Annotated in this window: 55 protein-coding genes and 2 pseudogenes (1 of these 57 cut by a window edge); 37 read left to right on the plus strand and 20 right to left on the minus strand. The window is 53.0% G+C overall.

Annotated elements, in window-relative coordinates; all coding sequences use genetic code 11:
• The first annotated feature begins 200 nt into the window (after positions 1-200).
• The 3 genes from AC6I8J_RS18665 to AC6I8J_RS18675 all read left to right on the plus strand — a co-directional run bounded on the left by AC6I8J_RS18665 (position 201) and on the right by AC6I8J_RS18675 (position 4,865).
• On the plus strand, positions 201-1,130 hold the full coding sequence (locus AC6I8J_RS18665; protein WP_003855845.1) for a RepB family plasmid replication initiator protein: 930 nt from the start codon (positions 201-203) through the stop codon (positions 1,128-1,130).
• Between the two features lie 1,556 nt (positions 1,131-2,686).
• The gene (locus AC6I8J_RS18670; RefSeq protein WP_033735792.1) at positions 2,687-3,886 is read left to right on the plus strand and encodes an AAA family ATPase; all 1,200 of its coding nucleotides are present in this window, start codon (positions 2,687-2,689) and stop codon (positions 3,884-3,886) included.
• Between the two features lie 7 nt (positions 3,887-3,893).
• Positions 3,894-4,865, plus strand: a complete 972-nt coding sequence (locus AC6I8J_RS18675; protein WP_497825650.1) for a ParB family protein — start codon at positions 3,894-3,896, stop codon at positions 4,863-4,865.
• 1,089 nt (positions 4,866-5,954) lie between these two features.
• On the opposite strand, the gene AC6I8J_RS18680 is transcribed toward AC6I8J_RS18675, so the two are convergent.
• From AC6I8J_RS18680 to AC6I8J_RS18695, 4 genes are read right to left on the minus strand one after another with little or no spacing between them, the layout of a single operon-like run.
• The gene (locus AC6I8J_RS18680) at positions 5,955-6,965 is read right to left on the minus strand and encodes a transketolase family protein (RefSeq protein ID WP_222925635.1); all 1,011 of its coding nucleotides are present in this window, start codon (positions 6,963-6,965) and stop codon (positions 5,955-5,957) included.
• A gap of 1 nt (position 6,966) precedes the next feature.
• Complete coding sequence (locus AC6I8J_RS18685) at positions 6,967-7,809, minus strand: transketolase (protein ID WP_150014346.1); 843 nt, start codon at positions 7,807-7,809, stop codon at positions 6,967-6,969.
• A gap of 12 nt (positions 7,810-7,821) precedes the next feature.
• Positions 7,822-9,120 (minus strand): MFS transporter, encoded by a 1,299-nt coding sequence (locus AC6I8J_RS18690; RefSeq protein WP_497825651.1) that lies wholly within the window; start codon positions 9,118-9,120, stop codon positions 7,822-7,824.
• Between the two features lie 54 nt (positions 9,121-9,174).
• On the minus strand, positions 9,175-9,924 hold the full coding sequence (locus tag AC6I8J_RS18695; RefSeq protein WP_161736871.1) for an SDR family NAD(P)-dependent oxidoreductase: 750 nt from the start codon (positions 9,922-9,924) through the stop codon (positions 9,175-9,177).
• A gap of 197 nt (positions 9,925-10,121) precedes the next feature.
• On the opposite strand from AC6I8J_RS18695, the gene AC6I8J_RS18700 reads away from it, so the two are divergent.
• The 4 genes from AC6I8J_RS18700 (at position 10,122) to AC6I8J_RS18715 (ending at position 15,057) form a co-directional block, all read left to right on the plus strand.
• The gene (locus AC6I8J_RS18700; protein ID WP_161736872.1) at positions 10,122-11,024 is read left to right on the plus strand and encodes a LysR substrate-binding domain-containing protein; all 903 of its coding nucleotides are present in this window, start codon (positions 10,122-10,124) and stop codon (positions 11,022-11,024) included.
• Positions 11,025-11,223: 199 nt separating this feature from the next.
• Positions 11,224-12,675, plus strand: coding sequence for a sugar porter family MFS transporter (locus tag AC6I8J_RS18705; RefSeq protein WP_161736873.1), 1,452 nt, complete (start codon positions 11,224-11,226; stop codon positions 12,673-12,675).
• 303 nt (positions 12,676-12,978) lie between these two features.
• Positions 12,979-13,539, plus strand: a complete 561-nt coding sequence (pagP, locus tag AC6I8J_RS18710; RefSeq protein WP_222925633.1) for a lipid IV(A) palmitoyltransferase PagP — start codon at positions 12,979-12,981, stop codon at positions 13,537-13,539.
• An 18-nt stretch (positions 13,540-13,557) separates the two neighbouring features.
• The gene (locus AC6I8J_RS18715) at positions 13,558-15,057 is read left to right on the plus strand and encodes an alpha/beta hydrolase (RefSeq protein ID WP_222925632.1); all 1,500 of its coding nucleotides are present in this window, start codon (positions 13,558-13,560) and stop codon (positions 15,055-15,057) included.
• A 39-nt stretch (positions 15,058-15,096) separates the two neighbouring features.
• Here AC6I8J_RS18715 and AC6I8J_RS18720 read toward each other — a convergent pair whose 3' ends face one another.
• Positions 15,097-15,951, minus strand: a complete 855-nt coding sequence (locus AC6I8J_RS18720) for an aldo/keto reductase family oxidoreductase (protein WP_497825652.1) — start codon at positions 15,949-15,951, stop codon at positions 15,097-15,099.
• 95 nt (positions 15,952-16,046) lie between these two features.
• Here AC6I8J_RS18720 and AC6I8J_RS18725 point away from each other — a divergent pair, with 95 nt between their 5' ends.
• On the plus strand, positions 16,047-16,976 hold the full coding sequence (locus tag AC6I8J_RS18725; RefSeq protein ID WP_253417904.1) for a LysR family transcriptional regulator: 930 nt from the start codon (positions 16,047-16,049) through the stop codon (positions 16,974-16,976).
• Here AC6I8J_RS18725 and AC6I8J_RS18730 read toward each other — a convergent pair.
• Entirely contained in the window at positions 16,960-21,474 is a 4,515-nt protein-coding gene (locus AC6I8J_RS18730; protein WP_497825653.1) for an ATP-dependent helicase, read from the minus strand. The two genes, AC6I8J_RS18725 and AC6I8J_RS18730, sit on opposite strands and share 17 nt — an antisense overlap.
• Before the next feature lie 106 nt (positions 21,475-21,580).
• Positions 21,581-22,774, minus strand: coding sequence for an MFS transporter (locus tag AC6I8J_RS18735; RefSeq protein ID WP_222925628.1), 1,194 nt, complete (start codon positions 22,772-22,774; stop codon positions 21,581-21,583).
• Between the two features lie 152 nt (positions 22,775-22,926).
• Here AC6I8J_RS18735 and AC6I8J_RS18740 point away from each other — a divergent pair, with 152 nt between their 5' ends.
• The 3 genes from AC6I8J_RS18740 (at position 22,927) to AC6I8J_RS18750 (ending at position 24,243) form a co-directional block, all read left to right on the plus strand.
• Positions 22,927-23,199: an AbrB/MazE/SpoVT family DNA-binding domain-containing protein gene (locus AC6I8J_RS18740; protein ID WP_033735365.1), complete on the plus strand. Its 273-nt coding sequence runs from the start codon at positions 22,927-22,929 to the stop codon at positions 23,197-23,199.
• The gene (locus AC6I8J_RS18745; protein ID WP_497825654.1) at positions 23,199-23,564 is read left to right on the plus strand and encodes a type II toxin-antitoxin system PemK/MazF family toxin; all 366 of its coding nucleotides are present in this window, start codon (positions 23,199-23,201) and stop codon (positions 23,562-23,564) included. The genes AC6I8J_RS18740 and AC6I8J_RS18745 overlap by 1 nt, the downstream gene beginning before the upstream one ends.
• A 286-nt stretch (positions 23,565-23,850) precedes the next feature.
• Positions 23,851-24,243, plus strand: coding sequence for a VOC family protein (locus AC6I8J_RS18750; RefSeq protein ID WP_497825840.1), 393 nt, complete (start codon positions 23,851-23,853; stop codon positions 24,241-24,243).
• Positions 24,244-24,283: 40 nt separating this feature from the next.
• On the opposite strand, the gene AC6I8J_RS18755 is transcribed toward AC6I8J_RS18750, so the two are convergent.
• Positions 24,284-24,901 (minus strand): pyridoxamine 5'-phosphate oxidase family protein, encoded by a 618-nt coding sequence (locus tag AC6I8J_RS18755; RefSeq protein ID WP_222925626.1) that lies wholly within the window; start codon positions 24,899-24,901, stop codon positions 24,284-24,286.
• Between the two features lie 272 nt (positions 24,902-25,173).
• Between AC6I8J_RS18755 and AC6I8J_RS18760 the strand changes: the two genes are divergently transcribed.
• Complete coding sequence (locus AC6I8J_RS18760) at positions 25,174-25,722, plus strand: GNAT family N-acetyltransferase (protein ID WP_222925625.1); 549 nt, start codon at positions 25,174-25,176, stop codon at positions 25,720-25,722.
• Positions 25,723-26,115: 393 nt separating this feature from the next.
• Positions 26,116-26,661: a TetR/AcrR family transcriptional regulator gene (locus AC6I8J_RS18765; RefSeq protein ID WP_497825655.1), complete on the plus strand. Its 546-nt coding sequence runs from the start codon at positions 26,116-26,118 to the stop codon at positions 26,659-26,661.
• A 1-nt stretch (position 26,662) separates the two neighbouring features.
• Here the strand turns inward: AC6I8J_RS18765 and AC6I8J_RS18770 are convergent, their stop codons facing one another.
• Positions 26,663-27,544 carry a LysR substrate-binding domain-containing protein gene (locus AC6I8J_RS18770; protein WP_497825841.1) on the minus strand — a complete coding sequence of 294 codons (882 nt, stop codon included), beginning with the start codon at positions 27,542-27,544 and terminating at the stop codon, positions 26,663-26,665.
• A gap of 96 nt (positions 27,545-27,640) precedes the next feature.
• On the opposite strand from AC6I8J_RS18770, the gene AC6I8J_RS18775 reads away from it, so the two are divergent.
• From AC6I8J_RS18775 to AC6I8J_RS18785, 3 genes are read left to right on the plus strand one after another with little or no spacing between them, the layout of a single operon-like run.
• A complete protein-coding gene (locus tag AC6I8J_RS18775; RefSeq protein ID WP_161736861.1) occupies positions 27,641-27,946 on the plus strand; it encodes a carboxymuconolactone decarboxylase family protein in 306 nt (101 codons plus the stop codon).
• Positions 27,946-28,335, plus strand: coding sequence for a tautomerase family protein (locus tag AC6I8J_RS18780; protein ID WP_260058662.1), 390 nt, complete (start codon positions 27,946-27,948; stop codon positions 28,333-28,335). Before AC6I8J_RS18775 ends, AC6I8J_RS18780 begins: the two co-directional genes overlap by 1 nt.
• Positions 28,332-28,859, plus strand: coding sequence for a DUF4865 family protein (locus tag AC6I8J_RS18785; RefSeq protein WP_497825656.1), 528 nt, complete (start codon positions 28,332-28,334; stop codon positions 28,857-28,859). Before AC6I8J_RS18780 ends, AC6I8J_RS18785 begins: the two co-directional genes overlap by 4 nt.
• Before the next feature lie 25 nt (positions 28,860-28,884).
• On the opposite strand, the gene AC6I8J_RS18790 is transcribed toward AC6I8J_RS18785, so the two are convergent.
• The 3 genes and pseudogenes from AC6I8J_RS18790 to AC6I8J_RS18800 all read right to left on the minus strand — a co-directional run bounded on the left by AC6I8J_RS18790 (position 28,885) and on the right by AC6I8J_RS18800 (position 30,353).
• Complete coding sequence (locus AC6I8J_RS18790; RefSeq protein ID WP_480343431.1) at positions 28,885-29,262, minus strand: RidA family protein; 378 nt, start codon at positions 29,260-29,262, stop codon at positions 28,885-28,887.
• A 49-nt stretch (positions 29,263-29,311) separates the two neighbouring features.
• Positions 29,312-29,610 (minus strand): annotated as a pseudogene (locus AC6I8J_RS18795) (hypothetical protein).
• A gap of 476 nt (positions 29,611-30,086) precedes the next feature.
• Positions 30,087-30,353 carry a hypothetical protein gene (locus tag AC6I8J_RS18800; RefSeq protein WP_497825657.1) on the minus strand — a complete coding sequence of 89 codons (267 nt, stop codon included), beginning with the start codon at positions 30,351-30,353 and terminating at the stop codon, positions 30,087-30,089.
• Between the two features lie 720 nt (positions 30,354-31,073).
• On the opposite strand from AC6I8J_RS18800, the gene AC6I8J_RS18805 reads away from it, so the two are divergent.
• The 11 genes from AC6I8J_RS18805 (at position 31,074) to AC6I8J_RS18855 (ending at position 42,207) form a co-directional block, all read left to right on the plus strand.
• A complete protein-coding gene (locus AC6I8J_RS18805) occupies positions 31,074-31,688 on the plus strand; it encodes a TetR/AcrR family transcriptional regulator (protein WP_497825658.1) in 615 nt (204 codons plus the stop codon).
• A 749-nt stretch (positions 31,689-32,437) separates the two neighbouring features.
• Positions 32,438-33,217 (plus strand): TauD/TfdA family dioxygenase, encoded by a 780-nt coding sequence (locus tag AC6I8J_RS18810; protein ID WP_480343408.1) that lies wholly within the window; start codon positions 32,438-32,440, stop codon positions 33,215-33,217.
• A 132-nt stretch (positions 33,218-33,349) separates the two neighbouring features.
• The gene (locus tag AC6I8J_RS18815) at positions 33,350-34,735 is read left to right on the plus strand and encodes an MFS transporter (RefSeq protein WP_222925619.1); all 1,386 of its coding nucleotides are present in this window, start codon (positions 33,350-33,352) and stop codon (positions 34,733-34,735) included.
• 27 nt (positions 34,736-34,762) lie between these two features.
• Positions 34,763-35,548, plus strand: a complete 786-nt coding sequence (locus AC6I8J_RS18820) for an ATP-grasp domain-containing protein (RefSeq protein ID WP_497825659.1) — start codon at positions 34,763-34,765, stop codon at positions 35,546-35,548.
• Between the two features lie 355 nt (positions 35,549-35,903).
• Entirely contained in the window at positions 35,904-37,169 is a 1,266-nt protein-coding gene (locus AC6I8J_RS18825; RefSeq protein ID WP_497825660.1) for an ATP-grasp domain-containing protein, read from the plus strand.
• A 112-nt stretch (positions 37,170-37,281) separates the two neighbouring features.
• Entirely contained in the window at positions 37,282-38,406 is a 1,125-nt protein-coding gene (locus AC6I8J_RS18830) for an ATP-grasp domain-containing protein (RefSeq protein ID WP_497825661.1), read from the plus strand.
• Between the two features lie 149 nt (positions 38,407-38,555).
• Complete coding sequence (locus tag AC6I8J_RS18835) at positions 38,556-38,942, plus strand: hypothetical protein (RefSeq protein WP_497825662.1); 387 nt, start codon at positions 38,556-38,558, stop codon at positions 38,940-38,942.
• 3 nt (positions 38,943-38,945) lie between these two features.
• Positions 38,946-39,791 carry an aminotransferase class I/II-fold pyridoxal phosphate-dependent enzyme gene (locus tag AC6I8J_RS18840; protein ID WP_497825842.1) on the plus strand — a complete coding sequence of 282 codons (846 nt, stop codon included), beginning with the start codon at positions 38,946-38,948 and terminating at the stop codon, positions 39,789-39,791.
• Entirely contained in the window at positions 39,769-41,067 is a 1,299-nt protein-coding gene (locus AC6I8J_RS18845; RefSeq protein ID WP_497825663.1) for an NtaA/DmoA family FMN-dependent monooxygenase, read from the plus strand. The genes AC6I8J_RS18840 and AC6I8J_RS18845 overlap by 23 nt, the downstream gene beginning before the upstream one ends.
• A 496-nt stretch (positions 41,068-41,563) precedes the next feature.
• A complete protein-coding gene (gene vapB / locus AC6I8J_RS18850) occupies positions 41,564-41,794 on the plus strand; it encodes a type II toxin-antitoxin system VapB family antitoxin (protein WP_110332107.1) in 231 nt (76 codons plus the stop codon).
• Positions 41,791-42,207, plus strand: coding sequence for a type II toxin-antitoxin system VapC family toxin (locus AC6I8J_RS18855; RefSeq protein ID WP_161736537.1), 417 nt, complete (start codon positions 41,791-41,793; stop codon positions 42,205-42,207). The genes vapB and AC6I8J_RS18855 overlap by 4 nt, the downstream gene beginning before the upstream one ends.
• Before the next feature lie 955 nt (positions 42,208-43,162).
• Here the strand turns inward: AC6I8J_RS18855 and AC6I8J_RS18860 are convergent.
• From AC6I8J_RS18860 to AC6I8J_RS18880, 5 genes and pseudogenes are all read right to left on the minus strand, one after another.
• Positions 43,163-43,456 carry a DUF1493 family protein gene (locus AC6I8J_RS18860; RefSeq protein WP_222925613.1) on the minus strand — a complete coding sequence of 98 codons (294 nt, stop codon included), beginning with the start codon at positions 43,454-43,456 and terminating at the stop codon, positions 43,163-43,165.
• Positions 43,450-43,907 (minus strand): annotated as a pseudogene (locus tag AC6I8J_RS18865) (STM2901 family protein). Before AC6I8J_RS18865 ends, AC6I8J_RS18860 begins: the two are co-directional and overlap by 7 nt.
• A 147-nt stretch (positions 43,908-44,054) precedes the next feature.
• Entirely contained in the window at positions 44,055-44,654 is a 600-nt protein-coding gene (locus AC6I8J_RS18870) for a DUF1173 family protein (protein ID WP_497825664.1), read from the minus strand.
• A gap of 374 nt (positions 44,655-45,028) precedes the next feature.
• Complete coding sequence (locus AC6I8J_RS18875; protein ID WP_161736540.1) at positions 45,029-45,349, minus strand: hypothetical protein; 321 nt, start codon at positions 45,347-45,349, stop codon at positions 45,029-45,031.
• 115 nt (positions 45,350-45,464) lie between these two features.
• On the minus strand, positions 45,465-46,160 hold the full coding sequence (locus AC6I8J_RS18880; RefSeq protein ID WP_497825665.1) for a B3/B4 domain-containing protein: 696 nt from the start codon (positions 46,158-46,160) through the stop codon (positions 45,465-45,467).
• A gap of 43 nt (positions 46,161-46,203) precedes the next feature.
• On the opposite strand from AC6I8J_RS18880, the gene AC6I8J_RS18885 reads away from it, so the two are divergent.
• Entirely contained in the window at positions 46,204-46,806 is a 603-nt protein-coding gene (locus AC6I8J_RS18885) for a helix-turn-helix domain-containing protein (RefSeq protein WP_497825666.1), read from the plus strand.
• Between the two features lie 8 nt (positions 46,807-46,814).
• On the opposite strand, the gene AC6I8J_RS18890 is transcribed toward AC6I8J_RS18885, so the two are convergent.
• On the minus strand, positions 46,815-47,318 hold the full coding sequence (locus AC6I8J_RS18890) for a MarR family winged helix-turn-helix transcriptional regulator (RefSeq protein ID WP_161736543.1): 504 nt from the start codon (positions 47,316-47,318) through the stop codon (positions 46,815-46,817).
• Between the two features lie 137 nt (positions 47,319-47,455).
• Between AC6I8J_RS18890 and AC6I8J_RS18895 the strand changes: the two genes are divergently transcribed.
• From AC6I8J_RS18895 to AC6I8J_RS18910, 4 genes are all read left to right on the plus strand, one after another.
• Positions 47,456-48,613, plus strand: coding sequence for an MFS transporter (locus AC6I8J_RS18895; RefSeq protein ID WP_497825843.1), 1,158 nt, complete (start codon positions 47,456-47,458; stop codon positions 48,611-48,613).
• Positions 48,614-48,680: 67 nt separating this feature from the next.
• A complete protein-coding gene (locus AC6I8J_RS18900; RefSeq protein WP_161736544.1) occupies positions 48,681-49,373 on the plus strand; it encodes an aspartate/glutamate racemase family protein in 693 nt (230 codons plus the stop codon).
• A 25-nt stretch (positions 49,374-49,398) separates the two neighbouring features.
• Positions 49,399-49,728, plus strand: coding sequence for a DHCW motif cupin fold protein (locus AC6I8J_RS18905; protein ID WP_135911024.1), 330 nt, complete (start codon positions 49,399-49,401; stop codon positions 49,726-49,728).
• A gap of 211 nt (positions 49,729-49,939) precedes the next feature.
• On the plus strand, positions 49,940-50,680 hold the full coding sequence (locus AC6I8J_RS18910) for a YoaK family protein (RefSeq protein ID WP_161736545.1): 741 nt from the start codon (positions 49,940-49,942) through the stop codon (positions 50,678-50,680).
• 39 nt (positions 50,681-50,719) lie between these two features.
• On the opposite strand, the gene AC6I8J_RS18915 is transcribed toward AC6I8J_RS18910, so the two are convergent.
• A complete protein-coding gene (locus AC6I8J_RS18915; RefSeq protein ID WP_497825667.1) occupies positions 50,720-51,445 on the minus strand; it encodes an SDR family oxidoreductase in 726 nt (241 codons plus the stop codon).
• A 99-nt stretch (positions 51,446-51,544) separates the two neighbouring features.
• Here AC6I8J_RS18915 and AC6I8J_RS18920 point away from each other — a divergent pair, with 99 nt between their 5' ends.
• The gene (locus AC6I8J_RS18920) at positions 51,545-52,429 is read left to right on the plus strand and encodes a LysR family transcriptional regulator (protein WP_497825668.1); all 885 of its coding nucleotides are present in this window, start codon (positions 51,545-51,547) and stop codon (positions 52,427-52,429) included.
• Positions 52,430-52,569: 140 nt separating this feature from the next.
• On the opposite strand, the gene AC6I8J_RS18925 is transcribed toward AC6I8J_RS18920, so the two are convergent.
• The gene (locus AC6I8J_RS18925; protein ID WP_253417955.1) at positions 52,570-53,586 is read right to left on the minus strand and encodes a substrate-binding domain-containing protein; all 1,017 of its coding nucleotides are present in this window, start codon (positions 53,584-53,586) and stop codon (positions 52,570-52,572) included.
• A 412-nt stretch (positions 53,587-53,998) separates the two neighbouring features.
• Here AC6I8J_RS18925 and AC6I8J_RS18930 point away from each other — a divergent pair, with 412 nt between their 5' ends.
• The 4 genes from AC6I8J_RS18930 to AC6I8J_RS18945 form a co-directional block, all read left to right on the plus strand.
• Positions 53,999-54,193 carry a hypothetical protein gene (locus AC6I8J_RS18930; protein ID WP_161736549.1) on the plus strand — a complete coding sequence of 65 codons (195 nt, stop codon included), beginning with the start codon at positions 53,999-54,001 and terminating at the stop codon, positions 54,191-54,193.
• A gap of 727 nt (positions 54,194-54,920) precedes the next feature.
• Positions 54,921-55,922 carry a catalase family peroxidase gene (locus tag AC6I8J_RS18935; protein WP_497825844.1) on the plus strand — a complete coding sequence of 334 codons (1,002 nt, stop codon included), beginning with the start codon at positions 54,921-54,923 and terminating at the stop codon, positions 55,920-55,922.
• Positions 55,922-56,497: a cytochrome b gene (locus tag AC6I8J_RS18940; protein ID WP_497825669.1), complete on the plus strand. Its 576-nt coding sequence runs from the start codon at positions 55,922-55,924 to the stop codon at positions 56,495-56,497. The genes AC6I8J_RS18935 and AC6I8J_RS18940 overlap by 1 nt, the downstream gene beginning before the upstream one ends.
• A gap of 55 nt (positions 56,498-56,552) precedes the next feature.
• Positions 56,553-56,635, plus strand: the beginning of a protein-coding gene (locus tag AC6I8J_RS18945; RefSeq protein WP_497825670.1) for a TetR/AcrR family transcriptional regulator. 508 nt of this gene lie beyond the right edge of the window; only the first 83 of its 591 coding nucleotides appear in the window; the start codon lies at positions 56,553-56,555; its stop codon lies off the right edge, out of view.

The raw sequence follows: 56,635 nt of genomic DNA on the forward strand, positions 1-56,635 counted from the left end.
ATCCTAAGAGATCCCCGATCGTCGCAGGCCGCACCCCGCAAGGGCTCAAAGGGTGATCGCGTTCACTATAATCAGTAAAGTGTTCACTGTAATCAGTACTTTATTCACTGTACCAGGTAGAATGTTCACTGTAAACAGTGCTAATGTTCACTGTAGTCAGAAAACGATCCCTTTCATCCACAGAATGAAGATCCTAAGCCATGGCAGATAAAGACAACGAAAACAAAGCGTTACTTGAACCTTTTCTGTCAGTGACCAAAAACAGTGGCGAAGTTATTCAGCTTCATCCCAACAAGAATAATACCGTTCAGCCGGTGGCATTGATGCGTCTTGGACTGTTCGTGCCGACGCTGAAATCAACCGCACGTGGTAAATCCGGCGCTATGGCATCAACGGATGCGACGAAAGAGCTGAAGAATCTGACGCTGGTGAAAGCGGAAGGCTACGAAAAGATTACCATTACCGGCGCACGGCTGGATATGGATAACGATTTCAAAACCTGGGCAGGCATTATTCAGTCCTTTTCGCGCTATCCGACCAAAGGCGATACCGTCACACTGCCGTTTATCGACTTTGTGAAGATGTGCGGCATTCCCTCTGCCAACTCGTCTGCCGCGCTGCGTAAGCGCCTGGATGCCTCTCTGCGCCGCATTGCGACCAATACGCTCTCATTTGAAGGCAACGGCAAGGCGTATCATACCCACCTTGTTCAGTCTGCTTATTATGACCGTGAAAAAGATATTGTGCGGATTCAGGCCGACCCTAAGTTGTTCGAACTCTACAACTTCGACCACAAGGTGCTGCTTCAGCTCCGGGCAATCTCCCGCCTCAAGCGTAAAGAGTCTGCACAGGCGCTCTACACCTTCCTTGAGAGCCTGCCGACCAATCCGGCACCGATATCGTTGGCACGCTTGCGTATGCGTCTTAATCTCGGCTCAAAGACCACCACGCAGAATCATGTGGTGCGGCGTGCGATGGAGCAACTGAAAGAGATTGGTTATCTGGATTATTCAGAAGTGAAGCGTGGCCGCTCAGTCTTTTTCATTATTCATAGCCGCACACCTAAACTTGATGGCATCGGTAATCTGGAGAGCATCGATTCACTGGATGAGATTGAGTTTGAGGATTAATTCCTGACGTTCACTGTAATCAGCATTTCTGCGTGGCAGTGTCACTTTTATCGTGGCCGGTGACATTGCATCCTTCCTCTCACATTCACTGTAATCAGTACTCCACTTCTGTTCACTGCAATCAGTAACGTTCACTGTAATCAGTAAAACGGGCACGTTTTAAATCATGTCCTCCTCCCCTCTTTTCCTGTCGTGCTTTGCCATAAGGTTTAAGAAGTAAGTGTGTGCTTACATACTAATCGATTAGTTCCTTCCAGAATCGGCTTTGCTGATTACAGTGAACGTTCTGATTCAGGCAGGACAGCGCCTCTTTTTGCTGATTCCCGTTGAGCAGCTTACTGATTACAGTGAATGTCAGTACTCATGTTCATCACGGCTGACGTGTGTCCTGTATGGAGGACTTTAACTTATCATTACTGCAAGCGTGACACTGTTACTGATTACAGTGAATGTTTGCCGACTGGCATCGTCGTAGCACCGACGTGCTGCGTATTCCCCTGTCGGTTACTCATTACAGTGAATGTTGTAGCGCGGAGCTGTCTTCTCCACGATTAAACTCAGGAATGCTGCTTTACTGATTACAGTGAATACTTTGCTGAATATAGTGAATGTAAGCTCAGATTTGACGCAACGCTTTGCTGTTTCTACTGTTTATAGTGAATATTTGTGGGAAAGCAGTGATGACATAATCATGTGCAGGTGTTGATGTCTGCTGGCCTGAGCGTTACCAGAAGCAATGTCCACGGAGGTATCCATTTCCGAATCGCAGCCTTACTATCCTCAATTCCGGTCGAACTGAACTGGCGCTTCTGCTGATTACAGTGAATGTACGGTGGCAAGGTTCCTTTTCTACTGATTATAGTGAATGTTCGCTATCCCCTGGGTTACTGATTACAGTGAACGTTATCGTACAGACTTTTACATCCCCGCTGATCCATTGGGGCTCCCGGACTGCAGTTGTCTGTTATCTCATCAGCTTCCGATGCTTTAATGAACCAGACAGAATTTACCCGCTCCCCACCCCTGACTACAGTGAACGTTTATTCGGTTCAGCTTCCTGTCCTGCTATTTCATGCGCAACTTTACTGATTACAGTGAACGTGATTTCTGCATGGGTATTTGAAATGACCCTACTGATTACAGTGAACGTTTGGCTCGTTCAGCGCCAGGCATCAGCCCGGCTTTACCGCATGGGCTTTTGAATGCGGTTTGTCTTGTGCACCACTCCATAAGTCCTCCGGTAAGCCACCTGATACAGAACTGACTTTACTGATTACAGTGAACATTCAGACGCATCAATGCGCTTTGTACAATCCATTTTCCCTGCTCTCTCTGCGGATCGATTTCTACTGATTACAGTGAATGTTCTGCTGATTATAGTGAACGCTGTTCGCATTTGAATTGCGTAAATTGGCAGGCCAGAAGTAATAGTGTGATGAACCGCAACAAAAACCGTGGTGTTACATAAAAACGAAGATTATGTGGAAAAGATAATTTATTGCCTCACGTGCAGGAATTCTGTATAAAGTCATAAATCCTACATGTTTGGAGCAACGATGGCTAACGATGACAAGCAGGTGATGAAAGTTGCACAGCGTTCTGAACGCATGCTGCTAAGCCTTACCGACCAGATTCAGGCGCAAAAGCAGGAATTGCATGAAAATACGTACTATCAGGTTTACGCCAAAGCGGCGTTAGCAAAGTTGCCCAAACTGACACGAGCCAGCGTTGATTATGCTGTAAATGAGATGGAAGAAAGCGGTTATCAGTTTGATAAACGTGCGGCCGGATCTTCTGTTAAATATGCGATGTCGATTCAGAACATTATCGATATCTATCATCATCGAGGCGTGCCGAAATATCGCGATCGCCACAGTGATGCTTACACCATTTTTGTTGGTAATCTGAAGGGCGGCGTGTCTAAAACGGTTTCTACCGTTTCGCTGGCTCATGCACTTCGTGCCCATCCTCATCTGCTGTTTGAAGATTTACGTATTTTAGTGATTGACCTTGATCCACAGTCCTCAGCAACCATGTTTTTAAACCATGAACGTTCAGTAGGGCTGGTGGAAGCGACAGCGGCACAGGCAATGCTGCAGAATGTCACCCGTGATGAGCTTGTGAACGAATTTATCGTTCCGTCGATTATTCCGGGTGTCGATGTGCTGCCTGCCTCAATTGATGACGCCTTTATCGCCTCAAGCTGGGACCAGCTTTGCGCTGAACATTTGCCGCAGCAAAATGTTCATGCCGTGCTGTATGACAACGTCATTGCCAAACTGAAGAAAGATTATGACTTTATCTTTATCGACAGCGGCCCGCATCTTGATGCTTTCCTGAAGAACGCCATTGCGGCCTCTGATCTGCTGATGACGCCGGTACCACCGGCTCAGGTCGACTTTCATTCCACGCTTAAATACCTGACGCGTCTGCCGGAACTGATTGCGATCATTGAGGATTCCGGCGCCACCTGTCGCCTGCAGGGCAACATTGGCTTCATGTCTAAGCTATCGAATAAAGCAGACCATAAGCTCTGTCATAGCCTGGCAAAAGAGATTTTTGGTGGTGACATGCTTGATGCAGCCCTTCCCCGCCTTGATGGCTTCGAACGTTGCGGCGAATCCTTTGATACGGTCATCTCCGCGAATCCTTCGACTTACGTCGGCAGCAGTGAAGCGTTGAAAAATGCAAGATCTGCTGCAGAGGACTTTGCAAAAGCCGTCTTTGACCGTATCGAATTTATTCGCCTGAACTGAGGTTTGTATGAGCGCAAAAAGAATCACGATTGGCAGAACCTTCAGCCAGACTCCGCTGGAAAAAGAGACGCCAGATAGTCAGCATAATCAGACATTCGTTCTGGCTACGGGCAAGCGCGCCCTGTTTCGTTTTGAACGCATTCCCGCCAGTGATGTTGAAAACAAGACATTCGTCACAATGGAAACCAATGGTCGCGATCAGGCCGGGCTGACACCCGATTCACTGCGGGATATTATCCGCACCATTAAGCTTCAGCAGTTCTTCCCGGCCATTGGCGTAATGCGCGATGACCGCATTGAGATTCTTGACGGTTCACGTCGGCGTGCGGCTGCGCTTTACTGCAAAACCGGGCTGGACGTACTGGTCACTGATGCCGCTATTACTGCCGATGAAGCCCGCAGACTGGCGCAGGATATTCAGACGGCACGCGAACACAATCTGCGGGAAGTAGGAATGCGCCTGCTGGCGTTAAAAGATGGTGGTCTGTCGCAAAAAGAGATCGCTGAAAATCAGGGATTATCGCAGGCGAAGGTCACACGTGCTCTTCAGGCAGCCAGCGTTCCGTCCGATTTGATTTCACTTTTCCCTAATCACGCTGAGCTGACTTATCCTGATTACAAAGCGCTGTTACAGGCGGCTGACAAATTGAGTGAATCTGGGCAAAGCGTTGAAGCTCTGATTAATTCTATCTCGCGGGAGATAGATGTGGTTTGCGCCCGCGAAGGGCTTGCCGAGGATGAGCTGAAAAATCACATTCTGCGTCTGATTCGACAGGGTAGCCAGACGTTGATGAAAGAGCCTGAGAAAGATAAAACACAGGCGACTGCGCTCTGGTCTTTTGCTGATAAAGATCGTTTTGCACGTAAGAAGGTACGCGGTCGGATGTTCAGCTATGAATTTAACCGGCAGTCGAAAGAGTTGCAGGAAGAGCTGGATAAAGTCATTGCTGAGACCCTGAAGAAATATCTCAATCGTTGATTTACATGCATCCAAAAAAGCCAGCGTCTGACGCTGGCTTTTTTATTGCCCGATTAACTCAATATGCTGGAAGATGCATAAAACCCGAATTTCAGGCTGAAATCGCCAGGTTTTCAATAGTAATTTTAAATGTAAATAACTGAATTTATTGAAATTATATAAGCTGATATTTAATCTGATTCCTGTGAAATCGCCATTACCCTGAAACATGTCGCCAGCGTTACTGGCAGCCTTTGAATCCATGAATTGCCTGTAATGGCAAAAGCGGATTCAAATTCTGTTGTCACCCCTAAAGGGTTCTGATGCTGCCTGTGCGTATTCAGCCATCACGAATTGCAAGCAAAGATTTTCAGGTGCTGGTTCATTAGTGACCAGTTAATTCTCACCAGACCTTAGTTCCTGCACAACTGCTTCATATCGGCTGATGCTTTCTCTGCAAGCCCTTTTACAACTATGCTATCCGCCAGCGAAATTTAACCATTAACTCACTGTTTATAATGGGAAATAACTATAAATTTCAGCCTGAAATCGCCACGCAACCTGCTAAAAATCATCCTGGTTACCGCTTATAACTGCTTTATTGAGATCTTAATTGCAGTGCAGCCTGCTAACAGCAAAGGCATCTTCTCAGAGTGAAAAAAGATACTCAGAAAATATCCCTCACTTATCCACAGAAAAAGTGGATAACTTTCTCATCCGGCTAAAATTATTTTTCTGTTGATGCGAACGACATGAGCAGGATTGGACGTGATCGCGCCAGCTATCTGAAATCGGCTACTTCAGACAGATTCACTGTATTGAGTAAACCCGATGAAAGCATGTGCTCAACGGTAGAAATAGATAACCGTGCCACTCAGGAAAGGGACATGACCTACGGAAAGCTGTTTACAGTGAATGGGGAGTCAAAGAGGATGATCGGCATAGATAAATGGCTGGCGAATCCATGAGAACCTGTTGATGCGCAGCCAGCGTTGATCACGGCAATCGTCACATTGCCTGCGGAATGCGTACGATGAGGGCGATAACAGGATAGGTATCTGGTGCGGCAAAAACGATACGAAACCGGGCCAGGCCCGGTTTTGCTATGAATCAGGCTTCAAGCCAGGCTGTTATTTGCCTGACCATCGCATCGGCAGAGATGCCATAACGGTCATGCAACGTCGGTAAAGCGCCTGCAGCCAGGAATGCGTCCGGCAGGGCAATCTGCTTAAAGCGTGGCGTCACATGATTCCGCATTAGCAGACCCGCAATTGCCTCGCCTAACCCGCCCGTGATTGAATGATTCTCTGCTGTAATAACCAGCTGGTTATGATGCAGCGCTTCCCCTGCTTCTCGCAGGATGGTCTCTTCATCCAGAGGCTTAATCACAGGAGAGTGAACTACACCAACCTCAATGCCCTGCTTTTCCAGCACCTCAGCGGCTTCAAGTGCCCGCATGGTCATTAATCCGCTGCTGATAATAACTGCATCTTTGCCCGCTCGCAGACGCTGAGCCTTACCGTGCTTATAGCGATAATCATATTTATCCAGTACCAGCGGAACCTTACCGCGCAACAGGCGCAGGTAAACCGGCCCCTGATGTTCGGCAATCGCCGGGATGACCTGGCTAATCTCCAGCGCATCGCAGGGATCGATGATTGTCAGGTTTGGCATACCCCGAAAAATAGCCAGATCGTCAGTCGCCTGATGGCTTGGCCCATAGCCGGTGGTCAGGCCCGGTAGCGCACAGGCGATTTTTACGTTCAGATTCTCTTCGGCGATGGCCATGCAGATAAAATCATAGGCGCGGCGGGAAGCAAATACAGCATAGGTGGTGACAAAAGGCATAAAGCCCTCGCGTGCCATGCCCGCTGCGGCACTCATCAGTAACTGTTCCGCCATTCCCATCTGGTAAAAGCGCTGCGGAAAAGCTTCTGCAAACAGGTGCAGATCGGTGTATTTACTTAAATCTGCTGTCAGGCCCACCACATCTGAGCGCTGCTCTGCCAGAGCGACAAGAGCATGCCCGAAGGGAGCAGAAACCGTGGGCTGACCCTCAGCAGCAATCGAGGCGATCATGGCGGATGTGGTCAGCCGTTTTTTTTGCGGTTGTGAACTCATATCAGACTCCTTGCTCAAGTGCGGTCAGGGCTTTGTCCCACTCATCGGCATCAACACGGATGAAGTGGGTTTTCTCCCGGCTCTCAAGAAACGGCACGCCTTTACCCATTCGGGTATCGCAGATGATGACGCGCGGCTGCGGTTCAGGCCAACTGCGTGCTGCGTCAAAGGCATTCTGCAAAGCAGCAATATCGTTGCCATCAACGCGCTGGGTATACCAGCCAAAAGCCTGCCAGCGGTCCACTATCGGTTCGAACGCGAGAATCTCGCTGCTGTGACCGTCGGCCTGCTGATTGTTGACGTCGATAATGGCGATCAGGTTATCAAGCTGCCAGTGTGAGGCTGACATGGCCGCTTCCCATGTTGAACCTTCATTCAGCTCGCCATCAGAAAGCAGGTTATAAATTCGCGCCTGTGAGCCTTTTTGCTTTAGCCCCAGACAGGCACCCACGGCAATACCTAGTCCCTGACCTAATGAACCACCGGTGATCTCCATGCCTGGGGTATAGGCGGCCATGCCGGACATCGGCAGGCGGCTCTCATCGGTGCCATAGGTTTCCCGCTCCTCCTCCGGTATGACGCCCGCTTCCAGCAGCGCGGCATAAAGCGCAATGGCGTAGTGACCAATCGACAGGTAGAAGCGATCGCGCTCTTCCCACTCAGGCTCATCGGCGCGGTAATTCATAGCGTGAAAATAGCTGACAGCGAGTAAATCGGCTGCACCCAGTGCCTGACCGATATAGCCCTGTCCCTGAATCTGCCCCATTAATAAGGCATGACGGCGAATATTCATGGCACGCTGCGGTAATGAGAGCGTGTGTGAACTGTGATGAGAGTCAGTCATATAACCTCCAGATTAACGATTAACATCCGCAGCCCGAATGCGCAGTACGCATAGCGCACCACCCAGCAGAACGGTAGCAATAAAATACATTCCCGACGCGGGGGAACCGGTTGCAGTGGTGATTGAGCCAATCAGCCACGGCGAGAAAAAACCGGCCAGATTGGCAATGCAGTTCACCGCAGCGATGCCTGCGGCAGCAGAGACGCCACCCAGCAGGTTGGTCGGCAGCATCCAGAACAGTGATGAGGCGGAAAGAATGCCCGCAGCGGCAATACAGAGGGAGAGTAATGACAGGGAGACGTTATGGCTGAGCAGCGTTGCCAGCGTGAGTCCGGAGAGGCCGACCAGCATCGGAACAATCAGGTGCCAGCGACGTTCACGATGACGATCGCCACTGCGTCCGGCCAGTAGCATAAAGATAATGGCGCACAGGTAAGGCAGACTGGTCAGTAATCCGATATGCAGAGGCTCGCTGACGCCTGAATTTTTTACCAGCGTCGGTAGCCAGAACGTTAATGCATACTGGCCCATCACCACACAGAAATAGATCAGCGCCAGCAGCCACAGACGACGGTCAGCAATAAAGGCTCTCACCGTGCCATGACAGGCTTTCTGCTGATTATCTTCGTCGAGATCGGCACGCACCCGGCGTTTTTCATCGTCATCCAGCCACTCTGCCTGTTCCACCCGATCCTTCAGAACCAGCAGCACGACAAATCCCATAACAAGGGTAGGGATAGCTTCCAGCATAAACATCCATTGCCAGCCCGCCCATCCGTGAAAGCCTGAGAAGGTCGCCATGATCCAGCCAGAGAGTGGGCCGCCAATCATCCCGGAAAGTGGGATCGCGACAAACCACAAAACCGTCATGCGAGCGCGACGGTGAGAGGGAAACCAGTAGGTCAGGTAGAGCAGTAAACCGGGTGCAAGTCCGGCCTCTGCCACACCAAGAAGAAAGCGCAGCAGGTAGAACTGCCATGCGGTTTCAACAAAGGCGAAAAGAGCTGAGATAACACCCCAGGTAATCATAATGCGGGCAATCCAGCGACGTGCACCGACCCGATGCAGAATCAGATTACTGGGCACTTCAAAAAAGAAGTAACCGATGAAAAAGATCCCGGCACCCAGTCCGTAGACCGTTTCGCTGAGTGACAAATCATCCATCATCTGTAATTTTGCGAAGCCAACGTTTACACGATCAAGATAAGCGCAGAGATAACAGAGCATCAGCCAGGGCATCAGTCGCCAGGCAATTTTGCGATAGGTGATATCGCGCGCAGCAGAGGCTGCGCTCAGATTAAGCGTGGTCATGGTGTTCACTCCCGAAGTTAGCCCGCAAGGCGTGCGGGCGGGGCAGGGCGCTGATTAATGGATCAGCATGCCGCCATTCACATCCAGCGTGATGCCGGTGAGATAACCGGAGAGATCGCTGGCGAGGAAGAGCGCCGCATTCGCGACGTCGCTGGCGGTTCCGAGGCGGCCAAGAGGTATGCCGTCGAGAATGGCATGGCGGCGTTCATCCTGTAACAGGCCTCCGGTGATATCGGTCTGGATAAGACCGGGCGTGAGGGCATTGATACGAATCTGGTCCGGGCCGAATTCGCGCGCCATCGCTTTTGTCAGGCCAAGCACGCCTGCTTTCGCTGCGCTGTAGTGCGGGCCGCCGAAAATGCCGCCGCCACGCTGAGCTGATACAGATGACAGACAGACAATACTGCCGCTTTTTTGCTGCTGCATCGTTGGGATAACCGCCTGAGACATCAGAAGCGTACCGCGCAGATTGACATCCAGAATGCGGTTGTAATCTTCGATGCCGATTTCCAGTGTTTTAACCGGCTGAGTGATCCCGGCATTGTTGACCAGCACATCAATACGGCCGTAGTGCTCAAGTACCTGATCGATAGCACGATGAACAGAAAGCGGATCGGTCACATCGGTGGCCAGGCCGAGATGCCCGTCGCCACACGAAAGCGCGCTGGCCTGGGCCGCCTGTAAATCTAAATCGAGTATCACCACGCGCGCGCCATGCTGAGCAAAACAGGCGGCTGTGGCTCGTCCAATGCCGCGCTGAGAAGCGGCACCCGTGATAATCGCAACTTTGTTTTCAAGTAACATTATCCACTCCAGAAGAATAATTATTAGTGGTTCGGTATCGCTACCGGCAGGGTCACAATCAGAATTGATAAAGCGATTAATATTGGCAATGCAGAAAAATTCATTTGATGCTGAATGAATTTGTTGGTTTGATGCAGTTAACAAATCTGCGATTTAAAAATGGGCACACATCACATAATTTCTGTGTGGAGAGGCGGATGGAAAAGCAGCCGGAGCACTTACCTTCAATTAAATCACTGCGGGTTTTTGAGCAGGTGGCCCATTTTGGTAATGTCGCGCGGGCGGCTGAAGAATTAAATATTACCCCCTCGGCAGCCAGTCATCAGCTGGCTAAACTGGAGCGGGAACTGGGCTGTATTCTGTTTAATCGTTCGGCAAAAGGCGTAGCGCTCACGCTGTCGGGAGAACATTACCTCAGGGAGATCGGCCCGATATTGCTGGGCCTGGCGCAGGCCACGGCGCGCATCAGTAATGAGAAAGCGCGCAGTAACCTCAGGATCCACTGCGCACCCAGCTTCGGTCTGCTCTGGCTGTTGCCACGCATCCATAAATTCCGCAACAGCTATCCAGAGTTTCAGCTTACCCTCTCCTGCTCATATGAAAATCTCTCTTTCAGCCGGGACAATATTGATATTGCGATACGTCACGGCTTCCCGGACTGGAACGCGTTTGAGATTAAAACTCTCCGCCATGAAAAAATGTCGGTGCTGGCCTCACCGGCATATCTGAAACAGCATCCTGTCAGTCAGGCCGCGGATTTGATGCATCACGCGCTGATATTATCGGAGTCACCGCTTATTCAATGGCCGCAGTGGTTTGCGTCGCAGCAACTTCCTCAGCCGGATAAGGAGTGGTTATTTCGCTTTGACCGCTCTTATATGAGTCTTGAGGCAGCAATGTTAGGCCACGGTCTGATTTTTGAGAGTGAGTTGCTGGCAGAGGATTATCTGCGCAGCGGGAAACTGGTCAGAGTGCTGACTGAGCAGCATAGCCTGCCCGTCAGCGCCCACCATCTGGTCTATCCGCGTGGATTTGCGCAGTTTCCTCGTGTTGCACATTTCCTGAGCTGGATACAGGAAGAACTCAGAACGTTAAGCTGATGTTAAAATAAATTCCGCCCCGTCACTATGACGCGGGTTTATTTCTGCTGGTAATTATTCATACCTTAAAAGTCGCATTGCCAAAGCTAACTTTTAAATACCGTCTACACTTCTTTACCCAATCGGTAAATATGTTCCATTTCTATTCCGTATGAAATTTAATCAAACGGATGTTTAACTTCTTAATGGCAGGAATATTATGAGTACAAATACACCAGACGCTGGGGAAGCGGGCGATCACGCGCCTGCGGATACGGTACGCCAGCGCATTTTTTTAGTGGTGCTGGTTGCCACCATGGGCGCGCTGGCTTTTGGCTATGACACCGGAATTATCTCGGGTGCATTACCTTACATGACTTCACCACCTGACCAGGGGGGGCTTGGACTGAACTCATTCACGGAAGGGCTTGTTGCCTCTTCGCTGGTGTTCGGTGCCGCTATCGGCTCTTTCCTCAGTGGTTTCTTCTCGGACCGTTTTGGCCGTCGTATTACCCTTCGCACCCTGGCGGTCATTTTTGTACTGGGTTCGCTCGGTACGGCACTGGCACCTTCCGTCAATGTGATGGTGGCCATGCGCTTCCTGCTGGGCATCGCTGTCGGCGGTGGCTCATCAACCGTGCCGGTGTTTATTGCGGAAATTGCCGGGCCACGTCTTCGTGCGCCGCTGGTAAGCCGCAATGAGCTGATGATTGTCACCGGACAGCTCATCGCCTATGTCGCCAGTACGCTTCTGAGCTATCTCCTGCATGATGAGCATCTGTGGCGCTACATGCTGGCCATTGCAATGGTGCCTGGTTTTCTGCTGTTTGTTGGCACGTTCTTCGTTCCGGCATCGCCACACTGGCTGGTGGCTGAAGGGCGTCTGAAAGAGGCAAAAAAGATTCTGAAGTATCTGCGTGAAACGCCGCGTGAAGTACGTCATGAAATGGCGCAGATGAAGAAGCAGGCGAAGGCAGCTGAACGCGGGCCGGATGCGAAAACCCTGATTCGTGAGAAATGGGTTATCCGCCTGATGATTATTGGTGTCGGTCTCGGCTTTGTCGCGCAGTTTACCGGTGTTAATGGTTTCATGTATTACACGCCGATCATCCTGAAGTCGACCGGCCTGGGCACCAGCGCCTCCATTGCTGCGACTATCGGTAACGGTGTGGTTTCTGTTCTGGCGACCTTTGTCGGTATCTGGGCGATTAGCCGTTTCCCGCGTCGTACCATGCTTATTACCGGTCTGTGTCTGGTGATTACGGCACAGATCCTGTTGGGCAGCGTGATGACCTTTATGAGTTCGAGCCTGATGCAGAGTTATCTCGCCCTGGGCTGTATTCTGCTGTTCCTGTTCTGCATGCAGATGTGCATCTCGCCGGTCTACTGGCTGATGATGTCCGAGCTGTTCCCGATGCAGTTGCGTGGTGTGTTAACCGGTGGCGCAGTTTCATTACAGTGGATTTTCAATGCTGTGGTCGCGTTCGGCTTCCCACCGATCATGGAGTATGCCGGCAGCACGACCTTCTTTATCTTTGCCGCGATTAACGTTGGCTCGCTAATTTTCGTGATGGCGATGGTGCCCGAGACCCGCGGTAAAAGTCTGGAAGAGATTGAGTCACACATGAAAGAGAAGTTTGGTGAAAAGCCGAAGGAGGCTGAAGCCTGTTAACCCCTCTACCGGATTCGGCCCGTCGGCTGAATCCGGTTTCCTCCCTTATCTGTACTCCCTCACGTCGTATCCCTTTCTGTCAGTTAAGCAGGCGTCATTCACTGTAATCAGCACAGTTCTGGAGATGGTTTCCGGACATCGCTGGCGATTTCAGGCTGAAATCGCCAGAATCTGGCTTAACCCTCAGATGTCGCTGACGGTTGAAACAGCCGTTTAAGCGAACCATGACCGTTGACAAAGATTGAATCTGGCTCTGCGCTATACTCACTTTTCATCTGCTCCGCATGCTGACCGGGATGCACCATGAACATATCAAACTCTGTGGCAGTGGTGGCTGCTCTGCTGATTGCCACGCCATTGCATGCTGAAAATGCGCCGGTTTCATCCTGGTGGAATGCGTTCACTGACGATGTTGCACAAACCTGGAATGCGCCTCAGCACACCGATCTCTACCTGCCGTTTATTAGCTGGCACGCTCGCTTCATGTATGACAAAGAAAAAACCGATAACTATAACGAAAATCCCTGGGGCGGTGGTCTGGGGGTTTCCCGCTATAGCGACAGCGGCAACTGGAGTGCACTTTACGCGATGGCATTTAAAGATTCGCACAATGAGTGGCAGCCTATTATCGGTTATGGCTGGGAGAAGGGATGGTATCCAGGCTCCGGTCAGGACTTCCGGCTCGGTGCCGGATTAACAGCGGGTATCACCGCGCGTGATGACTTTGGCAACTACATTCCGCTGCCGATTATTTTGCCGCTGTTCTCTGCGGGTTACAAAGCGGTGAACGTCCAGTTCACTTACATTCCCGGCACCTACAATAATGGCAATGTGCTGTTCGCGTGGTTTCGCTTAGCCTTTTAATTTTTCAGGAAAGGATTTATGGCCCGGAAGTTTAAAACTGCCACGCGCAGACTCTGGCGTTCAATGCTTATCGTGGGTTTGCTGTTATTGCTGCTACTGATTATTCGCATCTATGAGGCGGAACGTGGCCCGGAATTACATCGCTGGCACACCTGGATTCCACATGAGCTGACAGTTGAACAGCTCGATAAAGCCGGTTACACCGATTATCTTAACGCTGAACATCATCTGTTTGATGAGATGAAGCACCAGGTCACTGACAAACTGGATGCGGATGAGAAAACTCCGCTCAACCGATATTTCTCCGGCAGCATGATCTATCCGGGCCATTTCACCCAGGACTGGAACCGTTCCTATATTCTGCAACCAGAGGGCAGGCCGCGCGGTGCTGTGGTGCTGTTACATGGTCTGACCGACAGTCCTTACAGTCTGCGTCATATCGCAGAAACCTATCGCCAGCAGGGTTATGTGGCCGTAGCGATAAGGTTACCGGGTCACGGGACGGTGCCTGCTGGCCTGACTGATGTTGACTGGCAGGACTGGATGGCGGCTACACGCTTAGCGGTGCGCGAAGCAACCCGTCTGGCGGGCACTCAGACGCCGCTGCATCTGGTGGGATTCTCTAACGGTGGGGCGCTGGCGGTAAAATATGCGCTCGACAGTCTGGGCGACGCCACGTTGCGTCGTCCGCAGCAGCTGATTCTGTTATCACCGATGATCGGTGTCACCCGTTTTGCGCGGTTTGCCGGGATTGCCGGATTGCCCTCTGTTTTCCCGGCCTTCTCGAAAACAGCCTGGCTGAATATCGTGCCGGAGTTTAATCCGTTTAAATATAACTCTTTTCCGGTGCACGCTGCCCGGCAGACCTATTTGCTGACGCAGGCGCTGCAGAAAGAGATCCAGCACTACGCGCGTAATCAGCAGCTCTCAGGTTTCCCGCCCGTGCTGACCTTTCAGTCGGTGATGGATTCCACCGTCAGTACGCCGTCGGTCATCCGCTCGCTCTATAACTATCTGCCAGTGAACGGCAGCGAACTGGTGCTGTTCGATATCAATCAGGCGGTCAGCGTCAGCCCGTTATTCCGCCACTCCTCTTACACGGCAGTTAACCAGCTCTTACCCGCGGCCCGTCGGCATTATTCCTCCACGGTGATAACCAATGCTGCCGCCACGTCGCTGGAAATGGTGACCAAAAGCGTGCCTGCCGGTGAGATTCAGGAGCGGATTCAGCCACTGGCCATCAACTATCCGGCCGGGCTTTACTCGCTGTCGCACGTGGCGATCCCGTTCCCGGCTGAGGATGGTCTTTACGGCAGTGCGCCTGTGAACAAAAATGAGTTTGGTATCAGTTTTGGTACGTTGTCACTGCGCGGCGAGAGTGCAGTGCTGATTGTGGGGCTGGACTCGATTATGCGCGCGACCTCTAACCCGTTTTACCCTTACATGATTAACCGAATCGATCACCACATCGGTTGCAGTGATAAGCCGCAACTGGCCACCTGCCTCAGCAGTTTCTGAATCAATAAAGCCACAGGCCCGCAACATGCGGGCCTGTGATTATATCACGTTCAGCTTTTCCATTACCTCATCCGACAGTTGCAGGCTGCCACTGGCCAGATTCTCTTTGAGGTGTTGAGATGAGGAAGTGCCGGGAATCAACAGAATATTGGGCGAGCGCCTCAGCAGCCAGGCCAGCGCGACCTGCATCGGGGTCGCATTTAGTGACGCAGCAACATCATTGAGCCGATCCGACTGTAATGGGGAGAAGCCGCCGAGCGGGAAAAACGGCACATAAGCGATGCCCTGCTGCGCCAGCTGATCCACTAGTCCGTCATCCTGTCGATGCGCCAGGTTATACATATTCTGCACGCAGACAATGGGCGTCATCGCCTGGGCTTCGGCAATTTGCGTGGCAGTGACGTTGCTCAGGCCAATATGCCGAATCAGCCCGCGCGTCTGTAACGCCAGCAGCGCCTCCAGCTGGGGTGCCAGAGAACCCTCTTTGGGCTTCGCCGGATGCAGCATACTGCGCAGGTTCACCACTTCAATCACGTCCAGCTCCAGATTGCGCAGGTTATCTTCCACCGCCTGAGTCAGCGCTTCAGGTTCCATCGTCGCCAGCCAGCCGCCTTTTGCATCGCGGCGTGCACCCACCTTGGTCACAATTGTCAGATTCTGCGGATAAGGATGGAGCGCCTTTTTGATTAACTGATTGGTTTCGTGCGGGCCATAAAAGTCGCTGGTGTCGATATGATTAACACCTGCCGCAATGGCGTCGCGTAAAACCTGAATTGCCTTTGCTTCATCTTTTACCGGCCCGAATACGCCTGGCCCGGCCAGCTGCATTGCGCCGTAGCCGAGACGGTTAACTTCACGATCGCCTAACGGATAAGTCATGGTGATATCTGACATGAAAACCTCCTGCGTGAATGTAGATCAATTGTAACGGTGATTTAGCTGTGCAACTATCCGGTGAAATCAGGACAGACTGTACGGGATGATGCACAATGGCAATCGATATGGCGCTGCTGGATGCTGTCGTGGCGGTGGCAAAAGCGGGAGGATTTCGGGAAGCCGCTCGTATTACAGGCAGCAACGCGTCGCGCCTGAGCGATGCGGTGCGGCGGGCAGAACAGCAGCTAGGTATCCGACTGTTTCACCGGACGACACGCACGGTAGTATTAACTGAAGCGGGCAGGGCGCTGATGGAACGTCTGTTGCCCGCCATGAATGAAGTTAATGCCGCGCTCGATGCGGTGAATCGCTATCGCAACATGCCAGGCGGCACGCTGCGGCTGAATGTCCCGGTTAGCGCCACCCGGCTGGTCTTGCCCGGGCTGGTACCGGAATTTCTGCGGCGCTATCCCGATATTCAGCTGGAAATCGTGGCTGAGAGCAGCGTGCAGGATGTCTTTCGTGACGGCTGCGACGCCGGGATTCGTTATGATGAGCGGCTGGAGCAGGATATGGTGGCGATGCCCATTGGCCCCCGTCAGCAGCGGTTCGCGCTGGCCGCCTCTCCGGCTTATCTTGCGGAACATGGCCGACCGGCTCACCCTCGCGATCTGATCCATCATCGTTGTCTGCGTGGCCGTTATGCCAGCGGCATCATGGCTGACTGGACATTCAGCCGCGAAGGGAAAGAAATCAGCGTTGAAACTCGCGGGCCGCTGGTGGTGTCCGTCGGCGGGGCAATGGATCTGGCTGTAGAGGCCGCGATTGCCGGAAGTGGTGTGATCTATCTGTTTGATGAGTGGCTCAGACCGGCCCTGGACAACGGCAGGCTGGAACCGCTACTGCAACCCTGGTGGCTGACCTTTTCCGGTCCGTGGCTTTACTACAACGATCGCCGTCTGATTCCGGCTCCGCTTCAGGCGTTTATCGATTTTGTGCGCGAAATAAATGCGCGCGAAAAACCTGTCAGCTATACCAGCTAAATCCCTGCGGCACCCGTGAAAAACCGGCGTGTCGCAATGCGTTAAGCAGCGGTGACTGCGATACCGCTTTACCATCTACCGTCTCCAGCGTAAAACTTGCGGGCTTTTCACGTTTCAGCGCCACGCCCAGCGCCGCGACTGCGGTCTCAAGCTGTGCGAGGTCGTCGCTGAACGTCAGCAACTCTTTTCCTCCTGGTGCCAGAAAGAGCATCAGCGCGCCGCCGGCGATCACGACCCGCGCGCCCTGACGACGCGTCGGGCGTATGCCGCTGGCATGAAGCGGCCAGCTCAGCATCGCGCCAAACGGATTGGCGGGGTCGAGTGCAGCCAGCGCCACCGCCTCAGTACCACTGGCCGGGGCTTCGGCCAGCGCCCGAAGCTGCTCAATGGTCTGGTGGTCAGCAAACTGCGCACCACCTGACCCGGCAACAAACTGTCCGCGCAGCAGTCGCCCGGCATCTTCCATGCTGCGCAGTACGGGCTGCAATGCCGGAAACCCACCGGGGATCTGCTCTGAAACTGCACTGCCTCGCGTGATCACCCCATAACGATCAAGCAGATTTTCTGCCAGCGAGAGAGCCAGTCGGGCAGGCGCAATTTCCTGCCGGTTAATCTTTGACCAGCGCCCGGCCAGCGTATTGACCGCTGGCCGCCGTGCGGGCAAAGCACCAGGCGTAAAGCGCTGTCCAAAGCGGGTGCGCAGAGTGCGTGCTGGTCGTGAACGGGTCACGCCGGGCGTGGTCAGCAGCCTACGTACCGCAATCCAGCTATCTGCCGTGACATACCCTCGCCACACCAGTTGCCACAGGACGTCATAGACGTCGGTGGGTTGTGTCTCTGGTGCGCCCATCTGCGCCATAATCTCATGAACAAACCATGCGCCGCCGCGGCTCAGTGCGTCGATCATCGCCTGCTGGATTGGCGTAAGAGGGAGTGTGGCGTCTGCCTCCGGCAGCGTCTCAGCAGCGAATTCGGTGAGGTGCAGCGAGATCAGACCATCATTCTGTCCCTGCGCTCTATGTCCGCACCAGATCACTTCGCCACTGGCTAACAATTCGTCGAGCATCGCAGGCTGATAGTCGGCAATCCTGGCGCGCAGGATTTGTGACTCCCACAGAGAAGCAGGTAATGGCACGCCCGCCAGTTGCTCTATCACCCGCAGCAGCCCGCTGACACCCTGATGCGCGTGGTTAATCAGGCCATGCCGCGTCAGCAACAGGCTGACCCAGGCGGCGGGTGAAACCGGCCGGGTTGCTTCGCGTGCTGATTGCAGTGAACGTAAGCGCAACTTTTTGAAGATCTCTGAGGAAACCCACTCCGTTTCCGATGTGTCCGCTGCCGTATCTGTGTTCAGCAGGCTACCTTGTTGATACAGGCGTAGCAGTACCGCATTCACTACGGCTACACCCAGTCCCAAATGAGTTGCCAACTGTCGGGCGGTGAACAGCGTATGGGTGCGAGCGTAGCGGTTCGCCAGATCGCGTAGTGGATCGGTCTGCGTCTCCAGAAATGTGTCGGGCAGATCGTCAGGCAGCTCAGTGCCCAGCGCATCGCGCAGGCGAGCCGCATCTTCAATTACGGCCCAGCGAGCTTCACCAGCGACCGTCACCGGGATCACGCGCCGGGCGGCAGCAAACTGCGACACGGCTTCTGCGATTTGCTGGTGATTGCCACTGAACCGCGCCGAAATACCGGCAACGGAGAGCGGACCGAGATCGCGCAGCAGATCGATAATGCCTTCGGCGTGCTGTGCCTGATAGCGGGAATCAATGCGCTGCAGTTCCTGTCCGACCTGCTCAACCACGTCAGGTGCCAGCAAATCACGCCTGCTGGTCTGGCCGAGCAGTTCACCCAGCAGATTACTGTCGAGCGCCAGCAGTGAGGCTCGTCGTTCAGCCTGTGGAGCATCGCTGGCGTAGATAAATTCTGCGACATAGCCAAACAACAGTGGAGCGGCGAAAGGAGAGGGCTGTTCGGTCATCACCTCAACCAGCTTTACGTCTCCCTGTGCCAGCTGTTCCATCAGCTGGTGCAGGGCAGGCAGATCGTACACATCCTGCAGGCATTCGCGTGCGGTTTCGATCAGGATAGGGAAATCATCATACTGTCGGGCGACGGCTAGCAACTGACCGGCGCGCAGCCGCTGCTGCCAGAGTGGTGAGCGCTTACCCGGATTGCGCCTCGGCAGCAGCAGTGCGCGAGAGGCACACTCCCGGAAGCGGGCAGCGAACAGTGCTGATTGCCCGACACTCTCCGTAACGTCCTGAGTGAGCTGGTCGGCGTCGAATATAAACAGGTCAGCGCCGGGCAGATGCCCTTCGCTGGCGGGAAAGCGGGCTACGATGCCGTCATCGCTGGCTGCGACGGAAGCATCAATACCCAGGCGGTGCTGGATCCGGGCGGCAATTGCCAGCGCCCAGGGCGCATTGACCCGCTTTCCCCATGGCGAGTGCAGAATCACCCGCCAGTCGCCAGTTTCGTCCCGGCAGCGTTCAATCAGTAACGTGCGATCGTCGGGCAGTACGCCGGTCGCGACACGTTGTTCAGCCAGCAAAGCCAGCAGATTTGTCACTGCACGGGCATTCAGCCCCAGCGCGTGCAGCTGCTGTTGCGCAGCATCCGGTGAAGCACTGTTCAGGTGACGCAGAAACATCCCGAGGCTGGCACCTGAATCGGCAGAACGGCCAATGCCCTCACCGCGCCAGAAGGGCAAACGGGCGGGACGGCCTGGCGCGGGAACCACCAGCACCTGATCGTGCGTGATCTGCTGAATGCGCCACGACGTTGCCCCCAGAGTAATGATGTCGTTGACCCGAGACTCATAGACCATCTCTTCATCCAGCTCGCCGACCCGACGAGAGCCCGCCTGCTCTTCGCCTTCGGGCAGGATGACGCTGAACATGCCGCGATCGGGAATGGTACCGCCGCTGGTCACGGCCAGATTCTGAGCACCAGGTCGCGCCGTCAGCAGTCCGCTCTGGCGATCCCATACCAGCTGTGGCCGCAGCTGAGCAAAGGCATCTGACGGAAATTTACCCGCCAGCATATCCAGCGTGGCATCAAACAGCCGACGGGAGAGAGTGCGAAATGGATCGGCCCGGCAGACCTGCGCATACCAATCATCGGCCTGCAAAGGATCCATTGCCACCGCCGCCAGCGTTTGCTGCGCCAGAATATCGAGCGGGTTACGGGGCGGAGCCAGCGCATCGAGGTGACCCGCCCGCATCGACTGTAATATCACGGCTGAATCCAGCAGATCACGCCGGGTGCGGGGAAACAGGATGCCGGTGGAGATGCCGCCAACCTGATGTCCGGCGCGACCCACACGCTGCAGGGCGCTGGCGACTGACAGCGGCGCGCCGACCTGAATCACCAGATCCACCGGCCCCATATCAATGCCCAGTTCCAGGCTGGAGGTCGCCACCACGCAGCGCAGTCTGCCCTGCTTCAGGGCAGCTTCAATCTCGCCTCGCTGCTCTTTTGAGACGGAACCGTGGTATGATCGGACTATAATTTCGTCGGCGCGCTCTGCATCCCGTTCATCAGCGGTTTGCTTCGCCAGGTAACGCGCATTGAGCCGCGCCGTCAGCTTTTCTGCCAGGCCGCGCGAATTCACAAACACCAGCGTGGCGCGATGGGCCATTACCTGCTGCAGAATGCGCGCTTCGATATGTGGCCAGATCGATCCGCTTGCAGTGCTCGCTTCACCGGTCAGGTCATCGGCGCTGGCAATATCGGTCATATCCTCAACCGGCACTTCGATCGTCAGGTGCAGCGTGCGATCGGCGGCAGGATTAACCACCTGAACCGGCTGACAGCCGCCGAGAAAGGCCGCTACCCGTTCAACCGGTCGCACCGTGGCAGAAAGCCCGATGCGCTGGGCGGGCTGTGGCAGCAGCGCGTCCAGCCGCTCCAGGCTCAGCGCCAGCTGGGAACCGCGCTTTGAACCCGCCACCGCATGCACCTCATCAACAATAACCGTGGTGACGCCCTGTAGCGTGGTGCGTGCTTTGGAAGTCAGCATCAGAAACAGCGATTCGGGTGTGGTGATCAGGATATCGGGCGGGCGACGTAACAACCTGGCGCGCTCCGCGCTGGGGGTATCACCGGATCGCATCCCGATATTCAGCGTGATTTCTGGCTCATTCAGCGCCTGCCGCTCGGCGTAAACGCCTGTCAGCGGCAGATTCAGGTTGCGCTGCACGTCGGCTGCCAGCGCTTTGACCGGTGAAATATAGAGAATGCGGGGGGTCGTTTCGCGTGTGGGAGCAGGCTGGTCAGTTCTGACCTGAAACAGCGTGTCGATGGCAGTCAAAAAGGCCGCCAGTGTTTTTCCGGAACCGGTAGGCGCGATCACCAGCGCATGCTCTCCACTGGCAATCGCCTGCCAGGCCGCCTTTTGCACCGGCGTCGGCGCAGCAAAGGCAGCAGAAAACCAGCGTCGGATGGCGGGTGAAAAACGGGCCAGGACCGTATCAGACTGGGATTTCGACATCATACTCACGGCATCGCGCAGTGACTGCGCCTGGAATTAATCCGTTGAGTGTAAGTGAAAATCGCCGTTTGTGGATGACGCGGCCGATCTCTGGCCGCATCAGTGGTGTTTAAGAACAGGCCGTGCCAGCTAAAGCGCGACCTCTGACCGCCAGGAGTGACACCAGCGCCAGCATAATAATGGTCATGCCATAGAGCCAGGCGGTGTTGGTCAGCCCGATATGGGGTGCGGCAATACCGGCCGCAATCGCGGGCAGGGCAAAGGCGAGATAGCTTTTGATCAAAAAAGCGGAGAACAACCCGGCCCGTTCATGACTCTCTGCTAACGGCATAATGATCTTCAGCACGCTGGAGAAAATCGATCCAAACCCCTGACCCGCAATGGCGGTGCCGATATAGAGCAGGGCCACGCTGTGCAGGGAAAGGCCTGTCAGTGTGACACCGACACCCGCCATCAGCATAAGGGTTCCAATAACTAATGCCCGCGCGGGCGGCAACGGACGAAAGAGTAATACGGCTGCTGTTGCACTTAGCATCAGCGTTGCCACAATCGAGCCGCCGATAAACGGCGATGTCAGGCCGGTTGCATTTGCCACCATCGTGGGCATCAGTGACAGATAAAATCCGCCCAGCATCCATGTTGCGATGTTCACCGGCGTCACCTTCAGCAACGGGCCCAGTGCGCGTCGCGGAATGCTAACCTGAGGCCGTAGCGCGGCCAGTACCCCAGGCTGAGGCGCAATCGTTTCAGGTATCAGTGGCAGAAGCGCCATCGCGACTATCATCAGCACCATCAGCAGCGCGTAAACCGTGACCGTAGGGAAAGGGGCAAAGCTAACCAGAATGCCACCTGTCAGCGTGCCGAGCGTCATCCCGAGAAACGCGGTGAACGAATTGAGCAGGGGTCCTCGGGTTTTACTGGCGTCAATCAGGCTGGCACCGAAGGTCGGCAGTGCAATACCCGTAGCAAAGCCCTGTACCAGTCGGGCGGCAATCAGGGTTGGGGCCGAACTGGCCACCATAAAGATCATCAGCGCGACCACGTTAATCGCCAGTGCCAGCAGCATCAGTGGACGTCGGCCAGTATAATCCGACACTTTACCCACCGTCAGCAGCGCGGCCAGCAACGCGAAAGCATAAGCACCAAAGATCAGCGTCAGCATGGTCGGCGTCAGATGAAACAGGCTGCGATAAAGCGGGTAGAGCGGCGTTGGCGCACTGCTGGTGGCTGAGATCAGCGCCGCACCGGTAAAGCTAAAAAGCGTTGTGCGGGTAGCCGCCTGCGCTGTCAGGATGGGGTTCATGGGAGTCGCCTTAATGCAAAGTATTAGCTTTTAATAAGGTATACGGTGATTCTGAGCTTAATGCAATATCTTTGCTTTAACGTTTATTGCGAGGTGACTTAGTGTCACCTTATGCTAAGCTATGTGTTACTAAGTTACACACCGGAGGACGCATGGCATCAACAAAACTTCGTCAGCAGGGCGGAGCTGTCGTGCTGACTATCCCCAGTGAGATTGCTGCCAGAGCAGGCTGGACCGTCGGCATTGAGCTGGACGTGACCGCTGAGGGCGAATCCGTCAATATAGTGCCGGTTACGCGTGTACCACGCGGTCGCCGGACCGTTGCTCAGTTGCTGGCCGGTATTGATCAGCTTGAAATCCAGAGTTATAACGACGAGGCCGTCGACGGACTGAATGACGCGCCGCAGGGAAGGGAGCATATCTGATGGTTTCAAGGAGTGTGCCGCAGAAGGGCGAAATCTGGCACGTTAATGGCGATCCGGTTGAAGGGCGTGAGTTTAAAGGGCCGCATTATTATCTTGTTATCTCTCAGCGCGAGTTAGTTGCAGCTCTGGGGACGGCAGTTTGTGTGCCGGTAATAAGCGGCGGCGTTGCGTCGCGCTCACAGGGAGTCACTGTGTTTCTGGACGGTAACAGCACAGATACTGGCAAGGTGACCGGCGTGGCGCTGTGTTATCAGGTGCGTTCGCTTGACCTGATAGCGCGTAAGGCAAGCTATGCTGCCAGGGTAGAGCCATATGTTATGGATGAAATATTGTCTCTGGTTATAGACCTTATCGACCCGCGATAAATAAAACTCTGCGACAGCAAGATTTTAATAAATTACTGATTTATTCAATCCGGGAAGGCATACAGGCCTCATTTAAACTGTAAGTGTGTGACCTGATGAAAGCGTCATAGCCACTAAAGCGTGATGCTCCTCAATTGCCTCCTTCGCCTGTGTTTTTTCTCGTCAGGCCATTGTCCTTTATTCTTCTCTGTCTCTTTCCTGCAACGTGTTTTTATGTGCTCTGCGGGTTGTCTATCAATACTGTTTCGACCAGTCTCACTGTTAAAAACAATCATGGAGCCAGATGATGAAGATAGCTGAGATCGATCATATCCATCTTTACGTTGAAAATATTGAGCAGGCAGAACAATGGTATAACGAAATCCTGAGCTTTTCCCGCGATGATGCACTGTACTTCTGGTTTGAGCAGGGCGGTCCACTTGTCATCAGGAATAACAGTGCATCCCTCTCTCTTTTCCTCAGAAAATCCCAGCCACCTGGTCACACGGTAGCTTTCGGGGTGGCCGCGTCATCCTTTAACGAACTCCTGCCTGTACTCAGTAAGAATAAAATCCCTTTCAGCGTCAGTGACCACGACGTGTCGATGTCCGTCTATTTCAGCGATCTCAGTGATAATAATATTGAAGTGACCTCTTACGACTACCTTCAGGCAAAGCAGATACTGGAGAGCATTGCGTAACACTCTCGCAAGGGCAGGATCGGCTGGTCACCAACGGCGATCAGTAAAGCGAGTTCTTTAATCGCTCTGGCAGCGCTTTGTCATAGGCATCGCCATCGATTTCCGCAATCTGTTTCAGAATCGAGCCGGTGCTGGGCAGCGACTGCCGCGCAATCTGCGTTTCAGCATTCCATAACCCGGAGCGGATAATCGCCCGGCTGCACTGAAAGAAAACGCTCTCCACGTGGATGCGCAGCACGGTTTTGGGCTGCTGATTGTTGACCGCAAAGCGCTCAAGCAGCGCCGGGTCGGTACTGATCGCCGCCGTACCGTTCACACGTAGCGTTTCGCCGATGCCGGGGATGAGAAAAAGTAGCGCAACCCGATTGTCATTTAAAATATTACGCAGGCTGTCGATGCGATTATTGCCACGTCTGTCCGGCAGCAGCAGGGTGTAATCATCTTCGATTTCGATAAATCCGGCCGGATCGCCGCGCGGTGAAACATCCAGCCCCTCCGGTCCCGATGTTGCCAGCGCCACAAAAGGCGAGGCGGCTATAAACGGACGATAGGCGGGATGAATATGATCGGTCACCTTAGCCACAGAAGGCCGGGCGACAGTGCCGTAAAGACGTTCAAGTTCGGTCAGTTCCGTCACTAAGCTGTTCTGTTCAGGCATGTTTGCACTTTCCTTTTATTGATCAGATCCTCAGGACGCTGACGATAAGACACCACAGATCCGACGCGCAGGTTTAACCAGGACTTTAACACCAATAACTGCAGAGTCAGAGCCACTGCGTCGTCCTTTGTGATCACTATTCACTGTGATCCGTCAATCCCGGCTAGACAGAAAGGGATTACCGGGCCAGACCTGTTAAACCCAGGTGTTGGTATCAGAACAACCTGCTGATATAAAGGATTAACCTGATCAGTATCCAAAAGGAGCAAAGGATGTTTTGGGAATCAGAGCGGTTGCTCTACAGATTTACCCTTCGTGAGGATCTTGACGACCTTTTCAGAATTTATGGCGACCCGGAAACGCATAAATTTAACCCGCGAGGCCCGTGGCCTGACAGGGAATATGCTGTTCAGGCCATGGAGCGCATACAGGATAGCTACCGGAATCAGGGTTTCGGCGACTGGACAATATTCAAGAAAGCCCATCCGGAAAAAATTATCGGCTTTGGTGGCGTCTTCAGAAGCCAGTTTGACGGCCGTCAGACTAATAATCTCGGCTACCGGTTTGAGCCAGATGCCTGGGGTAAAGGATATGCCACTGAGCTTTCACGCAGAGCCATTCGTTACGGATTTGAAGAGGCCGGACTCAGCGTCATCACGGGCGTGGTGCGTGAAAACCATCTGGCTTCGCGCCGGGTGCTGGAAAAAGCAGGCTTAAGGTTTTTGAAAAAGGTTAACGATCTCGAAGGGCTGCCTCCCAGCCTGATGTATGCCCTCAGCCGACGTGAATGGCTTGACGCTGGTAACGCGCTTAACGTCTGATTTCCTCTTTGCCAGTCGAGCGCAGTTTTGTCTGCGTCCTCTTACTGCCTTAAACCTCTGAGAAACCCTCTCTTATCCCGCGATTACTTTCCTGCTCACTGGATTACCTTAACCGCCTTAATTAGGGGAGGATTTATGGATATTCGTACGATTTTTATTTCAGCGGTAATGGCAGTCAGTTTGTTGTGGATAGGCGCATCAGACAACCGTTCGTCTCATTTCAGCGGAGAGCCGGTCAAAGCAGGCCTGAGTAAACTTCAGCCCTGAGTGTCACACGCCCGATCGCACACTTTAGCGCCTGCTCAGCCAGAGATGCGGTACACTGCCGCTATCTGTTAATGCAACATCGTTGCGTTAACCAAAACGTTGACGCTGAAAAAGCAGGAGAACGAGATGGCGAGGGAGATGATTCGGCAGGGTGGGCGCAGCGCCCGTATTCAGGCGGAAGTGCATAATACCGTTAACCGGCTACTGGAAACGCGGGATCGTTCCGCCATTACCGTACCGATGATCGCCGAACAGGCAGGTGTAACACCCTCCACGATTTATCGACGCTGGGGCGATCTGGCCCAGTTGCTGGCGGATGTGGCCGTGGCGAGGATGCGACCGATTGCCGATCCGGAAGATACCGGCTCGATGATCGGCGATCTCACCGCGTTCCTTCAGCAGTATGCTGAAGAGATGTCCTCGAAAGTGGGTCGTGAACTGCTTGCCGATGTGATTGGCCGTCATGCTGAAGCGGCCAGCCATAAATGCTGTGGATTCACCTATCAGCATCTTGAAACCCTGAATAACCGGGCCATCGCGCGCGACGAAGCGGGTTTTGACGTTGATCGCCTCGTCGATGTCGCTGTCGCGCCCGTGATGTTCCACATACTGTTTGGTGATCGTGACGTTTCAGCGGAATACTGTTCGTTGCTGATTCAGCAGGCATTTTAACTCAGCCCTGAACGTAGGGCAGGGCGGCTTCGGTGATCAGGTGCTGCAACAGCGCACGAGCGGGATCGTCACTCTGGTATGAGCGGGCCAGCGCAATACCCAGATGGCCAGGCTGCGGCAGTCGCTGTGATTCTGTCACCAGCCCCTCCGGCAACCCCGCGCGGGTGCGCAGGGTGATACCCAGCCCGGCCTGCAGCGCGGCCCAGATGCCGCTAAGACTGTGACTGGTAAACACCACGCGCCACGGAATGCCTGCCTTATCCAGCGCCCCGGTAGCGCGGGTTCGCATCACACAAGGCGCCTCAAATGCCACCAGCGGCAGCGGTTCGCCACGCTGCAGAATCCCCGCCAGATCAAATGCCGGATGCTGTATCCAGACTAACGGACACTGACCGATCACCTGCGTGCCGGATTGCTGTTCCGCCTGCCACAGGAGCGCTAAATCCAGCTCATGACGAGCCAGTGCCGTTAAGAGCGCCAGATTTCTGTCGACGCGAGCGGTCAGCATCACGCCCGGATGCTGCCGGTTAAACGTGCCGAGAATGGCAGGCATCAGCGCCTCGCCAAAATCCTCCTGCATGCCGATGCGAATTTCGCCCTGCAATGCTTCGCCTTTCACGGCCCGCAAGGTCTCATCGTTCAGTGACAACAGACGTCTTGCGTAACTCATCAACTGCTCGCCACTGCGGGTTAATTGCAGATGCCGCCCTTTTTTCATCACCAGCGCGGTACCGCATTGCTGCTCGAGTTTTTTAAGCTGCGCACTGACGGCTGAGGTTGACCGGCAGAGGTGCTGTGCCGCAAGAGCAAAGCTGCCCGCATCAATACCCGCCACGAAACTGCGCAGCGCATCCATATCGAGCGATTCGGGTACTTTGTTCATCATTGTCCTTAAAATGAGGATAGTGGATGCTGATTAATTTGATTTTCAGGATTAACGGACTGAGTGACACTCTCTCTGACCAACGAGGAGCGTGCAATGAAAAAATCACTGGATCGGGAAACACTGGCGCAGCGCGCGCCAAAACTGGCTGAACTGACGCAGCAGGTGCTGTTTGATGATATCTGGCAGCGCGGCCTGCTGTCATCACGTGAGCGCAGCCTGCTGACGCTGGCAACCCTAACTGCGCTGGGGCGCGTCCAGCAGTTGCCGTGGCACATTAACTACGCCCGGCAAAATGGACTGACGCTGGATGAACTGGTGGAGAGCTTCACGCATCTGGCATTTTATGCAGGCTGGCCTGCTGCCGTTACCGCGCTGAGCTATCTGGAGGATAATCACTGATGCCCTTCACCCGGATCACCTTGCGGCAAGGTTACAGCGATGCAGATCTTCATCTTCTCTCCACGCTGCTGCAGCAGGCGCTGGTCGCAGAATTTGACGTTCCAGAGCAGGACTGTTTTCAGATCATTGAGATGCTGCCTGGCTCTCAGCGTGTGTTTGATCGCCGTTATCTCAGCGGAGGCCGCAGCGAAAATTTCGTGCTGTTTCAGGTGACGGCAGGCCGTTCGCGTTCCCGGCAACAGAAGCAACGCTTTTATCACGCACTTTGCGCGGCACTTCAGACAAAGATGGCAATCGATCCTGATGATGTGATGATCATCATTCAGTTTAACAGCACCGAAGAGTGGAGCTTTAGCGGCGGCCGGATGCTGGCACAGGCGGCGTTATGATTATCATGCACTATCGCTTTACGCTGCCCGCTGACTATGACATGGGCATCATCGAACAGCGCATCAGTCTGAACGGAGCCCGGCTGGATGGCTTTCCAGGGCTGGTGGCAAAAGCGTATCTTTACGCCTGCCGTGAGGATGGAGTACTCAATGAAAATCGCTATGCGCCGCTCTATTTCTGGCGGGAGGCGAGTGGCATGCAGCGTTTCCTGCAAAGCCCGGGCTTTGCGACGCTGGTCAGGGATTTTGGCTGGCCGATCATCGAAAGCTGGCTGGCGTTTGAGGAACCGACTTTCATCACTAATCTGGCTGAAGCCCGTTTTATGACACTGAACCGCTGGACGATTTCGCCACATACGAACCTGGCAGCACTGCCGGTGAAAGCAGACTTCAGCGCCTGGGATGTGACCCGCTGGCAGGGATTAACGGTTAACGCATCTCAGCAGCGACCAGCGTCCGGTCCGGAGGTCTATCGCATCGGTTATCTGGCGCGAGGCGCTGCCGCTGCAGATCTGCGGCTGTAGCAGCGGCGTTGATGCGGAGTGCCATTCAGAGGGCAAAAATGGCTTCAATCTCTATGCGCAGGTCAGCGGAGAACAGTCCGCTGACCTGTACCAGCGAGCTGGCGGGCAGATGTTCGCCGTAGTTGCGATAAAGCACTTCCCGCAGCGCGGTGATCTCTGTGAAAGAGGTGATGAATATCGTGACTTTCAGCAGCGCTGCGAGCGACGTATTCTCAGTTGCGGCAACTGCCCTGAGTTGATCAAAAATAGCTTCTGCCTGTTCAGCCATATCTCCCTGCTGAGCCGCCGTACCGAAAGCGGTCAGCCCTGAGACATACAGCGTCTCGCCATGTTTCACTGCGTGGACATAAGGCGCTTTTACTTCGCCCAGTTGCGGGTAATTTTTGCGTTCTGGCAGGGTCATATTTTCTCCTTCATCATGTGAATCATCAGACATTACTCTCCGCCACCACTTAGCGCATCAGCAGTTGCTGGCAGACAACATTATCCTGCGCGGCGCGCTGTTGCTCATCGGCTTTCAGTTGCTCCCAGCGGCCAATCACGCTGCGTCCCAGCCGCGGTTTATAGGCTATTTTCTGCAGCGCATAGTCAGAATTGCCGCCTTCAATAACATTTCGCATCTGCTGGTCGAACGGCTGCTGACCTTGGTGATCAATTGCGCAGAACACCGCGACGTAATACGCTTTGTCTTCCTCACTGTCGTGCGGGATTAAAAGCCAGCCAGGGCGAGGATAAGCAGCAGCGGAAGAATATATTTTAGCCATTTATAACACTTGTTTTCGTATGATTAACAGCCTCATACCCTTTTCAGTATGGCGATAGTATCTGAACCTGCACCCTGCACCCTGCACCCTGCACCCTGCACCCTGCACCCTGCACCCTGCACCCTGCACCCTGCACCCTGCCGCCAACGCAAATACCTTCTTATAGACATTTGTCGAATTAACGCTTTTGTGCCACATCATGCTCTGCAGCATCCTCATTGGAATGTCCGCATAGAGCATATGCATGGCGTAGCTACTGCTGAAAAGTAATGAAAATGTAATCCCGTCCAGCCTCGTTCAGCCAGATGCACACTGCGATGTCTGTCACGGCCCAGAGCCTGACTTTTCTCGGTACGGTCGGTCTCAGCATGACAGCGCCTAAGCAAAAATTTCGGTGTGGAGACCATCAGCTCTTGCTGGTCCACGTACTGCGGGTCGGACAGCGAAATCAGACGATGCAATACTATACCGGCAGGCGCTCGGTCAGGCCGCCGGTAGTGCCGTCAAAATAGCCCTGCAGAACGTCAATGCCATGCGCAAACGTGTCCAGATCGCACTCGTGGTCACCGAGTTCACCTGCGTCGCTCAGCACCTGACGGAACTCCGCATATTTTCTGCTGAATATTTTCAGCGCGGTTCCGTTCGCGAAGTCTGCGTCTCTCTTTTCCGAGGAAGTAATTCCGTACAGGATTTTCTCGAAGGCGTAGCTGAAATTATCATGGGCTTTCATGGATTCGAACGTAACAGTTTTCCGGAGGATTCATAGCGTTCTTACAGAAAAGCTGATTTACTCAATATGTAAAAATTAATCAAAGATAATATGAGTGTGCTTATTTTATTCCTGGTTACCAATAGTTTGCTTAAATAAACCACTCGAAATTACCTGATGCCCATCCTGTCATGATCCGACTTTTTCAATTTATAGCATTAACCGGAAGCGTAACACGGCGGCGGGGCGGGGAAAAGCCCGGCGCAGACGGCCCTGGCTCGCGTCATTACACCATATGTAGTGGTTAATGCAGATGACAGAGACACGATATGTAGTGCCATGCGCAAAAAACCGCCACCAGGGAAGAAAGATCCGGTTCTGCCCTTTTTCGGCTCTTCTGAATCAGGAGAAAGAGACGTGAGCAGCATACAGTGAATAGGCAGCCAGAATGGCGCATCTGATATAAAATAGAACTTATGCTGAATTATTGACTGAAAGTGGAAATTATTGCTTTTAAGATTAAAAGCTGCGTCATGAGTAAAATTCGCTCAGCCTGAGTGTCTGAGAGGCGACATCAATCAGAAGACAGGATCAGACCGGCCCGCACCACAACGTTCCATACCGTCCCGCCTTATCCTCTTTACCTCACCATCACCAAAAGTAAAATTTTAGTTAAAAACGCTTTACGAAAGCATTAAACGGATTGTAGATTAAGTAATCCACAATAAAGGTTTATGATCCATGAAAAAAAACGCTGGCAGACCAAGAGAATTTAACCCTACTGACTTTCTGAACGTTGCTCAGGCACTGTTCTGGGAGAAGGGCTACAGGGCGACATCTCTTGCCGATCTTAGAGAAAAATCGGGGCTGGCCAGCGCAAGCATCTATAAACTTTATCCCGACAAACATGCCATCTTCCTTGCTGCGCTTCGTCAGTACATGGATGGCGGCCTGCGGCGCCTCACGCAGCGTGAAAACGAACTTGAACCCGAAACAGCCCTGACCCAGACGCTCGATTTTTTTGCACAGCTCACCGCCGGTCCTGATGGATCACGGGGATGCTTTTCCATTGCGGCGGCCAGTGAACTGCTTCCTGGTGATGAGGCTGTCCGGGAGCTGATTGAATATATGTTTTCAGGCCTGATTTCCCGGCTGACGCGCATTCTGCAAAAGGGCCAGAAGAAAGGCGTATTCCGGAATGACTATGATGCCGGCGTTATGGCTGAAGGCCTTTTTATGATGCTGGAAGGTATGAGGTTATACGGGAAAGTGAAACCAAAAATTGAAAATCTGCGAAGATCAAATGCGTTTTTTATCAATTCTGTTCTCGCATTGCCTGTCAGTAACGATAAGTAACCGGGATAACGTGATGCTGATGGCAGGAATGACCGTCCGGAGAAAAAAAAGGAACAGGCTCCTGACTGTTCTGCATGCGTCAGGTAAAAATGTTATCTGCGGCTGGAGCGAAAAAGGAAGGTTCTATAAAAGAATATTTGATGAAAGCACGCTGATTATACTTACACCATCATCTGCAATAATTACAGTAATGTAGTTATTAACTCTTACATATAAACACTGAGCTCGTTGCCTCAGGGTATTCTCATGCCATCAATAAAAATGAAACTGTTTCACATCCGTTGACAGTGAAAAAATGATCCATAGGCGGAAAATCTATTGATTCTATCTTTCATTGCTTATGCATAATTGTCACTAATAATTCATCAAACAGGTTTGACTCAGATAATTTCGGGGAGTGGTTTTTATATAGTTTTGTAAAGACCCCCTATATAACACTGGATGAGGATTTATAAATGAAGCCGAATGTAGACCAGAATATTGTTCTCAGTACGGAAGAATCAGAATATATCCGATCAGTTCTTGAAAAAATTGACTATGATCCTTCAGGCTCAGACGTTTATTTAAATAAAATCAGAAAGGTTGCCTATACGGTATTTCCTGAAAGGGTGATCACGGCAATCAATAAGGTTAAAGGCTTTTCAGCGAGCGCGCTCGGTTCATTGCAGGTTGATAATCTGCCGGTAGATAAGTCAGTCACCGGCAGTCCACGTCATAATGAATCAGGCAGCGCATTCAAAAGTGGCGTATTGACTGAAAATATACTGGTGACAATGGGTGTGCTTACGGGTGAACCCTATTCCATTGCTCATGAAGGCCATGAGCTGGTAAATAATCTTACACCGCATAAAGAGGCAGCCAAAGAGTTTACCGGTCTCGGGTCTGAAGTTGAGCTCGATTTTCATATTGAAAATGCTGCTCAGGCATATATGCCGGAAGGCGATACGTCACCGCTTGCACTCATATTACTGGGCGTCAGAGGGGAACCGCTTGGCGGGCCGCAGACCCGCATTTCCGACTGCCGCCGGGCGCTGGAAAAACTTTCAGAAGAAGATATCAAGCATCTGTACGGCAAAAATTTCATTATCCGCGTGCCTTACCGCTGGCGCGGCGCGTCTGCTGAACCACGTGATAATACTGACCTGAGTCCGATTCTGTCAGGCCCTATCTCTGCCCCGCGTGTGACCGTAGCCTTCTACCCGGATATGGTACTGGCCGTGAATCCGCGTGCAAAACAGGCTCTGGAAAATCTTTATCAGGCAGTACGCGAAGTTTCATTCGGCGTTCAGATCAGCCCCGGCAGGCTGATCCTCATTAATAACAGTTTTACCCTGCATTCCCGTGACAGCTTCAAGCCCGCTTTTGATGAAAACGATCGTGCGCTCCGCTGGGTACAGCGCATTTTTGTAGCCCGCAACCTCTGGAACTTCAGGTCGTTCGTACCCGTTAAAGACCGCGTGTTTGATCCCAACGTGAAAACCGCAGCATCCGAAATACCGGGGCGCGAGAAAACGCCGTCGGCTGCCTGAAGCCACACCGCCACCGGCAGCCTGCTGGCCGGTGGCCTCGACAAGCCCGCCTTGCCTCCGTACGTCAAAGGCGAAGCAGGCGCAACAGAGTCAGCTGGCTTACTGTCAGTTGCCATGCCAGAAAGGAACATTATGAACCCAGCCAGCCGGACATCTCATCGATCAGCCATGACGGGAGGCCAGGGCAATACCGTGACGGGAACTCTGCTTGCAACCAGCTTTGGATTTATTGTGGTTCAGCTGGACGTGACTATCGTGAATGTTGCGCTTCCGGAAATTGGCAGCAGCCTTGAAACAGGGGTTTCAGGACTTCAGTGGGTGGTTGACGCTTATACACTGTCCTTTGCCGCTCTGTTACTGACGGCGGGCGCAGCCGGAGACCGCTTTGGCTGCCGCCGGGTTTTTAACAGCGGACTTTTTCTTTTCTGCCTGGCTTCCCTGACGTGTGCCCTTACGCATTCCGTGGATGTCCTGATCGCGGCCCGATGCATTCAGGGTGCCGGTGCGGCGCTGATCCTCCCGACGTCACTGGCGCTGCTGTCCCACGCCTGCGCGGGCGATCCGGTAGTGCGAAGCCATGCCATAGGATGGTGGAGTGCCATCGGGGGAGCAGTAAGCGCTATGGGGCCGGTCGCCGGTGGTCTTCTTACGACCGCCTTCGGATGGCGCGCCATTTTCCTCGTCAACCTTCCCGTGTGCCTGCTCAGCCTGTGGGCAACTTACCGGTTTGTGGCGGAAACGCCGGCGGAGAAGAGTAAAAGCTTTGATATGCCCGGTCAGGTCCTGGCCATACTGTTTCTGTTCCTGCTCACGTATTCCGTGATTGAGGCAGGAGCAGAGGGATGGCTATCACCAGAAATATGGACCGGACTGGCTCTGGCTCTTGCTGCAGCCCTGCTGTTTGTGGCCCGTGAGACGCGGGCAGCAGAGCCGATGATCCCGTTATCTCTGTTCCGGAACTCCGTGCTGACCATTGCCGTTCTTCTGGGACTGCTTTCCAATCTGACCTTCTATGCTCTGATATTCATTCTGAGCATTTTCTTCCAGAGTGTAAAAGGGTACTCCCCAACGCAGACGGGGCTGGCCCTGCTGCCATTTACAGTGATCATGATTGCCAATGTGGCAAGCAGCCGTCTTACCCGATATTTCACGCCCCGACTCACAGTTGCTGGCGGCGGAATTTTATGTGTACTGAGCTTTCTGCTGTTGCATGACCTCGACAGGGATACGCCGTATTACGTTGTCATGGTGAGCATGATTTTCCTGGCGATCGGTTCCGGAATAAGCACCCCGGCTCTCACATCAGCCATTCTCGGCAACGTGCCGTCAACGCGTTCTGCAACTGCATCAGCCATTTTTAACGTATCCCGGCAGGTTGGCAGCGCGCTGGGCGTCGCGCTGCTGGGCGCACTGATAGTGGGTGCTGCTGAGAGCATGACCGCTGGCGCAAGGCTTGCCTTTGATATCTCAGTGGTGCTCCGGGTGGCCGGAGTCATTCTGGCCGCATTATTTCTTTAAATAAATATATTGTCAGGAAAGGGGAGCATGATGAGGCTTGTAATTATAGGCACCCGGAAAACAGGCACAAGCCTGGCACTGGTCAGCACCGCACTGAAAAGAGGAATGCCCGTCACAATTATCAGCAATCCTGAAGACAGATTAGAGGAAGTTTTCCCTCCGGAAGTGGAAATAAAATACCTGCCTGCTGATGTCAGCATTATTTCCGGGTGGATTAGAAAAGAATACCTCAGGCCGGAAGCTGACCTGAGGATCACCACGATTAATGATGTGTACGCGAGCGTTGCTGCACAGGTCAATTCGGCACTTGACCTTCCGGGACCCGATGCCTCAGCCGTTACTCGTGCGGTATCAAAATTACAGCAGAAAAGGATACTCACCGATAACAATATCCCGACATCCGGCTATTCGGAATTCCGCCTTTCAGATCATAAAGCCCGGGGGGAAGCGCTCCACAGGCTGCAGCTGCCGGTAGTAATAAAACCCTCAGAAGGAACTGCGAGTAATGGCGTGAAACTCTGCTGTCAGCATTCCGAGGTAATCAGCCATCTCGACTATCTGGTTAATCAGAAAGATCAGCGGCCGGACCTGGTCCCCAGCGATACGGTACTGCTGGAAGAATACCTGCCCGGAACAGAGTACTGCGTTGAGTATTTCGACGGGCATTACGTTGGCGCCATGCGCAAGTCCAAACGGTACGGCACCGAATTTCTGGAACGCGGCTATACGTCAGAACTGGATATTGATGAAAAGACCCTTCGTAACCTTATCGGAACAGGCGCCCGGGCTCGATTGGGGGCCGGTACATGTTGACTGCATCGTTCATAATGGTTTCGCCAGCATCATTGAATTAAATCCCAGGATTGCCGGCAGCTTCATTTGCGATATTGTCCGGGATGCCTATGGCTTTGATATGGTTGAACACCTCGTTGATAAGCTTCAGGGCAAAAAGGTCACGGTGCCTGCAGGCTTCCTGCCTGCCGCTTACGCCTGCGTTAATTTTTTCCTCGAAAGCGACCCGTTACCCTGGTCATTTACTGAAAAGGGTGAACTCAGTAACCCCTTTATGCACATCTGCTACGGTCCACAGCACCTGAGTAACCGCAGGCGCAGGGCGTTCGTTTACGTCAGAAACCTTATACAGAATTTCCAGCCGGAGACTAACTAAATGAAACTAATCAGTACTGTCGTGATTGTGGATGGTGCATCAACCAGCGCGTATCTGGCGCCGGCATTCCGTTCTTATGGTGTTCAGTGTGTTCACGTTCTCAGCAGTGAGACACTGCCGGAACGCCTCAGGGCGCAGATCAATCATTCTGACTTTATACGCAGCCTCGTATATCAGGGTGATATCCACGTGCTGGCAGAGAACCTGAAGGATCTGCAGATTGACGTGGTATTACCGGGTGGGGGAAGCGGTATCGAGCTTGCGGCCGAGCTTGCCGAAGCGCTTGATGTTCCTTACAAAAATCCCGTCCATCTTGCCAAGGCACGCCGCCATAAGTATGAGCAGATAGAAGTCCTGAGCCGTAGCGGACTTCTCACGCCCAGGCAGTATCAGTCAGAACAGGCAGACGAGATCGTTGAATGGACGCAGGCTCATCTTACCCTGCCGGTTGTGGTGAAGCCTACCCGGGGAGCCGGTGTGAGTGGCGTGAAAGTGTGCCACACCCTTTCTCAGGTCAGGGAAGCAGCCGAAAATATTCTCAATTCAAAATCTTATTATGATGAAGATCAGAACGAAATCCTGGTTCAGTCCTGCACGCAGGGGCAGGAGTACATTGTTGATATTGTTTCTTTCGATGGCCATCACAAAGTTGTCAGCGTATGGGAAGTGGACCGCGATCGCCGGGAATCACCGCGCCTTGAAAAAATGATGGTGGTTGACCATACCCAGCACAGATTCTCGGCACTGATTGATTATGCCAAAAAAGTACTGGATGCAGTCGGCCTTATATTCGGACCGTCCCATATGGAAGTGATGCTAACCGTCGACGGGCCGGTAATCGTTGAGCTGAATTCCCGTCTGCATGGAAGCCTCGATCCCTTACTGACGACGGCGGTGACGGGGGAAAATCATGTGTCCGCTACCGTCAACGCGTTTGTCAATAATGCGCACTTTATTGACAGCATCGGTAAGGCCCCGGGATTCAGCGGCTACTGCGGACATGTCCTGCTGGTTTCTCCGGTTTCAGGCCGTCAGTTACAGAATTTCCCCTGGGACAGAATTGAAAGCCTCCCTTCATTTGTAAGCGTAAAGCGGTGGGTGAAACCGGACGGTCAGCTCCAGGTCACTACGGGCCTGCAGACGGCTATTGGCATGGTCGGGTTGTTTCATGAAAATTTTGAACAGCTGAACAGGGACTGGAAAACGATCAGGGCAATCGAAAATGAATACTTTATGGTTCCTCAGGCGTCAGCCGAGCCCGCATAAGAGATCTGAAAAGGCCGCACAGGCGGCCTTACTCACAGCTGACAGCCAGTATCATCTGCCCGTGCCGATTCCTGCATACGGGCAATGAGCTATCCGGGAAAACGAGGAACTTATGCATCTTGTTATTATCGGTGCCAGGAATACGGGGACCAGCCTGAATCTTGTGGACCAGGCGCTGGCCAGGGGGCTGCACGTAACGGTGATCACTGCTGAACATGATGACCTGACCCATGTTTTTAAAGAAGAAGTGAATGTCGTTACTCTGACTGTTACGGCAGATAATGTCGCTAGCTATATTCAGAATGTCATCCGTAAAGACAGCGAGTATATCCGGGTTACAACAGCACATGATATGTATGCTTCGGTGGCGGCACAGGTTTCGAATCGTCTGGGTATTCCGGGACCGGATGCTGAGGCTGTCTCTCGATGTGTTTCAAAAAAGTATCAGGACGTAATTCTGAACAGCCTGGGCTGCAGGCTGGGTGCATCATGCCAGTACAACCTTGACGATGAGTTATATCAATCCCGGTTTGAACATTTTACCTTTCCCGTTGTTTTAAAGCCGGTTGAAGGGTCGGCGAGTCATGGAATAAGAAAGTGTCACACCCCGGCTGAAGTTTCAGACCACATGCAATGCCTCAGGGAAATGTATAAAGCTCTGCCTGAAATTATACCCTCTGGAGATATAATGATAGAGAGCTTTATAAACGGCCCCGAATACTGCGTTGAAATATTCGATGGCCAGTTCGCAGGTATTATGGCGAAGAAAAAAAAGGCCGGTGATTTATTTATTGAGCGGGGGTACACCTCTGAAACCGACCTCAGTGTAAAGGCCATCAGGAATATTGCTGCGCTTTGTGAGCACGTCGTAGCCACAATGAATCTCTGCTGGGGACCTGTTCATATTGACTGCATTACTGAATCCGATAATGTTCATATTATTGAAGTTAACCCCCGCATTGCGGGAAGTTTCATTACGGATATTATCCGTGATGCATGGGGTTTCGATATGGTTAACGCGCTACTTAATAAACTGAATGGTTCAGATGTTTTCTTACCAGAGAGAGCAGAACCTTCAGGATTTGCTCAGGTTATTTTTTTCCTGGACTCCGATCCTGAAATAATGAAATTCAAAGAGAGCGGTATCCTGTCTGACAAAAATATCAGGCTGTCATTTTCACCCCAGATTTTAACCAGCAGGGAACGGAGGTCTTATCTTTATCTGGTCGTGTGTTGAATTATTTTCCGGATTCGTCTGAGCGGGAACTGCAGAACGCCTGATACCTGTTTTTATAATGCGATCACTCCATGTGGTGCGACCATGTCCGGTTCTTTGCGCCTGAATATCAGTACGCCATACCTTCAGCCTAAATAAGGTAAACATTGATGAATAATATTAAGACCCACTCGAATATCAGCAAGATTCATGAAACTTCATCCCCTCACTGGAATACAGCACGTCGCTCCAGAACTAGTCAACTGAGCGTCACGGTAAACGGAGATAACAGCCTGACGGATCAGTGTGGACGTGATTTCATCCACTTCTGCACTACGTCCTATCTTGGCCTGGACTACGCGCAGGAAATTCAGCAAGGTGCCATAAAGGCTATCCAGGAACAGGCAACGCTGCGGATAGCCTGCTCAAGGAACCGCTGCCGTCTCGCTCTGCTGGATAACTATCAGAATGCGCTCAGCGATCATTTCAACGCGCAGGCCCTGGTAACGCTTTCCTGCAGCAGTGCATCAGCAGCAATGTTACCTTTACTGGCATAAGGTATTTTTAACGGCGGTATAAAGCCGTTAATGGTGTTCGACCGGTTCGCGCATTATTCAATGAATCATCTCAAAGCATTGTGCGCAGAAGAAACGTCTGTAATGACTATCGGCCATAATGACGTCACCGCTTTAGAGGACATCTGTAAAACTAATCAGCACGTTATTTACGTGGCGGATTCCTTTTACAGCATGGGTGGTATATCGCCCATCAATGAAATCGTGAGCCTTCAGAATAAGTACGGGCTTGGTCTGTTCTACGATGATTCTCATGCAATGAGCATTTCTGGCACCTGCGGTACCGGTTATGCCCGCTCTTTCTTTACTGAACTCCCTGAAAACACCTTTATTGTTGCTTCCCTGGCCAAGGCATTTGGCGCTTCGGGTGGCGTTATATTGTACGGAGATAAAAATATCACCCCGGTAATTGAGCAGTACGGCGGCCCGGTTAACTGGTCCCAGAGCCTGAATGCGGCCGGCATAGGCGCCGGAATGGCTTCACTGGCGATACACCACTCGGCATTGCTGCCCCGGCTGCAAAAAAAGCTGTCTGATAACATCCATCATTTTGATCAACTCCGCGGCACAAGAGGTGATTCGAGCCCCAGTCCGGTAAGGTTAATTCGGTGTTTGAGCGCAGAAGAATGCATCTGGCTCAGCACAAAGCTGGCAGAGGAGGGCTTCCTTACCTCTCCGGTATTTTTCCCCGTTGTACCTAAATCAAGCCCGGCAATACGGATCACCTTAAGGGCTGATATGAAGAAGGAGCAGATCAGCGCCTTTCTGGCAAAGCTGAACTCTTTGATGACAGAAAGAGAGGTGCTTAATGAAAAGCCCGTTAATTTTTAATGCCTTTGTCCTTAACTCCCTTACCCATCTTAATCCGGGCCAGTGGAAAAATCCGGACAATCACTGTGCCGGTTTTATGACTCCGGATTACTGGGAAAAGCTGGCCAGCACGCTGGAGGACGCTCTGTTCGATGGGGTTTTTTTTGCTGATGTTTTAGGCCTCCATACTCAGAAAGATGATGAGTCAGAATATTGCATGTCCAGGGGCATTCAGTTCCCTCTTCACGATCCAGCCCCGGCGGTCGCGCTTATGGCATCCGTGACGCGTAACTTATGCTTCGGCATGACCTCGTCAGTTTTTGCTGACACACCTTATCTGTTTACCAGAAAGATGAGTACGCTGGATCATCTTACCCGGGGCAGAATGGCCTGGAACATCGTCACGTCTTATCTGCCATCGGCCATGCAGGCAATGGGGCTCATCGCTCCTCTGAATCATAAAGAAAGGTACCTTTATGCAGAGGAGTACGTCTCGCTGTGCATGGAAATGTGGGCCGCCGCCCCCCGGATGAACACCATCCCGGATGACACTTTCTTTTCATCTGCAAAAAAAGTGAGATTTGAGGGGGATTATATAAAATTCTCCGGATACGGTCTGTCAGCGTACTCTCCGCAGGGCTACCCCGTTCTCTACCAGGCCGGAGCATCTGATACAGGACTCGCTTTTGCCGCTAAAAATGCAGAGTGCGTTTTCCTGGCCGGTAAGTCGGTAGAAAATACTAACCGTCTCATGTCCGGCATAATCCATAAGTTCTCAGAACGGAAGAGGCCGCGCACGTCCTACCGTATCATCCCTCAGGTAACTTTTATCACGGCAGAAAATAACAGAGTCGCTCAGCAGAAGTATGAACATATGCTGCATTTTGCAGATATAAAGGGTGCGGAGATTTTAGCTTCTGCCTGGCTGGGTATTGATCTGACCGACCAGGATCCACTCCGCCCGCTGGCTTCCTTTCAGTCAGAGGCCATTCAGTCATTTGCTGAGCAGTTTACAGTATCAGGTCACAGTAAATGTCCCGAAACTGTCGGCGAGCTGATCCGGCGTGCGGCTGTCGGAGGACTGGGGTGCTTTATGGTGGGCGGTCCTTCAGAACTGGCTGATAAAATTGTTACTTTACAGCAAAACGGCGCGGACGGGTTTAACCTGCCCAGCATAGTGAACTCCGGAACTTATGAGGATTTTATAGGCTATTTAATCCCGGAACTGAAGAACAGAGGCGTGTATAAAACTGAATATTCAGAAGGAACGTATCGGGAAAAAATATTCGGCGCTTAAAAATTAATATATTCATCAAGTTAACGCCTGAGATTCAGAACTTGCAGTTCTGATCTGAGACGAAAAATACTTTCGGACCCCATCAGGACAACAAACTCTACAATTCGAACAGTAAAAACGCCGTTTATGCGGCTTTTCCTGTCCTGATCATTTCTCATGCATAGTGAGCCTCCATATATCCGGGGTTGCCTTGGCTGTTCATGCCGCACTGGCAAAGCATTTACTCCCTAAAGTTACCTTCAATTTTACTAAAACGACCCTCAGCAAAAAATATCTCTCGGGATCCGCTTCTGCCTTTTTTCGGATCTTCGATAAAAAGAGACAAATCAGAATATGTGATGCATATACATATGTCCTGCATCTGCATATACTTAACAGATGCATATGCTTTACATCTGCATATACATTGCATATGCTTTATCTATGCAGCGCTGTTCTGCCACAAAAAATAGCCGGTATCGGCACAGTGTCGGAAATCCGACCGGAAGGAGTAACCATGAGAACCGTATCCATTTTTAAAAACGGCAACAATCGCGCCATTCGTCTTCCTCGTGACATGGATTTTGAAGGAGTGAGCGAACTCGAAATCATCCGGGAAGGGGACAGCATCATCCTGCGTCCCGCCCGGCCGACCTGGGGCTCATACCTTGAACTCGAAAAGGCCGATCCGGACTTTATGGCAGAGCGCGAAGACGTTGTCAGCGACGAAGGACGATTTAACCTGTGAACACAACCTATATGCTGGATACCTGTATCTGCTCGTTCATCATGCGCGAGCAGCCGGAAGCCGTACTGAAGCGCCTGGAGCAGGCAGTGATGCGCGGCCACCGCATCGTGGTGTCGGCCATCACCTACTCAGAGATGCGCTTCGGCGCCACCGGCCCGAAGGCCTCGCCGCGACACGCACAGCTGGTTGACGCGTTCTGCGCCCGGCTCGATGCCGTCCTGCCCTGGGATCGCGCCGCGGTGGATGCCACCACGGAGATTAAAGTGGCGCTGCGCCAGGCCGGGACATCGATCGGCCCGAACGATACGGCGATTGCCGGGCACGCCATCTCGGCTGGCGCCGTGCTGGTGACGAACAATACGCGGGAATTTGCGCGTGTTCCGGATCTGGCTCTGGAAGACTGGGTATATTAAACCCGGGTATGAATTGCAGGATATTAAAAGAATGAATGAACTGAAAATTGACAATCCGGCTCAACGATTACTGGATATTCTTTAAGCAGGAAAAACACAAAAACGGGACCAAAACTGTCGCTTGGTATGGGTCTTTCTGCTGCAGGCTCAGAAAAATAATGAGCAGCATCTTCTTTCCCGCCTGGCTATGCTCTGCCTAATCACATCTGTCAGGTCGATAACCTTCCGTTAAACCCGAACGGAAAGACTGATGAGCATGCACTACGTAAGCATTATGAATTTGCGCTCGAAGAGAAAAACCTGCGCCTGCTGGCCAGACGCATCAAAGCTTACGCGTTTCCGTCACACTACACACTTGGAGACCTGCATCTCACATCCCTGGAAATTGTTGAACTGATAATTGAGCTCGAAATGGCCTACGCGGTCAGGTTACCTGCACCGGATAAAAAACAATTGCTGCATACCCTGGCTAAAGAGTGTGAAACATTACCCACCACTGCCGTTGCGCACTCTGCAGGAAGCCCTCTATTACCGACTTTCAGCCGCACACTACCCTCGCAGGGATACTACTGTGACAATTATTTCAGATACCAGATACGTCGGGATGCGGTGTCCGTGACGCTACAGTTTCCAGAGGGATATCTCATAGAATCGCTGAGAAAAGGCATAAGGGACCTGCTCTGCTTTGTTCCTTCACTGTATCTCAAAATCCGGGAGCAGGATGGTGAATTCTGGCAATACGATGCCCCCGCTCTGGACGAAGTAGATCACTATGAATTGGAAGATTCTTCAACAAGTATACTGTCGAAGGATTTTGATTTTGAAGCGGGCAAGCTGTTCTATTTCCAGCTAAAAAGTGGAAATAAGGGCCCTCAACTCACGTTGCACTTCGCGCACGTAATTGTGGATGGTTATTGCTCCTTAACAATGATAACTGTCTCTGACATCTTATGTATCAGTCATAGCACCATATCCTGGCCCGGACTGACTCGATCAACATTTCGATAGTAAGAGGGATGGCCTCGCGTGGGTTTTCTGGATAGTAGAGGCTAAAATTCACCTGGTCAGAATCCATTGCAAACGCATCGAAGACGTTCTGAAGGCATTCCGCAGCATCTTCAGGGTCCAGCTTCATGTCCAGATTGAGCGACGTCTCTGGCGTGAGTGTTTTTTTCCGGAACGTCAGCAGTGAGCGACCGTTCCACGGCTCAATGAGTGCCATTACGCGTGTCTGGGTGTCATCTACCATAACTTATCCTCCCCGCGGGCGATGGCATTATTCAGTCTGACTGAATTGAAACTGATATTGGCAACGTCTCTGGCCAGAATCACCCAGCCCACTACGTGTATCGCCCGTCCGACAAAGGTGCTGAGCTTATGCGTAAAAGAATACGCGCGGTCCGGGGCGGGTATCCCCCTACGATGGTTGGCAGCTGAATGCCGAAGGGAAACTTGGCTTTAGGGAACACCCTGCGTGCTGCCCGTGAGGCATAGGAGGTTCCCTTGAGAGCATCGCGCGGTTTGGTGCGGGTAGTCAGGACATTACGTCCGGACAGAATGGCCACGATCGCGCCGAAATCATCAATCCCCAGCTGTTCGGCGACTTCTTCACAGAAAATCATGATAAATAGCTCACCGGCGGTGAGGTTGGGTCTTCCTGCGTAGAAATAGGTGTTATTGAGTTCTTCAGTCGTGTCCACTGCCAGCTCCTGCAGGTTCAGCTTCATTTATCGTCCTGACGCTTCTTGAACAATACCTTCCGCGTTCAGGCCTGACAACCAGTCAGGCACAGGATAAACAGATAAGGTACTTCAGCCATATCTCCCTGCAGTTAAAAGACACCAGTGTCAGGCGCAGGGAAATGCAGGCATGTCTGACTTCGCAGCAGCATCCCAGTACCACCAACGGCCGGGCCCAAATTCCGCATCATAGTGAGAGGTTTTTACCTGCCTGCGCTGCAGGTACTCTGGCAAGTTCATGCCGAACACTTCCATCGGAAGCGCATCCACGCCAGGAACGTCCTTGAGCACAAAATCCGGAAACACATCTTCTTCACCGTCGTAGCGCAGAGGCTTGATAAAGGCGCGTTTTTCCTGCCACAGTTTTTCTTCCACAGCCCCCTCATAGCCGGAATCCAGCTGAATAAAGCGTGGGCTGACCGTCATCAGCGCCACATCAATCACGATAATGCAGCTGGTCGGCCGGCTACGCCCGTCTGTTTGCGTGAACGATGTTTCCGGCGGCTCTGTTTCAGCGATAATCACGACTTTCATCCCCCTGCGCCAGTCGCCAGGCTCGCGGCTAAAGCTACGCTCCAGGCGGTGACGAACGTCTTCAGGCAGAACCAAATCTGGAAAACCAGAAAACAGTCCCAGCGGCAGTATAGTCTTCCGTCGTGCTTCACCGGCTTCACTCCAGCCTGCACAGAAACGATGATACGTCGCCATTTGTTCTTTCCGGCCGCTCTCAGGTGTTCCCGGTTAGCGATAACCTGCGGCGTATCTTTCATGACCATGAGCAGCAGAGATTCTTCCAGCTGAACGCGACCAATGCGAATCCGGGCAGCCGTCTGCTGCAGGCGCCAGCTCACCCAGCCAGTGCCGCCGCAGTCGGCTTATTGGTGAAACTGTATGCTGTCATAATGAGACTTCTTTCAGCACCATCAATAGGTTCAGACACTATTTTTAATGCATCTCTTTCAGCCGTAAACGGTAAACCCACGCTGATTTCAGGTGCTGAGGAATAAGGCAAGGCGGGCGCAGCAATAATGATGACCAGCGCGAAATTATTCGAATAATAAGATAAACACGCTCACCAGAAATCAGCGTTTCAGCAACTGCTGGCAGAGAAGATTATCCTGCGCGGCGCGCTGTTGCTCATCGGCCTTCAGTTGCTCCCAGCGAGCAATCACACTGCGCCCCAGCCGCGGTTTATAGGCTATTTTCTGCAGCGCATAGTCAGAATTACCGCCTTCAATAACATTTCGCATCTGCTGGTCGAGGGGCTGCTTACTATCATGATCAATCGCGCACAACACCGCGACGTAATACGCCTTATCTTCCTCGCTGTCGTGTGGGATAAACCACCAGGCGGCCAGGGCGAGGATCAGCAGCAGGGGCAGGGTATATTTTACTTTAGCCATTTTAGTCACCGGTTGAGTGCCGTTAAGTCAGCCGGGTATGGCCAGACGCAGGGCGCGTATCCTGCCACAATTTCTGCTCACCGTTAACCTTGTTCATCCCCTGTTGAGGCAATGTTCAGTTTGCTGGCGCTTCAATCAGCGTCGTACTGATTTGCGCACCCGGCATCATCTGCTGTAATCCCGAAACCAGATCGTTGCTGGCCTGTTGCAGCGCGGAAAGCGGCATAGCGGGCAGACTTTCCAGAATGAACCACATCTGCTGCGCGCTGGCATCCAGTCGGGTGCGCACGCCCTGACGCCAGTTCCAGCGGCGACAGGTTACGCCCTGATCGTCGCGCCAGATTACTTCGCCTGGTTCCGGTAACTCATAAACGACTTCGCCCTCTTTAACGGTATCGAAACGTTCACTGCCGTAAGCAATCACCAGACGTGGTTTGCCAGCATAGGCCGCGATATTTTCACCCCCGACCGGCAGCGCATAACGAATGCTGATGGCGTTATAGAGATCGACAACCGGATCGATAGCGGGCAGTGTGCCATCCCGCAGCACGCGCTTACGCAATGCTTCAGCCGAACAGGGCGTACGTTTCGCTTTGGCACCAAAGGCTTTAAACACCTCAGCCCAGGCGGCGAGATGTGCGTCTGCCCACGGCGCATCATCATTTAATACCTGCTGGCATGCGCTCCTCAGTGCTTCGCTGGCAACTTCTGGTCGGGTAATCGGTGTGGCTTCCACCGCAATGCTCATGGCACGAAAGCCAGGAGCGAGTGTGAAAATAGCCGGATCGATTGACGGATGAACAGATAACATTGAATACTCTCTCAGTGACTAATTTATTTCATAGTAATGACCGATGACCAAAAAAGTCAATATAACGACCGATGCCGGAGCTGATGTCGCCACTGTCAATCAGGCTGTTTCAGACCGCATAAAAAGCTGGCGCAAAAGCCAGAAACTCTCGCTGGATGAGTTATCCCGCCGGGCAGGCGTCAGTAAAGGGATGCTGGTGGAGATCGAAAAGGGTGCCGCCAATCCCAGCATCGCCATTCTGTGTAAGGTGGCTGCCGCACTGGGCGTCTCGGTAGCGGATATCGTTAGGATCTCGCATGCACCTGACGTCTGGCTGATTGAAAACAGCGAAATGCCCGTGCTGTGGCACGGTGAGCAGGGCGGGAGTGCGCAGCTGCTGGCCGGCACCCGTGGGCCGGATATGATCGAGCTATGGCGCTGGCAGATGTTTGCAGACGAGGTGTTCAGTTCCACCGGGCACTCGTCGGGCACGCTGGAATTGCTGCACGTCGAGCAGGGCATGCTGGCTCTAACCGTGGGTGAGCAGACGCTGATGGTTCAGCAGGGCTGTGCGGCGGTGGCCCGTACCGATATGCCCCATGCCTATGCCAGTGCCGATGACCAGCCCGTTATCTTCACCATGACGGTGGCGGAACTGCAGCGCTGACGGCGTTTTTATTCGGCTGTCGCTTCGCCGGGAAAGGCAAGCAGCAGCGTTTTCAGCAACCCCTCCAGTTCGGCGCGCTCTGATGCGGCCAGCGGTGCCAGCACCGCCTCCTGAATTGCGGTATGTGCACGAAGTGCCTGCTCAATCTGTTGCTGCCCGTGTGGTGTCAGCCCAACCAGCATGCTGCGCTTATCCTCTGGCGCAGCAACACGTTCAATCAGGTGCTGCTGCTCCAGCCGGTTCAGGCGATTTGTCATTGCGCCGGAGGTCACCAGCAGTGACTGGTAGAGCTGCGTGGGTGACAGCCGATAAGGGGATCCCGCCCGTCGCAGTGTCGCCAGCACATCAAATTCCCCCTCCTGAAAACCAAACGGCGCCAGTGCCTCACTGCGCGCTTTAGCCAGATGTTTCATCAGCCGCAGCACTCTGCCGAAAATACGCATGGAAGCGGTATCCAGGTCGGGCATCGCGTCGTCCCACTGGCTGACAACGAAATCAATATGGTCATGCATAAATCACCTTTAAATACTGTGGTTATTTTGTCGGGTTGTGCGCAGCCTCTTAACACCAGGGGGAATTTATCTTAACGTTAAGATAAATGATGACAGCCCGTTGCTGTCGTCGTCAATCCTCTGTTAAGGCGTCAATGATGAAAAATAAGGTGTTGTTCCCCATTCTGTTTGCCGTGATCGCTTTTCTTATCGGGCTGAACCTGCGCCCAATGCTGGCGATTATCGGCCCGCTGTTCCCGGTGTTGCAACTGCAGGCCGGGCTGTCGGCGACGACGTTCAGTCTGCTGACCACGTTGCCGGTGGCGATGATGGGGCTGGCCGCACTCTCTGGCCCGTGGCTGATTGCCCGCATCGGGCCGGTAAGGGGAATCGCCGCCGGTTTGCTCTGTCTGACTGTCGCTTGCCTGTGGCGCGGCGTTACGCTTACTCCCTCTCAACTGCTGCTCACCGCGCTGGCGGGGGGCGCAGGCATTGGCGTGATACAGGCGCTGATGCCCGCTCTTATCCGGCAACGCTTTGCTGAAGCAGCGGCGACGCTGATGGCGCTGTTCAGCACGGGCATTATGGCGGGCGCGGCACTGACTGCAGCCGGTGCTGACCCGCTGTTTTCATGGCTGGGCCTGCAACCCGCGCTGGCCCTTTCCGGCGGATTAACGCTGGCAACACTGCTGATCTGGCTGACTTTAGTCAGGCGATCGCCGCAGGTGAGCGTGCCCTCTGATGCAGCGACGATGTCCGTGCGGCTTACCCTGTTGCTGATGCTCTTTTTCGGCATTGGCACGGGTGCTTATACGTTAGTGCTGGCCTGGCTGCCGCCATTCTATATTCAACTGGGCTGGAGTGCTCGCCACAGTGGCTATCTGCTCGCGGCCCTGACGTTAACCGAAGTGGTGGCAGGATTCATCATCTCCGCGATGTTACATAGCTTTCCCGATCGCCGTCCGCTGCTGCTCGGCGTGCTGGGCCTGTTGTTGCTGGGGCTGCTGAGTCTGGTCTTTTACCCGGGTACGATGCCGATACTCTCTTCACTGTTACTGGGTACGGGCATCGGTGCGCTCTTTCCGCTGTCGCTGATCGTTACGCTGGATCATGCACGCAGTGCCAGAGAAGCGGGCATTCTGCTGTCACGTGTACAGGGTGGCGGATACCTGATTGCGGCTCTGATGCCGCTGCTGGCAGGCTGGGTGCGTGATAGCGGAACGTCAATGACTCAGGCTTGGCTGATCATGAGCGCTGGCGTGGTGGTACTGATGGTGATTGCCTGGCGCTTCAGACCGCAGAACCGCGCAGCCTGAATAAAGCCGTTGCCGATCAATGGCGATCTGGCATGCTGGAATAAAATCCCTGAACCCGGAGTGCATTGTGAAAGTGATTGGTCTGTTAGGCGGCATGTCGTGGGAGTCTACCGCGCTCTATTACCGCATTCTCAATCAGCAGGTTAAACAGCAATTGGGTGGCCTGCACTCAGCGGAGCTGGTGCTCTGGAGCGTCGACTTTCAGCGCATAGAGCAACTTCAGACTGCGGGCGAATGGCAGCAGGCGGGCGAGATTCTGGCTGAAGCGGCTCGTAATCTGGAACGCGCTGGTGCGCAGTTCATCGTGCTCTGTACCAACACCATGCATAAAGTGGCGGCGCAAATCAGTGCCGCAACAGATATACCGCTGCTGCATATTGCCGATGCCACCGGACGTCGCATTCAGCAGGCCGGTATACGTAAGGTCGGATTACTGGCGACGCGCTTCACTATGGAGCAGGATTTTTATCGCGGGCGTCTTCAACAGCAGTTCGGTCTTGAGGTGATGACGCCCAATGAAGCGGATCGTCTGTTTGTGCATAAGGTGATCTACCATGAGCTGTGCCTGGGCGAAATCAATCCCTCGTCGCGTCGTCGCTACAGGGAGATTATGCAGTCACTGGTGGCGCAGGGGGCTGAGGCCATTATTCTGGGCTGCACTGAAATTACTCTGCTGGTTGATGCCACCGATGCCAGCGTGCCGCTGTTTGATACCACCCTAATCCACGCGGAAGAGGCCGTTATCCAGGCTCTGACTTAACGCTTATCCTCAATAGGGGAATCGCATGAAAATAGACAATCTGCCGTTTGGCCTGACGCAGTGGGATCAGGTGGAAGAGACAATTCATCCCGGCGAACAGGGACAGGCGACGTGGCGAACCATGAAATTTAACGACATCCGGGTTCGCATGGTCGACTACTCGCCAGGTTATGTCGCCGACCACTGGTGCACTAAAGGTCATATTCTGCTCTGCATGGCGGGTGAGTTGCATACTGAACTGGCTGATGGCCGCCGTTTCGTGCTGACTCCGGGCGTCAGCTATCAGGTCGCGGATGAGGCTGAACCGCATCGTTCTTTTACAACGACAGGTGCGCAACTCTTTATCGTCGACTGAATTAGCAATCCGCTTTTGCAAGGCTTGCCCGCTGGTGGATCATCGCGCCGTTGACACTTTTAAAAGTAAACTGAATCTGCTTTATAAAAATCAGCAAAATTAATGGCTTATTTCATCAGAGTTATCTGGTTCTGACAGGAATTATTTCCATCAGGTTGTATGCTTGAAGCCTTATAAGAACGTTTTGCATTCACCTGATGTGGGGAAGCCTGTGCTGATAAAAAAGAAGAAAGTTCGTTCACATACTGAAGACCGACTGCTGGCGCTGGTGCTGGCGACCACCGCCGGCATCCTTAATGCCATGGCGCTGGGGGCGTTTGGATTTTTCCCATCGCATATGACCGGTAACACTTCGCAGATATCTCAGGAAGTCACCACCAGCGATCTTCACACTATGCTGTTTTTGATGGCGCTGATTATTGCCTTTGTACTGGGCTGTACCGTTGCCCGGCTGGCGGTAGTGGTGGGGATCAGGCATAAGTTACGCACCATTTTCTGTCTGATTATTCTGGCGGAAGGTGCGGCGCTGACGGCGGCGTCGATCTTTGAGCTGATGTTCTACCGGCCAAGCTTTAACGGGGAAGTTCTGATAATGCTGGGCTTTTTGATGGGAGTGCATAATGCAACCTCGACACAGCTCTCCAATGGCCGCGTCAGATCGACCCACATTACCGGTACGCTGACCGATGCAGGCATAGCGCTGGGGTCGTGGATTTTTGCGCATACGTCTCATGCTGTGCATCTGGAAACCGACGACCGTCGCTTCTTCCAGAAGGTTCTTCACACCCATCTGACGACGGTGTTCTCCTTCCTTAGCGGCTGTATTGCCGGATTGCTGCTGTTTAAAAGCTATGGGTTTAACGCGATGGTGGGACTGGGCGTGTTTCTGATGCTGGTAGCACTGACGGCTATCGCCGTCACCGTCCAGCGCACCCGCAGAAGCCTTTACTGATATTCCGGCCCGCTGCACATCGCGCAGCGGGCCGGTTGTTTACTGCTGTGTGCGGGTTGGCCGCACGACAATCTCGTTTACATCCACCTCTTCAGGTTGCTCAATCGCATAGCGCACGGCGCGGCCAATGGCATCCGGTTGTAGCGCGATAGCGCGATAATGCTGCATCGCCTCGGCAGCTGTCGGGTCGGTAATGGTTGAGGTCAGCTCGCTCTCGACCACACCGGGATGGACACAGGTCACCCGCAGCTGACTATTCTCCTGCCGTAAACCGTCAGAAATCGCCCGCACCGCAAACTTGGTGGCACAGTAAACTGCCGCAGTAGGTGACACGGCCAGCGCACCAATTGATGCGATATTGATGATGTGTCCGCGCTGGTGGCCCAGCATGGTCGGCAGCACCGCCGCGATGCCATAGAGTACCCCTTTGATGTTTACATCGATCATCTGATCCCACTCTTCGACCCTGAGCGATGCCATCGGTGATAGCGGCATAATACCGGCATTATTGATCATCACATCAACCCGTCCCCACTTCTCCAGCGCAAACGCCACGAACTGCGCCACCTGTTCGCGGCGCGTAACGTCCAGCGCTTTGATCGCCACCTCTGAACCACTAAACCGCAGCTCCTCAGCCAGGGCGGCCAGACGGGTTTCGCGCCGCGCGCCCAGTAACAAAATGGCATCGGTTTTTGCCAGTTCACGCGCGATGCCTGCACCGATGCCGCTTGAGGCACCGGTAATTAAAATCACTTTCTTCGTCATTTTGTCTCTCCAGTCAGCTTGTCACTGGCGATCATACGGCGGCTGCATTATAAAGATAATCCATCAAACGTTTTACAGACTGGTAACTAAATCTGACCAATGAATGCGGACAAGAATGCCCTCGAAGTTTTTGTGATTGTGGCACAGACCCGAAATTTCCGGCTGGCAGCGGAACAGCTAGGCGTGACCCGTCCGGCGATTAGCCAGAGTCTGCGGCGTCTGGAAAACCGGCTCAACATTACGCTGATGCAGCGCACCACGCGTTCAGTTCAGCTAACAGAAGCCGGACAGCGGCTCTATGCGGAGGTGGCTCCGGCGATTAACCAGCTTAACCGCGCCGTCACTGATATTGCCGAACTGGCGGCTGAGCCACGTGGCCAGTTACGGCTGGCGATCTCCTCAATTGCTGAACGGATGCTGGGAGGCGAACTGCTGGCGAGCTTTATTACTGCTTACCCGCAGATTGAGCTGGATATTACCGTGACCGATGACGAGTTTGATATTGTCGGGCAGGGCTATGATGCAGGCGTGCGGCTGGGAGAAGTGATCGCGCAGGATATGATTGCGGTGCCGGTTTCCACTGCGCAGCGTCAGGTAGCAGTAGCGTCACCCTCTTATCTGGCGCGTGCAGGCACGCCGCAACATCCCGAAGAACTGGTCAGTCATCGCTGCATCGGCTGGCGTAAAGGACCAGGCATGGCGCCTTATCGCTGGGAGTTTGCTGAGCAGGGACGGGAGTTTGATGTCGCCGTCAATCCGCAGCTCACAACCAATGATATGGGGGTGATGATCCGCACCGCCCGCGCCGGGGGCGGCATCAGCTTTGGCATGGAGGAGACCTTTCAGCCTTACATTGCATGCGGTGAACTGGTGACGATACTCGATGAGTGGTTACCTGCCTTTGCGGGGTTCTATCTCTATTTTCCCAGCCGTAAAAATCTGGCCCCTAAACTCAGGGCATTGATCGATCATGTCAGGCTATGAAGAGAGCAGAAATGCCTGTTAAGCAGCGCTAAAATTGCAGACACTGACCGGCTCCAGCCAGTCAAACGGTGAGCCATTCAGAGAGCCCGAAATTGCAATGCACGTCTTGACGTTATACGGGGTTACGGCGTGTCAGTGCTTCAGGCTGTCATGTTGTATCGGGTGATGATATTGATTTTAGAGTAGGGCACGGGCGGTTCAGACGCGGGCAGGAAACCGTGGAACTCCAGCAACGTTCTGAAGGCGTGCAATGCGTCGAGCTGTAAATTGTGCTCAATCAGCGCATCTATTTTACCGGCCTGCAGCAGGGCACAATTCTCCTGATCGAGATCGTGACCGATACAGGCGTTCACATGCCGCTTTTGTTCGGCAAACGCGCGCAGGATGCCGGGATTGCCGCCACCGACCGTATAGACCGCATCCGTGTCCGGATGGCTCTGCAAGAATTGCGTCATCGACTGATGCATCCGTGCATCGATGCCATACCCGCCTGCCACCACGCTAACCTGATGCTGAGGCGCAAACTGCTGCATCGCACGCTGAAAACCCTGGATTCTCTCCTGTTCACCCATGAAATCGCGACTGCCTGTCACCGCCACAATATGTGAACGGCTGACTCGCAGCCATTTTGACATCAGAAAAGCCGCCAACTTACCGGCATCAAAGTTATCCATGCCGATATAGCGCAGGCGCGCGCTGTCGGGTAAATCGCTCATCATGGTGACCACCGGAACGCGATGTTTCAGCAGCGATTCAATAGTGGGATTCAGCTCATCGTAGCAGGCCGCTTTCAGAATGACACCGTGACTGTGAAGCGCCTTTTTGTTCAGCAGCGCGTTAATGGCTTCTGCTGTGAGATTCGCGCCAAAGTGGAAACGCAGCTGAAGTCTGAAAGCGGCAAAGCTGGCGATTTGACTGCTGAGCGCCTCACGAATCAGTGGCTGAAAGCGGTCAGGGGTATGCATGATGACGTCGAAGTAGATCGTTCTGCCTTTGGCGAGCCCGGCTTTTTGCATCAGTTCCAGGTCCGCTATCGCCTGCTGAATCCGATGCTGAGTGCGCGCATGAACGTTGCCACGCTGATGCAGGGCACGATCAATGGTGGCAAGGCTAAGCCCCGACTGGACAGCGATTTGTTTGAGGGTGTATTTAGCCATGCAGGACTCACGACAGCAGAGGATAACCAGAGTTTTATCATAATACCGGCTAACAACTGGGGTTCAACTGAAACACGTTCTTCAAAGTATGACTGGTCGGCAGAGAGAAAATGCGGCATCGGGGACAGGAATAACAGTTTGTATAAACCTGAAACTCAGCGTTACGCTCAAACGACATATTTAATCGCCCCACTTCCGGTATCGGTAAAGTCAGATCCAGGCAGTGATGACACTCTTTTGACTATTTACTGGCAAGGGCATAGTGCTGGCTTAGATAATTCCAGAGCAAGTCTTAAGCTGGATGATTTATAACCGGTTTACCGCTTCGCTTATATTTCCGTTAAAATGGCTTTTTTGTTTTTTGACACCCGATAATGTTAGACTGTATATGCATACACCATCGGGAGGTCGTGTGAAGTACGATAATGAAAAAGAGATCCGTGCGCTGGTTGGCGCGGTCGTCAGTGATTTGATCAAGGCGGGGGAGCCTGTTCATTTTCACGACATTACGGACGCTCTGTTTCGCCTGAGCGAAGAGACGCGTGACAGTAAACTGAAAGCATTGTGCCAGGAAGCGATTGGCTTTTTTACCCGCAAGATGCATTAAGGTTGATGGCGTCGATGGCGGGCGCCATCCAGAACCTTCCCTTCCTGCCATAACTCCGCAGCACCACTTTAACTGAGAATAAGACGCAGTAAACAGCGCTGATAAAATATGCGAATTAAAGAAATTCGTTTTAAGCCCTGTTATATTTTTGGTTTGTCAGTTCAGTCAGAATAATCTTCTGTTGGCCTGAAATAAAAACATAATAATTAATTTCATCGGCTGCAATCATTATTCACAAAAAAGCGTTTGGGAAGTTTTTATTCTATAACTTTCCAGGCGAAATATTTTTAATTTCAGCGGGCTGTGGCAGCGTTTTCTTCTGTTTCAAGTGTTACTCATACTGTTCTGACTATGTATGATTTGAGAAATGATTATGACCGGGAGAATGTCCTGCGTAATCGCCGGAATGGCAAAGACGAACATAACGAGTCGCTCAGGCAGCGTTTTGTAGGTCACTTTGATATCTGTAAACGGCAAAGGCCTGTTGTGGGTGAGCACTTTTCATCAGACTTGCAACAAGAGCACCGCAGGTTAAAAAAAAGGAAGACATTCCTTTAACTCGCCTGTCTACCTACTAGTAGATTCAGTGGAAGTGTCAGTCGTAATTATAAATGCTTTTCTGTTATCGCAGGCAAAGGGTACGGAATGCGCGTGGACTTCAGCTTCTGCAATATAGAGTGTATTGATGAATAAACCTTCTCTTGCTGCACGTCAGAAAATCATGTGACTGGCGCTTATTGCGGGCGTCCCTTTGCTGCTGACCGCACTGATCCTGTGGGCAGGCGGGTGGCTGGAGACCAGCAGGCTGACATCGGACAAGCTGGTGGCGGCTCTGGAAAAATCTGACGGTTACCACCCTGGCTATCGGCGTAATCATGCTAAAGGCGTCTGTATCATAGGCGACTTTTCGGCTAACGGTAACGCCAGTAGCCTGTCACGCGCGGCGCTGTTCGCCCCCGGCGTTACGCCGGTGGTGGGCCGTTTCGCTATCGCAGGCGGTAATCCGAATGCGCCTGATTATGCGGTACCGGTTTGCAGTATGGCGCTGGCGTTTTATCAGAAAAATGGTGAGCAGTGGCGCACCGGCATGAATGCAATGCCGTTTTTCCCGGTGCAAAGCGTTCAGGGCTTTTACGATCTGCAAACCGCCACGTTGCCGGATGCTAAAACCGGTAAACCTGACCCCGCCAAAATACAGGCTTTTGTACGGCAGCATCCTGAGATCAAACCCTTTTTTGCCTGGGCTAAACAATATATGCCCGCTTCCAGCTGGACTCGCGATCGATTTAACAGCCTGAACGCCTTTGATTTCATTGATTCACAAGGTCATCCACACCTGGTGCGCTGGAGTATGGTGCCGCACGCTGACTATCAGCCGATGGATGAAAAAGAAAAAGAGCACACTGATTTCCTGCAACGCGATCTGCAGCAGCGGCTGGCGCAGGGGCCGCAGAAATGGGACCTGATTATTACCGTCGCGGGGGTGGGTGATAAAAGCAATGACGCAACGATTGACTGGCCTGCCGATCGTCAGAAGATCAATGCCGGAACGCTGACCATCACTAAAATGACGCCACAGCAGCAGGGTGCCTGTAACGACATTAATTATGACCCGCTGATTTTGCCGGATGGCATAACCGCATCGGACGATCCGCTTCTGAATGCCCGTTCGTCAGCGTACGCCAAATCTTATAATGCACGCACCCATGAACAGGCAGGGGCCCCTTGATGAAACAGATCACCACTTTTCACCCTGCACTGCGCATCATCCACTGGCTGATGGCGGCGGCGATTATGGCCATGCTGTTTATTGGCGTCGCGATGGTATCCACGGTTTCGACATTGCACGGCCTGCTGGTGGCCATCCATAAGCCGATGGGTCTGATGATTCTGTTGCTGGTCATTGTGCGGCTCTGGCTGCGCTTCACCACCGCTACACCAGCACTGCCGGCCACGCTCCCTGCCTGGCAGAAATTGTCAGCACATCTTTCACACTGGGCACTGTATGCCATGATGCTGGCTCAGCCGCTCATCGGCTGGGCGATGCTGTCGGCGGGCGGCTATCCCGTTACGCTGGGTCATCTGGTACTGCCGCCCATTGTTCCGGTCAGCAACGACGCGTTTGCGGTTTTGCGACCGCTTCACAGCTGGGTGGCCCTGGCGTTGTTCATGACCGTCATGTTGCATCTTGCCGCAGCCTTGTTCCATGCGTTGATTCTGCGCGATGGTGTATTCAGCAGTATGACGGTTTCACGCAAACGCCTCGCGCCTGGTGCGCTTGACAACCCGGCTGACGGTCAGTAGGTTCAGGGCCGTTTACAGATTTGACGTTACTTAATTGTTGCTGCCGGGAGCATGCATGAGTACAGAACGTTCACAGAAAGCCGAAGAAATTATGCATCACACCCGCGTGCTGCTCACCTCTGGCGGTTACAACAGCTT

The sequence above is a fragment of the Pantoea sp. X-Soil-ISGK-355 genome (genome assembly GCF_059730805.1).

What these genes read in the sequence shown, in the direction of transcription:
- AC6I8J_RS18820 (WP_497825659.1), top strand. Translation starts at nt 34,763, where the DNA reads ATGATGAGGCTTGTAATTATAGGCACCCGGAAAACAGGCACAAGCCTG.
- AC6I8J_RS18830 (WP_497825661.1), top strand. Translation starts at nt 37,282, where the DNA reads ATGCATCTTGTTATTATCGGTGCCAGGAATACGGGGACCAGCCTGAAT.
- AC6I8J_RS18680 (WP_222925635.1), bottom strand. Translation starts at nt 6,965, where the DNA reads ATGAGTTCACAACCGCAAAAAAAACGGCTGACCACATCCGCCATGATC.
- AC6I8J_RS18720 (WP_497825652.1), bottom strand. Translation starts at nt 15,951, where the DNA reads ATGTCAGATATCACCATGACTTATCCGTTAGGCGATCGTGAAGTTAAC.
- AC6I8J_RS18885 (WP_497825666.1), top strand. Translation starts at nt 46,204, where the DNA reads ATGACCAAAAAAGTCAATATAACGACCGATGCCGGAGCTGATGTCGCC.
- AC6I8J_RS18870 (WP_497825664.1), bottom strand. Translation starts at nt 44,654, where the DNA reads ATGGCGACGTATCATCGTTTCTGTGCAGGCTGGAGTGAAGCCGGTGAA.
- AC6I8J_RS18880 (WP_497825665.1), bottom strand. Translation starts at nt 46,160, where the DNA reads ATGTTATCTGTTCATCCGTCAATCGATCCGGCTATTTTCACACTCGCT.
- AC6I8J_RS18685 (WP_150014346.1), bottom strand. Translation starts at nt 7,809, where the DNA reads ATGACTGACTCTCATCACAGTTCACACACGCTCTCATTACCGCAGCGT.
- AC6I8J_RS18690 (WP_497825651.1), bottom strand. Translation starts at nt 9,120, where the DNA reads ATGACCACGCTTAATCTGAGCGCAGCCTCTGCTGCGCGCGATATCACC.
- AC6I8J_RS18665 (WP_003855845.1), top strand. Translation starts at nt 201, where the DNA reads ATGGCAGATAAAGACAACGAAAACAAAGCGTTACTTGAACCTTTTCTG.
- vapB (WP_110332107.1), top strand. Translation starts at nt 41,564, where the DNA reads ATGAGAACCGTATCCATTTTTAAAAACGGCAACAATCGCGCCATTCGT.
- AC6I8J_RS18825 (WP_497825660.1), top strand. Translation starts at nt 35,904, where the DNA reads ATGAAACTAATCAGTACTGTCGTGATTGTGGATGGTGCATCAACCAGC.
- AC6I8J_RS18760 (WP_222925625.1), top strand. Translation starts at nt 25,174, where the DNA reads ATGTTTTGGGAATCAGAGCGGTTGCTCTACAGATTTACCCTTCGTGAG.
- AC6I8J_RS18730 (WP_497825653.1), bottom strand. Translation starts at nt 21,474, where the DNA reads ATGATGTCGAAATCCCAGTCTGATACGGTCCTGGCCCGTTTTTCACCC.
- AC6I8J_RS18915 (WP_497825667.1), bottom strand. Translation starts at nt 51,445, where the DNA reads ATGACGAAGAAAGTGATTTTAATTACCGGTGCCTCAAGCGGCATCGGT.
- AC6I8J_RS18845 (WP_497825663.1), top strand. Translation starts at nt 39,769, where the DNA reads ATGAAAAGCCCGTTAATTTTTAATGCCTTTGTCCTTAACTCCCTTACC.
- AC6I8J_RS18925 (WP_253417955.1), bottom strand. Translation starts at nt 53,586, where the DNA reads ATGGCTAAATACACCCTCAAACAAATCGCTGTCCAGTCGGGGCTTAGC.
- AC6I8J_RS18895 (WP_497825843.1), top strand. Translation starts at nt 47,456, where the DNA reads ATGAAAAATAAGGTGTTGTTCCCCATTCTGTTTGCCGTGATCGCTTTT.
- AC6I8J_RS18805 (WP_497825658.1), top strand. Translation starts at nt 31,074, where the DNA reads ATGAAAAAAAACGCTGGCAGACCAAGAGAATTTAACCCTACTGACTTT.
- AC6I8J_RS18940 (WP_497825669.1), top strand. Translation starts at nt 55,922, where the DNA reads ATGAAACAGATCACCACTTTTCACCCTGCACTGCGCATCATCCACTGG.
- AC6I8J_RS18835 (WP_497825662.1), top strand. Translation starts at nt 38,556, where the DNA reads ATGAATAATATTAAGACCCACTCGAATATCAGCAAGATTCATGAAACT.
- AC6I8J_RS18800 (WP_497825657.1), bottom strand. Translation starts at nt 30,353, where the DNA reads ATGAAAGCCCATGATAATTTCAGCTACGCCTTCGAGAAAATCCTGTAC.
- AC6I8J_RS18770 (WP_497825841.1), bottom strand. Translation starts at nt 27,544, where the DNA reads ATGAACAAAGTACCCGAATCGCTCGATATGGATGCGCTGCGCAGTTTC.
- AC6I8J_RS18875 (WP_161736540.1), bottom strand. Translation starts at nt 45,349, where the DNA reads ATGGCTAAAGTAAAATATACCCTGCCCCTGCTGCTGATCCTCGCCCTG.
- AC6I8J_RS18735 (WP_222925628.1), bottom strand. Translation starts at nt 22,774, where the DNA reads ATGAACCCCATCCTGACAGCGCAGGCGGCTACCCGCACAACGCTTTTT.
- AC6I8J_RS18700 (WP_161736872.1), top strand. Translation starts at nt 10,122, where the DNA reads ATGGAAAAGCAGCCGGAGCACTTACCTTCAATTAAATCACTGCGGGTT.
- AC6I8J_RS18890 (WP_161736543.1), bottom strand. Translation starts at nt 47,318, where the DNA reads ATGCATGACCATATTGATTTCGTTGTCAGCCAGTGGGACGACGCGATG.
- pagP (WP_222925633.1), top strand. Translation starts at nt 12,979, where the DNA reads ATGAACATATCAAACTCTGTGGCAGTGGTGGCTGCTCTGCTGATTGCC.
- AC6I8J_RS18920 (WP_497825668.1), top strand. Translation starts at nt 51,545, where the DNA reads ATGAATGCGGACAAGAATGCCCTCGAAGTTTTTGTGATTGTGGCACAG.
- AC6I8J_RS18725 (WP_253417904.1), top strand. Translation starts at nt 16,047, where the DNA reads ATGGCAATCGATATGGCGCTGCTGGATGCTGTCGTGGCGGTGGCAAAA.
- AC6I8J_RS18790 (WP_480343431.1), bottom strand. Translation starts at nt 29,262, where the DNA reads ATGACCCTGCCAGAACGCAAAAATTACCCGCAACTGGGCGAAGTAAAA.
- AC6I8J_RS18905 (WP_135911024.1), top strand. Translation starts at nt 49,399, where the DNA reads ATGAAAATAGACAATCTGCCGTTTGGCCTGACGCAGTGGGATCAGGTG.
- AC6I8J_RS18695 (WP_161736871.1), bottom strand. Translation starts at nt 9,924, where the DNA reads ATGTTACTTGAAAACAAAGTTGCGATTATCACGGGTGCCGCTTCTCAG.
- AC6I8J_RS18775 (WP_161736861.1), top strand. Translation starts at nt 27,641, where the DNA reads ATGAAAAAATCACTGGATCGGGAAACACTGGCGCAGCGCGCGCCAAAA.
- AC6I8J_RS18715 (WP_222925632.1), top strand. Translation starts at nt 13,558, where the DNA reads ATGGCCCGGAAGTTTAAAACTGCCACGCGCAGACTCTGGCGTTCAATG.
- AC6I8J_RS18740 (WP_033735365.1), top strand. Translation starts at nt 22,927, where the DNA reads ATGGCATCAACAAAACTTCGTCAGCAGGGCGGAGCTGTCGTGCTGACT.
- AC6I8J_RS18860 (WP_222925613.1), bottom strand. Translation starts at nt 43,456, where the DNA reads ATGGTAGATGACACCCAGACACGCGTAATGGCACTCATTGAGCCGTGG.
- AC6I8J_RS18765 (WP_497825655.1), top strand. Translation starts at nt 26,116, where the DNA reads ATGGCGAGGGAGATGATTCGGCAGGGTGGGCGCAGCGCCCGTATTCAG.
- AC6I8J_RS18750 (WP_497825840.1), top strand. Translation starts at nt 23,851, where the DNA reads ATGAAGATAGCTGAGATCGATCATATCCATCTTTACGTTGAAAATATT.
- AC6I8J_RS18815 (WP_222925619.1), top strand. Translation starts at nt 33,350, where the DNA reads ATGAACCCAGCCAGCCGGACATCTCATCGATCAGCCATGACGGGAGGC.
- AC6I8J_RS18780 (WP_260058662.1), top strand. Translation starts at nt 27,946, where the DNA reads ATGCCCTTCACCCGGATCACCTTGCGGCAAGGTTACAGCGATGCAGAT.
- AC6I8J_RS18705 (WP_161736873.1), top strand. Translation starts at nt 11,224, where the DNA reads ATGAGTACAAATACACCAGACGCTGGGGAAGCGGGCGATCACGCGCCT.
- AC6I8J_RS18670 (WP_033735792.1), top strand. Translation starts at nt 2,687, where the DNA reads ATGGCTAACGATGACAAGCAGGTGATGAAAGTTGCACAGCGTTCTGAA.
- AC6I8J_RS18675 (WP_497825650.1), top strand. Translation starts at nt 3,894, where the DNA reads ATGAGCGCAAAAAGAATCACGATTGGCAGAACCTTCAGCCAGACTCCG.
- AC6I8J_RS18755 (WP_222925626.1), bottom strand. Translation starts at nt 24,901, where the DNA reads ATGCCTGAACAGAACAGCTTAGTGACGGAACTGACCGAACTTGAACGT.
- AC6I8J_RS18745 (WP_497825654.1), top strand. Translation starts at nt 23,199, where the DNA reads ATGGTTTCAAGGAGTGTGCCGCAGAAGGGCGAAATCTGGCACGTTAAT.
- AC6I8J_RS18785 (WP_497825656.1), top strand. Translation starts at nt 28,332, where the DNA reads ATGATTATCATGCACTATCGCTTTACGCTGCCCGCTGACTATGACATG.